The 55177-nt window shown below is 72.1% G+C and carries 57 protein-coding genes and 1 pseudogene (2 of these 58 cut by a window edge); 23 read left to right on the forward strand and 35 right to left on the reverse strand.

Annotated features, from left to right (window positions below; genetic code table 11):
• From PV682_RS02730 to PV682_RS02770, 9 genes are all read right to left on the reverse strand, one after another.
• Nucleotides 1-201 carry the beginning of an SGNH/GDSL hydrolase family protein gene (locus PV682_RS02730; protein ID WP_319723546.1) on the reverse strand. 588 nt of this gene lie to the left of the window's left edge, so the window shows 201 of its 789 coding nt (coding positions 1-201); its start codon is at nt 199-201; its stop codon lies off the left edge, out of view.
• A gap of 87 nt (nt 202-288) precedes the next feature.
• A complete protein-coding gene (locus PV682_RS02735) occupies nt 289-1302 on the reverse strand; it encodes a hemolysin family protein (protein WP_319723548.1) in 1014 nt (337 codons plus the stop codon).
• Complete coding sequence (locus tag PV682_RS02740) at nt 1299-2636, reverse strand: hemolysin family protein (protein ID WP_319723550.1); 1338 nt, start codon at nt 2634-2636, stop codon at nt 1299-1301. The genes PV682_RS02735 and PV682_RS02740 overlap by 4 nt, the downstream gene beginning before the upstream one ends.
• 208 nt (nt 2637-2844) lie before the next feature.
• Complete coding sequence (locus PV682_RS02745; RefSeq protein ID WP_319723552.1) at nt 2845-3267, reverse strand: GNAT family N-acetyltransferase; 423 nt, start codon at nt 3265-3267, stop codon at nt 2845-2847.
• A gap of 7 nt (nt 3268-3274) precedes the next feature.
• On the reverse strand, nt 3275-4201 hold the full coding sequence (locus PV682_RS02750; RefSeq protein WP_319723554.1) for a TIGR03621 family F420-dependent LLM class oxidoreductase: 927 nt from the start codon (nt 4199-4201) through the stop codon (nt 3275-3277).
• 52 nt (nt 4202-4253) lie between these two features.
• Nucleotides 4254-6821, reverse strand: coding sequence for an ABC transporter permease (locus PV682_RS02755; RefSeq protein WP_319723556.1), 2568 nt, complete (start codon nt 6819-6821; stop codon nt 4254-4256).
• A 2-nt stretch (nt 6822-6823) separates the two neighbouring features.
• The gene (locus tag PV682_RS02760; protein WP_319723557.1) at nt 6824-7651 is read right to left on the reverse strand and encodes an ABC transporter ATP-binding protein; all 828 of its coding nucleotides are present in this window, start codon (nt 7649-7651) and stop codon (nt 6824-6826) included.
• A 149-nt stretch (nt 7652-7800) separates the two neighbouring features.
• A complete protein-coding gene (locus PV682_RS02765) occupies nt 7801-8457 on the reverse strand; it encodes a class I SAM-dependent methyltransferase (RefSeq protein ID WP_319723559.1) in 657 nt (218 codons plus the stop codon).
• A 74-nt stretch (nt 8458-8531) separates the two neighbouring features.
• A complete protein-coding gene (locus PV682_RS02770) occupies nt 8532-9218 on the reverse strand; it encodes an esterase/lipase family protein (RefSeq protein ID WP_319723561.1) in 687 nt (228 codons plus the stop codon).
• Between the two features lie 118 nt (nt 9219-9336).
• Between PV682_RS02770 and PV682_RS02775 the strand changes: the two genes are divergently transcribed.
• Nucleotides 9337-11565, forward strand: coding sequence for a helix-turn-helix transcriptional regulator (locus PV682_RS02775; protein ID WP_407705594.1), 2229 nt, complete (start codon nt 9337-9339; stop codon nt 11563-11565).
• A gap of 38 nt (nt 11566-11603) precedes the next feature.
• On the opposite strand, the gene bioD is transcribed toward PV682_RS02775, so the two are convergent.
• From bioD to bioB, 3 genes are read right to left on the reverse strand one after another with little or no spacing between them, the layout of a single operon-like run.
• On the reverse strand, nt 11604-12317 hold the full coding sequence (gene bioD, locus PV682_RS02780; RefSeq protein WP_319723565.1) for a dethiobiotin synthase: 714 nt from the start codon (nt 12315-12317) through the stop codon (nt 11604-11606).
• A 2-nt stretch (nt 12318-12319) separates the two neighbouring features.
• Entirely contained in the window at nt 12320-13594 is a 1275-nt protein-coding gene (locus tag PV682_RS02785; protein ID WP_319723567.1) for an adenosylmethionine--8-amino-7-oxononanoate transaminase, read from the reverse strand.
• On the reverse strand, nt 13587-14744 hold the full coding sequence (gene bioB, locus PV682_RS02790; protein WP_319723569.1) for a biotin synthase BioB: 1158 nt from the start codon (nt 14742-14744) through the stop codon (nt 13587-13589). Before bioB ends, PV682_RS02785 begins: the two co-directional genes overlap by 8 nt.
• Nucleotides 14745-14909: 165 nt before the next feature.
• On the opposite strand from bioB, the gene PV682_RS02795 reads away from it, so the two are divergent.
• On the forward strand, nt 14910-16037 hold the full coding sequence (locus tag PV682_RS02795) for an 8-amino-7-oxononanoate synthase (protein WP_319723571.1): 1128 nt from the start codon (nt 14910-14912) through the stop codon (nt 16035-16037).
• Nucleotides 16038-16067: 30 nt separating this feature from the next.
• Here PV682_RS02795 and PV682_RS02800 read toward each other — a convergent pair whose 3' ends face one another.
• Together PV682_RS02800 and PV682_RS02805 are read right to left on the reverse strand one after the other, a co-directional pair.
• Nucleotides 16068-16286, reverse strand: a complete 219-nt coding sequence (locus PV682_RS02800; RefSeq protein WP_319723573.1) for a DUF397 domain-containing protein — start codon at nt 16284-16286, stop codon at nt 16068-16070.
• A gap of 12 nt (nt 16287-16298) precedes the next feature.
• Nucleotides 16299-17159 carry a helix-turn-helix domain-containing protein gene (locus PV682_RS02805; RefSeq protein ID WP_319723575.1) on the reverse strand — a complete coding sequence of 287 codons (861 nt, stop codon included), beginning with the start codon at nt 17157-17159 and terminating at the stop codon, nt 16299-16301.
• Between the two features lie 226 nt (nt 17160-17385).
• Here PV682_RS02805 and PV682_RS02810 point away from each other — a divergent pair, with 226 nt between their 5' ends.
• The gene (locus PV682_RS02810) at nt 17386-17823 is read left to right on the forward strand and encodes an ATP-binding protein (protein WP_055720087.1); all 438 of its coding nucleotides are present in this window, start codon (nt 17386-17388) and stop codon (nt 17821-17823) included.
• Here the strand turns inward: PV682_RS02810 and PV682_RS02815 are convergent.
• The 3 genes from PV682_RS02815 to PV682_RS02825 form a co-directional block, all read right to left on the reverse strand.
• Nucleotides 17816-18289 carry a C40 family peptidase gene (locus PV682_RS02815; RefSeq protein ID WP_319723579.1) on the reverse strand — a complete coding sequence of 158 codons (474 nt, stop codon included), beginning with the start codon at nt 18287-18289 and terminating at the stop codon, nt 17816-17818. The two genes, PV682_RS02810 and PV682_RS02815, sit on opposite strands and share 8 nt — an antisense overlap.
• Before the next feature lie 721 nt (nt 18290-19010).
• Nucleotides 19011-19316, reverse strand: a complete 306-nt coding sequence (locus tag PV682_RS02820) for a hypothetical protein (RefSeq protein ID WP_319724189.1) — start codon at nt 19314-19316, stop codon at nt 19011-19013.
• 4 nt (nt 19317-19320) lie between these two features.
• Nucleotides 19321-19953 carry an ATP-dependent Clp protease proteolytic subunit gene (locus PV682_RS02825; protein ID WP_319723581.1) on the reverse strand — a complete coding sequence of 211 codons (633 nt, stop codon included), beginning with the start codon at nt 19951-19953 and terminating at the stop codon, nt 19321-19323.
• Nucleotides 19954-20016: 63 nt separating this feature from the next.
• Here PV682_RS02825 and PV682_RS02830 point away from each other — a divergent pair, with 63 nt between their 5' ends.
• Nucleotides 20017-20295 (forward strand): type II toxin-antitoxin system Phd/YefM family antitoxin, encoded by a 279-nt coding sequence (locus PV682_RS02830; protein WP_109362316.1) that lies wholly within the window; start codon nt 20017-20019, stop codon nt 20293-20295.
• A 335-nt stretch (nt 20296-20630) separates the two neighbouring features.
• Here the strand turns inward: PV682_RS02830 and PV682_RS02835 are convergent, their stop codons facing one another.
• Complete coding sequence (locus tag PV682_RS02835; RefSeq protein ID WP_319723585.1) at nt 20631-21680, reverse strand: ABC transporter permease; 1050 nt, start codon at nt 21678-21680, stop codon at nt 20631-20633.
• A 102-nt stretch (nt 21681-21782) separates the two neighbouring features.
• Here PV682_RS02835 and PV682_RS02840 point away from each other — a divergent pair, with 102 nt between their 5' ends.
• The 8 genes from PV682_RS02840 to PV682_RS02875 all read left to right on the forward strand — a co-directional run bounded on the left by PV682_RS02840 (nt 21783) and on the right by PV682_RS02875 (nt 29052).
• Complete coding sequence (locus PV682_RS02840; RefSeq protein WP_319723587.1) at nt 21783-22433, forward strand: TetR/AcrR family transcriptional regulator; 651 nt, start codon at nt 21783-21785, stop codon at nt 22431-22433.
• Between the two features lie 108 nt (nt 22434-22541).
• Nucleotides 22542-22844: an urease subunit gamma gene (locus PV682_RS02845; RefSeq protein WP_010355509.1), complete on the forward strand. Its 303-nt coding sequence runs from the start codon at nt 22542-22544 to the stop codon at nt 22842-22844.
• An 8-nt stretch (nt 22845-22852) separates the two neighbouring features.
• Nucleotides 22853-23164, forward strand: a complete 312-nt coding sequence (locus PV682_RS02850) for an urease subunit beta (protein WP_319723608.1) — start codon at nt 22853-22855, stop codon at nt 23162-23164.
• Entirely contained in the window at nt 23157-24878 is a 1722-nt protein-coding gene (locus tag PV682_RS02855; RefSeq protein ID WP_319723610.1) for an urease subunit alpha, read from the forward strand. The genes PV682_RS02850 and PV682_RS02855 overlap by 8 nt, the downstream gene beginning before the upstream one ends.
• 157 nt (nt 24879-25035) lie before the next feature.
• The gene (locus PV682_RS02860; protein ID WP_319723612.1) at nt 25036-25698 is read left to right on the forward strand and encodes an urease accessory protein UreF; all 663 of its coding nucleotides are present in this window, start codon (nt 25036-25038) and stop codon (nt 25696-25698) included.
• A 196-nt stretch (nt 25699-25894) separates the two neighbouring features.
• Entirely contained in the window at nt 25895-26572 is a 678-nt protein-coding gene (ureG, locus tag PV682_RS02865; RefSeq protein ID WP_319723614.1) for an urease accessory protein UreG, read from the forward strand.
• Nucleotides 26560-27318, forward strand: coding sequence for an urease accessory protein UreD (locus PV682_RS02870; RefSeq protein ID WP_319723616.1), 759 nt, complete (start codon nt 26560-26562; stop codon nt 27316-27318). Before ureG ends, PV682_RS02870 begins: the two co-directional genes overlap by 13 nt.
• A 135-nt stretch (nt 27319-27453) precedes the next feature.
• On the forward strand, nt 27454-29052 hold the full coding sequence (locus PV682_RS02875) for an alpha/beta hydrolase (protein ID WP_319723618.1): 1599 nt from the start codon (nt 27454-27456) through the stop codon (nt 29050-29052).
• 67 nt (nt 29053-29119) lie between these two features.
• Here PV682_RS02875 and PV682_RS02880 read toward each other — a convergent pair whose 3' ends face one another.
• From PV682_RS02880 to PV682_RS02895, 4 genes are all read right to left on the reverse strand, one after another.
• Nucleotides 29120-29833 (reverse strand): lysophospholipid acyltransferase family protein, encoded by a 714-nt coding sequence (locus PV682_RS02880; protein ID WP_319723620.1) that lies wholly within the window; start codon nt 29831-29833, stop codon nt 29120-29122.
• Between the two features lie 109 nt (nt 29834-29942).
• Nucleotides 29943-31160: an ornithine--oxo-acid transaminase gene (gene rocD, locus PV682_RS02885; RefSeq protein WP_319723622.1), complete on the reverse strand. Its 1218-nt coding sequence runs from the start codon at nt 31158-31160 to the stop codon at nt 29943-29945.
• On the reverse strand, nt 31160-31969 hold the full coding sequence (gene ddaH, locus PV682_RS02890; RefSeq protein ID WP_319723624.1) for a dimethylargininase: 810 nt from the start codon (nt 31967-31969) through the stop codon (nt 31160-31162). The genes rocD and ddaH overlap by 1 nt, the downstream gene beginning before the upstream one ends.
• A 115-nt stretch (nt 31970-32084) precedes the next feature.
• Entirely contained in the window at nt 32085-32573 is a 489-nt protein-coding gene (locus tag PV682_RS02895; protein ID WP_109362309.1) for an Lrp/AsnC family transcriptional regulator, read from the reverse strand.
• Nucleotides 32574-32825: 252 nt separating this feature from the next.
• On the opposite strand from PV682_RS02895, the gene PV682_RS02900 reads away from it, so the two are divergent.
• The 4 genes and pseudogenes from PV682_RS02900 to PV682_RS02915 all read left to right on the forward strand — a co-directional run bounded on the left by PV682_RS02900 (nt 32826) and on the right by PV682_RS02915 (nt 37300).
• Nucleotides 32826-33578, forward strand: coding sequence for a LytR/AlgR family response regulator transcription factor (locus tag PV682_RS02900; protein WP_319723627.1), 753 nt, complete (start codon nt 32826-32828; stop codon nt 33576-33578).
• A gap of 41 nt (nt 33579-33619) precedes the next feature.
• Nucleotides 33620-33982: a hypothetical protein gene (locus PV682_RS02905; RefSeq protein ID WP_319723628.1), complete on the forward strand. Its 363-nt coding sequence runs from the start codon at nt 33620-33622 to the stop codon at nt 33980-33982.
• A 10-nt stretch (nt 33983-33992) separates the two neighbouring features.
• A pseudogene (locus PV682_RS02910) lies at nt 33993-35702 on the forward strand (sodium/solute symporter); the annotation flags it as partial.
• A 392-nt stretch (nt 35703-36094) separates the two neighbouring features.
• A complete protein-coding gene (locus PV682_RS02915; RefSeq protein ID WP_059046264.1) occupies nt 36095-37300 on the forward strand; it encodes a sensor histidine kinase in 1206 nt (401 codons plus the stop codon).
• Between the two features lie 3 nt (nt 37301-37303).
• Here the strand turns inward: PV682_RS02915 and PV682_RS02920 are convergent, their stop codons facing one another.
• The 5 genes from PV682_RS02920 to PV682_RS02940 form a co-directional block, all read right to left on the reverse strand.
• The gene (locus tag PV682_RS02920; RefSeq protein ID WP_010355491.1) at nt 37304-37474 is read right to left on the reverse strand and encodes a hypothetical protein; all 171 of its coding nucleotides are present in this window, start codon (nt 37472-37474) and stop codon (nt 37304-37306) included.
• A 62-nt stretch (nt 37475-37536) separates the two neighbouring features.
• Nucleotides 37537-38487, reverse strand: a complete 951-nt coding sequence (locus tag PV682_RS02925; protein ID WP_319723633.1) for a cytochrome c oxidase assembly protein — start codon at nt 38485-38487, stop codon at nt 37537-37539.
• Nucleotides 38488-38571: 84 nt separating this feature from the next.
• A complete protein-coding gene (locus PV682_RS02930) occupies nt 38572-39597 on the reverse strand; it encodes a 6-phosphofructokinase (protein WP_319723637.1) in 1026 nt (341 codons plus the stop codon).
• 192 nt (nt 39598-39789) lie between these two features.
• Nucleotides 39790-40518 (reverse strand): type 1 glutamine amidotransferase, encoded by a 729-nt coding sequence (locus PV682_RS02935; RefSeq protein WP_319723639.1) that lies wholly within the window; start codon nt 40516-40518, stop codon nt 39790-39792.
• 13 nt (nt 40519-40531) lie between these two features.
• On the reverse strand, nt 40532-41770 hold the full coding sequence (locus PV682_RS02940) for a Mur ligase family protein (protein WP_319723641.1): 1239 nt from the start codon (nt 41768-41770) through the stop codon (nt 40532-40534).
• 155 nt (nt 41771-41925) lie between these two features.
• Here PV682_RS02940 and def point away from each other — a divergent pair, with 155 nt between their 5' ends.
• The gene (gene def / locus PV682_RS02945) at nt 41926-42462 is read left to right on the forward strand and encodes a peptide deformylase (RefSeq protein WP_319723644.1); all 537 of its coding nucleotides are present in this window, start codon (nt 41926-41928) and stop codon (nt 42460-42462) included.
• Nucleotides 42463-42466: 4 nt separating this feature from the next.
• Here the strand turns inward: def and PV682_RS02950 are convergent, their stop codons facing one another.
• The gene (locus PV682_RS02950) at nt 42467-43087 is read right to left on the reverse strand and encodes a TetR family transcriptional regulator (protein WP_319723646.1); all 621 of its coding nucleotides are present in this window, start codon (nt 43085-43087) and stop codon (nt 42467-42469) included.
• Nucleotides 43088-43223: 136 nt separating this feature from the next.
• On the opposite strand from PV682_RS02950, the gene PV682_RS02955 reads away from it, so the two are divergent.
• Complete coding sequence (locus tag PV682_RS02955; protein WP_319723648.1) at nt 43224-44450, forward strand: acyl-CoA dehydrogenase family protein; 1227 nt, start codon at nt 43224-43226, stop codon at nt 44448-44450.
• Here PV682_RS02955 and PV682_RS02960 read toward each other — a convergent pair.
• The 7 genes from PV682_RS02960 to PV682_RS02990 all read right to left on the reverse strand — a co-directional run bounded on the left by PV682_RS02960 (nt 44447) and on the right by PV682_RS02990 (nt 50957).
• A complete protein-coding gene (locus tag PV682_RS02960) occupies nt 44447-44968 on the reverse strand; it encodes a cupin domain-containing protein (protein ID WP_319723650.1) in 522 nt (173 codons plus the stop codon). The two genes, PV682_RS02955 and PV682_RS02960, sit on opposite strands and share 4 nt — an antisense overlap.
• Nucleotides 44965-46170 carry a cytochrome P450 gene (locus tag PV682_RS02965; RefSeq protein ID WP_319723653.1) on the reverse strand — a complete coding sequence of 402 codons (1206 nt, stop codon included), beginning with the start codon at nt 46168-46170 and terminating at the stop codon, nt 44965-44967. Before PV682_RS02965 ends, PV682_RS02960 begins: the two co-directional genes overlap by 4 nt.
• Nucleotides 46167-47216 carry a type III polyketide synthase gene (locus tag PV682_RS02970; RefSeq protein ID WP_319723655.1) on the reverse strand — a complete coding sequence of 350 codons (1050 nt, stop codon included), beginning with the start codon at nt 47214-47216 and terminating at the stop codon, nt 46167-46169. Before PV682_RS02970 ends, PV682_RS02965 begins: the two co-directional genes overlap by 4 nt.
• 92 nt (nt 47217-47308) lie before the next feature.
• Nucleotides 47309-47545, reverse strand: coding sequence for a DUF6213 family protein (locus PV682_RS02975; protein ID WP_063786263.1), 237 nt, complete (start codon nt 47543-47545; stop codon nt 47309-47311).
• Nucleotides 47546-47569: 24 nt separating this feature from the next.
• A complete protein-coding gene (locus PV682_RS02980; RefSeq protein WP_319723659.1) occupies nt 47570-48955 on the reverse strand; it encodes an NADP-dependent succinic semialdehyde dehydrogenase in 1386 nt (461 codons plus the stop codon).
• On the reverse strand, nt 48952-49428 hold the full coding sequence (locus PV682_RS02985; RefSeq protein WP_319723661.1) for an NUDIX domain-containing protein: 477 nt from the start codon (nt 49426-49428) through the stop codon (nt 48952-48954). The genes PV682_RS02980 and PV682_RS02985 overlap by 4 nt, the downstream gene beginning before the upstream one ends.
• A complete protein-coding gene (locus PV682_RS02990; protein ID WP_319723663.1) occupies nt 49425-50957 on the reverse strand; it encodes an ATP-dependent DNA ligase in 1533 nt (510 codons plus the stop codon). The genes PV682_RS02985 and PV682_RS02990 overlap by 4 nt, the downstream gene beginning before the upstream one ends.
• 88 nt (nt 50958-51045) lie before the next feature.
• Between PV682_RS02990 and PV682_RS02995 the strand changes: the two genes are divergently transcribed.
• The 5 genes from PV682_RS02995 to PV682_RS03015 all read left to right on the forward strand — a co-directional run.
• On the forward strand, nt 51046-51630 hold the full coding sequence (locus tag PV682_RS02995) for a helix-turn-helix domain-containing protein (RefSeq protein WP_319723665.1): 585 nt from the start codon (nt 51046-51048) through the stop codon (nt 51628-51630).
• Nucleotides 51631-51709: 79 nt separating this feature from the next.
• On the forward strand, nt 51710-52669 hold the full coding sequence (locus PV682_RS03000) for an NADPH:quinone oxidoreductase family protein (RefSeq protein WP_319723667.1): 960 nt from the start codon (nt 51710-51712) through the stop codon (nt 52667-52669).
• The gene (locus PV682_RS03005) at nt 52666-53892 is read left to right on the forward strand and encodes an acyl-CoA dehydrogenase family protein (protein ID WP_319723669.1); all 1227 of its coding nucleotides are present in this window, start codon (nt 52666-52668) and stop codon (nt 53890-53892) included. Before PV682_RS03000 ends, PV682_RS03005 begins: the two co-directional genes overlap by 4 nt.
• Nucleotides 53889-54962 carry an acyl-CoA dehydrogenase family protein gene (locus tag PV682_RS03010; RefSeq protein WP_319723671.1) on the forward strand — a complete coding sequence of 358 codons (1074 nt, stop codon included), beginning with the start codon at nt 53889-53891 and terminating at the stop codon, nt 54960-54962. The genes PV682_RS03005 and PV682_RS03010 overlap by 4 nt, the downstream gene beginning before the upstream one ends.
• 157 nt (nt 54963-55119) lie before the next feature.
• Nucleotides 55120-55177 carry the 5' end (the start) of a phosphatidylinositol-specific phospholipase C/glycerophosphodiester phosphodiesterase family protein gene (locus tag PV682_RS03015; protein WP_319723673.1) on the forward strand. The gene runs 809 nt beyond the window's last position, so only the first 58 of its 867 coding nucleotides appear in the window; its start codon is at nt 55120-55122; its stop codon lies off the right edge, out of view.

Consider the following 55177-nt stretch of genomic DNA (forward strand, 5'->3'; position numbering starts at 1 on the left):
CGCGACGATCTGGCCGATGAGCTTGCCGCGAACGGCGAGGTTGGCGTAGCGGAAGCCGGGGGCCTCGGCGGACATGCGGGCCGCGAGGAGGTCGGCCCAGCCTCGGTAGGTGCCGTCGGGGAGGAGGTCCGACATGCCCTCGGTGAAGGAGTCGCCGACCGCGACGAGGCTGCCGTACGGGGGAGTGGGTTGTGTCTGCATGGCGTCAGCGATCGTAACCCCGGGCGATACCGAGCGGTCGGTCACCCCGGTGCCCGGGGCAACCGACCTGGTCCGATCATCAGCCGCTCACGCCCGCTGCCCGAACAACTCCCTCAGCACGTCCTCCATCGTCACCATCCCGGCCAGCCGCCCGTCCTCCCCCATCACGGCCGCCAGATGCGTACGACTGCCCCGCATCGCCGTCAGCACATCGTCCAACGGCGTGGCCTCCCGCACGCGCGCGATGGGGCGCAAGTCCCGCAGCCGGAACGGCAGGTCCCGCGGCGACGCGTCGAGCGCGTCCTTGACATGGAGGTAGCCGACGATCCGGCGCCCCTCGTCGACGACGGGGAAGCGGGAGAAGCCGGAAGAGGCGGACAACGACTCCAGGCCCTCCGGCGTGACACCCACGCGCGCGTAGACGACGCGTTCCAGCGGCAGGACGACGTCCCGCACCGGACGGCGCCCGAGTTCGAGCGCGTCGTGGAGCCGCTCCTGCGCGCGGTCGTCGATGAGACCGGCCTCCCCGGCGTCCTTGACGATCTGCGCGAGCTCGGCGTCGGAGAAGGTCGCGGTCACCTCGTCCTTGGCCTCGATGCGCAGGAGTTTCAGCAGCGTGTTGGCGAAGGCGTTGATCGTGAAGATGACCGGCCGCAGCGCGCGCGAGAGGGTCACCAGGGGCGGCCCGAGGAGCAGCGCGCTGCGCACGGGTTCGGCGAGGGCGATGTTCTTGGGCACCATCTCGCCGAGCAGCATGTGCAGGTAGGTCGCGAGGACCAGCGCGATGACGAACGACACCGCGTGCCCGGCGCTCTCCGGGACGCCCACCGCGTGGAACACCGGCTCCAGCAGATGCTCGATGGCGGGTTCCGCGACGACACCGAGGACCAGCGTGCACAGCGTGATCCCGAGCTGCGCGGCGGCCATGAGCGCGGAGACGTGCTCCAGCCCCCACAGCACACTGCGCGCGCGCCGGTCGCCCTGCTCGGCGTACGGCTCGATCTGGGACCGCCGTACGGAGATCAGCGCGAACTCCGCGCCGACGAAGAAGGCGTTGACGACCAGGGTCGCCAGGCCGATCAGCAACTGGATCGCGGTCATCGTCCCTCCTCCGTTTCCTCGTCCTCGGCGTGCGCGGGCGCGTGCAGCAGGACGCGCGCGGCACGGTGCCCGGCGGCGTCGACGACGTCGAGGCGCCACCCGGCGACGTCCAGGCTGTCGCCGACGGCGGGGATGCGCCCCAGCTCGGTCGCCACGAGCCCCGCCAGCGTCTCGTACGGCCCCTCGGGGGCCCTGAGGCCGACGCGGGCGAGCTGATCGGTACGGGCGGCCCCGTCGGCCGAGTAGAGGGCGCGTCCGGCCTTGTCGGTGCCCGCGGGGGCGAGGTCGGGCGTCTCGTGCGGGTCGTGCTCGTCGCGGACCTCGCCGACGACCTCCTCGACGATGTCCTCCAGCGTCGCGACGCCCGCCGTACCGCCGTACTCGTCGATGACGACGGCCATCGTGCGCTTGCCGGAGAGACGGTCCAGGAGGCGGTCCACGGTCAGGGACTCGGGGACGAGGAGCGGCTCGCGCATGATCTCGGCGACCGACACGCGCGCGCGGCGCTCGGCGGAGACGGCCAGCGCGTCCTTGATGTGGACCGTGCCGACGACCGAGTCGAGGTTGCCGCGGTAGACGGGGAAGCGGGACAGCCCGCTCGCGCGGGTCGCGTTCGCGACGTCCTCGCAGGTCGCCTGCGCCTCCAGGGCCATCACCTGCACGCGCGGGGTCATCACGTTCTCCGCGGTCAGGTCGGCCAGGTTCAGCGTCCGCACGAACAGCTCGGCGGTGTCGGCCTCCAGCGCGCCCTCCTTCGCGGAGTGCCGGGCCAGCGCGGCCAGCTCCTGCGGCCCGCGCGCGGCGGCCAGCTCCTCGGTGGGCTCGACCCCGAAGAGGCGCACGATCCGGTTCGCCGTGTTGTTGAGATGCGTGATGAACGGCCGGAACCCGGCGCTGAACCAGCGCTGCGCGTTGCCGACGCTCTTCGCGACCGCCAGCGGCGAGGAGATCGCCCAGTTCTTCGGCACCAGCTCGCCGACGACCATCAGGAACACGGTCGACAGCCCCGTACCGATCACCAGCGCCACCGACCGCGACGCCCCCTCGGACAGCCCGGCCGACTCCAGAGGGCCGGAGAGGAGCTTCGAGATCGACGGCTCGGCCAGCATGCCGACGATCAGGTTCGTGACGGTGATGCCGAGCTGGGCACCGGAGAGCTGGAAGGTCAGGTTCCGTACGGCCTTGAGGGCGCCGGAAGCGCCCCGCTCGCCGCGCTCGACCGCCCGCTCCAGCTCGCTGCGCTCGACGGTGGTCAGCGAGAACTCGGCGGCGACGAAGGCACCGCACGCGAACGACAGCAGGACCGCCACCAGCAGGAGGAGCACTTCGGTCATCGGGTCACCTCCGTCCCATGATCGGGCAGGGCGGGGAGGAACGCGCGATGTCGGGTACCGGGAGATCGGGTACTGGGAGGCTCGCCCATGGGCGGACGCTCACACCTTTCGTCGGAGTCGGAGTCGGAGTCGGTCTGAGGGGACCATGCGGTGCACAGTCCCCTCAGTACAGTCTCCTCCAGAGTAAAGGATGAGCAAAGCGGCCTGGCTAGACCAGGGGCTTCACCCATCGCCGCCACTTCTCCTCCGGCGAGTACCCCGCCGCCGCCCACGCATGGTGCGCCGTCTCGTTGCGCGTCAGCACCATCGCGTCGCCCCGGCGCCCGCCCAGCCGTACGAAGCGCTCCTCGGCGGCGGCCAGCAGCGCCGAGCCGATGCCCTGGCGGCGGCGGGCGGGGTCGACGGCGAGGCGGTACAGGTGGCAGCGCCAGCCGTCGAACCCGGCGATCACCGTGCCGACCAGCTCACCGCCGGACTCGGCCAGGATCAGCGCCTCCGGGTCGCGGGCGACCAGCCGCTCGACGCCCGCCCGGTCGTCGCTGATGCTCGTCCCCTCGGCGGCGGTCTTCCAGAAGGCCAGCACGGTGTCGAGGTCCTCGGGCGACGCGGCCCTTATGTGCAGATCAGGCATACGGCGATCACAGCACGCCGGGCACCCCCTCGACGGACATTCCAGCATCCGGACGGCCCTGAGCCGCCGGCTCCCGGCCCTGGAGGTCCGCCAGCACCGGCCCGAACGCCTCCATGAACGCCTCCAGGATCGTGAAGTACGTGAACCCGTACCGCTCCCGCAGCGCCCGCACCTTCGCGCCGATCTCCTCCCGCGACCCGATCAGCAGGATCGGCAGCGCGAGCGCCTGCTCGGCGGTGAGCCCCGGTATCCGCTCCAGGAGCGGTTGGACGACCGCCTCCGGGTCGTCCGTCACGACCACCTGCTGCACCAGCAGATTCCGCTCGGCGGCCTCCGCGCGGCCGGACGCCGACTCCTCGTACGTCGCGACCCGTTCGTCGAGCTCCTCCGGCGACAGGGGAGTTATCTGCCCCGTCGCGCTGCCCTCGACGACCCGCGCGCCCGCGAAGGCGACGACATCGGCGTGCTCCGCCGCCAGCCGCAGCATGCGGGTCCCGTTCCCGCCGATCAGCAACGGCACCCGTACGCCGTCCCCCTGACGCTTCTTCAACTCCTCGACCGTGCGCCGCAGATGGCTCACCCGCTCACCCGGCGACCCCCACGGCAGCCCCGCCTCCTCGTGCTCCGCCTCCACATACCCGGCACCCAGGCCCAGTTCGAGCCGGCCACCGGTCAGCGCGGCCGTCGAGGCGACCTCGCGGGCCAGCAGCACCGGGTTCCAGAAACCGGTGTTCAGGACGAACGTGCCCACCCGGGGCCCGCTCGTCGACTCCGCCGCCGCGACCAGCGACGGGAACGGCGCCGGCATCCCCAGATGGTCCGGGACCAGCAGCACGTCGTACCCCAGCTCCTCGCCCCGGCGGCACTTGGCCTGCCAGGTGTCCAGCGGCGTGGGCTCCAGCAGATTGACCCCGAAACGGAACGGACGCGTCATGAACTCCCCCTGTTCGAAAGTGACTTGTCATTTAACGCTCGCGTGTATCCCATCATTCGTGCGCGATCGCCGCCAGTACGTTCATCCGCGACGCCCGCAGCGCCGGCAGCAGCGCCGCCACCACCCCGACCACCGCCGAGCCGACCACCACCGCGACGACCGTCCCCCACGGGATCGCCAGTACCGTCATCCCCTGCAACGCCAGCACCTGCTGGATGCACACCCCCCACACCATCCCCAGCGCGAGGCCCAGGACCGCGCCGAACACCGCGATCACCACCGACTCCAGCCGGATCATCCGCCGCAACTGCCGCCGGGCCAGCCCGATCGCCCGCAACAGGCCGATCTCCCGGGTCCGTTCGACCACCGACAGCGCGAGCGTGTTGACGACGCCGAGCACCGCGATGACGATCGCCAGGCCCAGCAGCGCGTACACCAGGTAGAGCAGCACCGCGATCTGGTCGTGCACCAGCTTCTTGTAGTCGGCCTGGTCACGGACCTGGACCTGCGGGTACGGGTCCAGCGTCCGCTCCAGCGCCCCGCGCAGCGCGTCCGCGCCCGTCCCCGGCGCCGCGTCCACGTACACCGCCGACTCCTGGCCGCCCGGCACGAACCGCTCGACCGTCGCGAGCCCCAGGAACAGCCCGCCCTGCGCGCCGAAGCCCTCCGCTGCGTCCTGGTCGGTGAGCGCGCCGACCGTCAGCTCCGTGCGTTGCCCGCCCGGGAACTCCGTCGGCAGGACGCTGCCGATCCGTACGCCGTGCTCGCGCGCGAAGTCCACGTCCATCGCCACGTGCCCGGCCGCCAGGGCCGCCGCCGTGTCGCCCTGCGTGTACGTGATGTGCGCGACCTCGTCGAGCCGGGGGTCGTAGCCCGCGGCCGTCGTCTCGACGCGCCTGCCGTCCGGGAGGCGGACCGCGAGCGGCGCGAAGCGGGCGCGGACCGCGAGACCGACGCCCTCGGTCGCCCTGATCCGGTCGGTGACCTCCTTCGAGAACGGGGTGAAGTTGCCGTTCTGGACGACGAAGTCCGCGCCGAGCGTCCTGTCGATCTGCCGGTCGAACGACGCCGACATCGACGCGCTCGCCACCGACATCCCGCCGACCAGCGCGAGCCCCACCATCAGCGCGGACGCCGTCGCGCCCGTCCGGCGCGGGTTGCGCAGGGCGTTGCGCTGGCTCATCCGGCCCACCGAGCCGAACAGGGCCGGGAACGCGCCGCCCAGGACCCTGATCACCGGGCGGACCAGCAGGGGGCCCGCCACGACCGTCGCCAGCAGGGTGAGGACGACGCCCAGGCCCAGGAGCGACGCCGCCGACGCCGTTTCCGTCGCCGCCGCGCAGCCCGCCAGCGCCGCCGCGCCGAGTGCGGCCAAGGCCGCGCCCACGATCGCCCGTACCCGCAGGGGGCGGCCCACGCCGGCGACCTCCGCGTCCGCGAGCGCCGCCATCGGGGAGACGGCCGCCGCCCGGCGCGCGGGCAGGTACGCGGCGACGAACGTGACACCCACGCCCACCGCGTACGCCGCCACCGGCGTCGGCCAGCCGATCACCATCTCCGTCGTCTTCAGGTTCATCCCGAACACCGACATCAGCTTGATCAGGCCCACCGCCAGGCCGATGCCCGCCGCGAGGCCCAGGGTGGAGCCGGTGAGGCCCAGCAGGACGGCTTCCGTCAGGACCGAGCGGCGCACCTGGCGGCGGTCCGCGCCCAGCGCCCTCAGCAGGCCCAGCTCCCTGGTGCGCTGGGCGATCAGCATCGAGAACGTGTTGACGATCAGGAACACGCCCACCAGCACCGCGATCCCCGCGAAGCCCAGCATCACGTACTTGATCACGTCCAGGAACCCGCCCAGCTGCTCCGCCGAGGACTTCGCCTGCTCGCCGGCCGTCTTCACGTCGTACGGGCCCGCGCCGAGGGCGCCCGCCACGCGTGCCTTGAGGGCCTCGTCCGACACGCCCGGCGCCGCCCGCAGCTCGATCGCCGTCGCCCGGTCCGCCGAGCCCAGCAGTTGCGTGGCCGCGACCTCCGGGTCCAGGAAGAGGAGCGCCGCGCCGGGGTTGGTGGTCGTGAAGGTGACGATCCCCACGACGGTGACCCTGAACGTGCCCGGCTGCGCCAGCACCGTCAGCCGGTCGCCGATCCGTACGTCCTTCTTGTCGGCCGTGTCCGCGTCCAGCAGGGCTTCCCCTGCGCCGCGCGGGGGCCTGCCCGAGGTCAGTTCCACCGGGCTGCGGTCGGTGAGGTGCCAGTCCAGGGCGAGGGTGGGGGCGCCGGTCGTCGGGCCCACCGGGGCGTTGTCCGCGTCGACGACCGTCGCGTTCCCGACGTTCACCTCCACGTGGGTGTCCGCCACGCCGGGCACCGCCGCTAGACGCTTCGCGAGGGCGGCGGGGAGGGTCTGGACGGCGCCGGTCGGGACCGCCGAGGTGAGGTCGTCCCTCGGTGCCACGGTCACGTCCGCCGAGGTGGACGCGAACAGGCGGTCGAACGTCCGCGTCACGGTGTCCGAGAAGATCAGGCTGCCCGCCACGAACGCGACCGACAGGACGACGGCCAGGGCGGACAGCAGGAGCCGGCCCTTGTGGGCGAGGAAGCTGCGGAGGGTGGCCTTGAGCATGGTCAGTCCTCCTCCCCGGCGTCCGCCTCGGCCAGGTCAGCCGCTTCCGGTGCCGAACCGCCCCCGCCCCCGCCCGCGAACAGGCGCAGCCGCTCCAGCACCCCTTCCGCCGTGGGCCGTTCCATGTCCTCCACGATGCGGCCGTCCGCCAGGAACAGGACCAGGTCGGAGTGGGCGGCGGCGGTCGGGTCGTGGGTGACCATCACGACCGTCTGGCCGAGGGAGTCCACCGCCTGGCGGAGGATCGCGAGGACCTCCAGGCCCGCGCGGGAGTCGAGGTTGCCGGTGGGTTCGTCGGCGAAGACCAGGTCGGGGCGGGAGACCAGGGCGCGGGCGCAGGCGACGCGCTGCTGCTGGCCGCCGGAGAGCTGGGCGGGGCGGTGCTTGAGGCGGTCGCGCAGGCCCAGGGTGCCGATGATCTCGGCCAGCCACTTCTGGTCCGGCTTGTGGCCCGCGATGTCCATCGGGAGCGTGATGTTCTCCGCCGCCGTCAGCGTCGGGATCAGGTTGAACGACTGGAACATGAAGCCGATCCGGTCGCGCCGCAGACGGGTCAGCTCGCGGTCGCCCAGGGCCGTGATCTCCGTGTCGCCCAGCCAGACGCGGCCCGCCGAGACCGTGTCCAGACCGGCCAGGCAGTGCATCAGCGTCGACTTGCCCGACCCCGAGGGGCCCATCACCGCCGTGAACCTGCCCCGCGCGATGTCCACGTCCACCCCGGCCAGCGCCAGGACGGCGGTCTCGCCGGAGCCGTACGCCTTCGTCAGGCCCCGCGCCCGGGCCGCGACCTGGGCGACCCCGGGGTCCTGCTGCACGGCGGATGCGGACAATGCGGCCTCCTCGCTCGGTGCCTCCCTCGTGGCTTCGAGCGTAGGGTCGCCGACCGGGCGGACGGTATCCCTCTCAAGTCCCCAACTCCCTCTCCACCCACGGGTGGAGACCGCCCCCGGACGGAGACCCCAGGCCCTGGAGAACCACCTCAGCCGGCAGGACGCCGGGCCGTCCCCAGGACGCAGTACGAAGCCGGCGTCACCAACCCCTTCGGCGGCACCAGCAACCGCCGGAACTCCCCGAGCTCGAACCCCGCCTCCACGATCGCCCCCACCGGATCCCGGCTCAGATGGCACCCCCCGAACAGCACCGGCCACACCGTCCGGTCCAGCCCCCGCTGCACCCTCCGCATCACCGCGCCCCCACCCCGCCCGTGCTCGAAGAACCGCAGCTCACCCCCGGGCCGCAGCACCCGCCGTACCTCCCGCAGCGCCCGCTCCACGTCCCGCACGCTGCACAGCGTCAGCGACAGGACGGCCGCGTCGAACGCCTCGCTCTTGACGGGCAGCGCCTCCGCGACCCCCGGCACGACGTCGATCGGCACCTCGGCCCGCAGCGCCGCCACCCGCGCGGACTGCCGCAGGAGCCGCTCCGGTTCGAGGGCGACGACCTCGGAGACGCCCGCCGGATAGTGCGCGAAGTTCAGCCCGTTCCCGGCGCCGATCTCGATCACCCGCCCCGAGAGCCCCGCGAGCAGCTCGGTGCGCAGCGGGCCGACGGACGGCTCGGCCGCGACGCTGAAGCGCGTGTAGAAACGCGCGAAGACCGGGTGTCGGACGGCGTCCTTGGGGGTGCGCGTCGGCATGGGGACCTCCTGCCCGCGGGCTCTGCCGCGATTGTCCCCCGCGCGGGCGCCGCGCACCCCCTCGGAAACGAGCCTCAGCCGATGAAGTTGCGAACCTGCTGGTAGACGCCGTAGTCGTTGTTCATCTCGTTGTGCGAGACACACCCGACCTCGACGTTGGTCGCCCCGCTCAGGATCGCCGTCGTGTCCGGCGTGAGCGCGTCGTCGCAGTTCGACCAGTAGCTCGCGTACGACACGCTGCCCGGCGTCTCGTCACCCGAGTTCAGGGACGTCAGGAACGAGCTCCCGGTGTTCATCTCCGAGCACGACGTGTACAGCCACGCGCACCAGCCCGCCGTCGTCGTCCCGTGGTTGACGCCCGCCGTCGACACGAAGTCGTCGACATAGGCCGTTCCACCGAGGTTCTTCAGGTAGTAACGCGCGCTGAGCACACCCATGGAATGAGCGACGATGTCGACCTTCGAAGCGCCCGTGCGGGCGAGGACGTCGCGGACCTCCGTGGCCAGCTGCTGCGCGGTCGTGACGTTCGACTGCGTCCAGCTGTACGACCACGCGTTCAGCTCGGACGCGGTGTAGCCGTCCGCCTTGAAGTCCGCGATCCAGTCGTCCCAGCTGCCGGCGTCACTGCTGAGACCGTGCACGAAGACGACCGGGTTGTGCGTCGCCGCGTGGGCGGCCGGAACGGACAGGGAGAGCGACACGAGGAGCGAAGCGAACACGGCCGAGACGGCCGCGGCGATGCGACGCATGGGGCGCTGCATGATGCCTCCTGGTACGGGTGGGGTCGCCAGGAGTGTCCGGTGGCGTCCGCGCGCGCCGCATCGGTGAAGTCGCCGGTCTTTACGGCTCAAGTAACCCGCCAGTAACGTGAATCGTGTGGTGACTCCGGTGACTCCCCCCACGCTCGACCGCACTTCGCCACCGCCCCGCCCCGCCTTCACCCCCACCGAAGGCGTCCGGGCGCGGGTACGCGTGCGCGCGTACGGCGACCCCCGCGCCGCCGCCGAGATCGCGGCGCGCCTGACCGCACGGCAGGCGGCCGGCCTCGACCCCCTGCCCTCCGAACCCGCCGCGCTCGCCCCCGACCTCCTGCGCGCGCGAAGACGCGAGATCCACGCGCTCCCCGAGGACACGCGCCGCCTGCTCCTGCTCGCCGCCGCCGACCAGCACCCCGTCCCCACCCGCGCCTTCCTGCGCGCGGTGGCCGCAGCCGGCCTCGACGCGCGCCCCCTGGACGCCGCCGAGACCGCGGGCCTCGCCTGCACCACCCCCGACGGCGTCGCCTTCCGCGACCACTGGATCCGCGTCGCCGCGTACGAGACGGCGACCCCCACGGACCGCCGCGACGCCCACCGCCTCCTCGCGCGCGTGCTGAACGGCGCCGCCGAGGCCCCGTACCGCGCCTGGCACCGGGGCGCGGGCGCCCTCGGACCCAGCGGGCGGCTCGCGGGGGAACTCGCCTCGGCGGCCACCCACGCGCGCGCGGCGGGCGCCCCCGCCCTCGCCCGCGCCCTCACGGAACGTGCCGCGACCCTCGCCCCCGACCCCGCCGTCCGCACCCGCCTCCTCGCGCGCGCGGCGGCCGACGCCTGGGAGGCGGGCGACGGCGACCACGCCCGCCTCCTCGCCGTACGCACCGACGCCGACGCCCTCTCGGGGGTGCTGGCGCTGCGCGCGGGCAACGCGGGCGAGGCGTTCGACGCGGTGCTGGCGGGGGTGGCGAGCGGGAACGGGGTGGGGGTGAAGGAGGACGAGAGGGGCGGAACGTTTCGCCATCTCAGAGACACCCCCCACCCCGCCCCCGACCTCACCGACACCCCCCACCTCCTCGCCCGAGCCACCGAAGCCGCCATCTACACCGGCGACCTCCGCCGCTGCCGGGAAGCCCTCGCCCTCACCCGCCGCACCGGCATCACCCCGCCCGGCGTCCTCCCCGGCCTCGCGGCGGCGGTGGACGGCCGCTACCGCGACGCCCGCGACCTCCTCGAAGCCGCCGCGGGCCACTGCGGACCCGGCGGCGACCCCACCCTCCTCGTGCACGCCGGCATCGCCGCGCTGCTGCTCGGCGACCACACGCGCGCGGCCACCGCGACCCTCAGGGCGGCCGAGTCGGCACGGGCGCGCGGCGCCGCCGGAACGGCCGTGCAGGCGCGGGAGTTCCAGGTGTACGCCGACTTCTGGACCGGACGCCCCCGCGCGGCGGAGGCGGCGGCGCTTGAGGCCCTGCGGGAGGCGTACACGACGGGCCAGGACAACGCGGCATGCCACCTCCAGGCGGCGCTCGCGATGTTCGCGGCGCTCACCGGGGACGCCGACCTGTGCCGGCAACGGGCCGCCGCCGCACGCGAACACGCCCTCGCGCACGGCCTCGGCCTCCCGGCCGCCCTCGCGCAATGGGCGCTCGCCGTCCTCGACCTCGGCACCGGCCGGTTCGACGCCGCCGCCGCGCGGCTGCGCGCCCTCGCCGGGTTCGGCCCGGGCCACGGCCACCGCGCCATCCGGCACCTCGCGACCCCCGCGTACGTCGAGGCCGCCGTCCGCACCGGCGACACCCGCGTCGCCGAGGCCGCGCACGCCGACTACGACCGCTGGGCGCGAGCCGTCCGCAGCCCCGACGACCTCGCCCTGAGCGCCCGCTGCCGGGCTCTGCTCACCCCCGGCGCCGAGGCCGTCGACCACTACCGCGCCGCCCTCGACCTGCACGCGGACGGCACCCGCGACTTCGAACGGGCCCGCACGGAGCTGCTGTTCGGCAGCGCGCTGCGCCGCCTGCGCCGCCGCACCGAGGCAAGGGACCGCCTCCACAGCGCACTTGAGGCGTTCACCTCCTTCGGCTCACCCCACTGCGCGGACCTCGCGCGCGCCGAACTGCGCGCCCTGGGCGCACCGGCCGCACCGCTACGCGCGTCCACCAGCCCCGTCGACGCGCTCACGGCCCAGCAGTTGCTGGTCGCCCGGATGGCCGCCGACGGCGCGACGAACCGGGAGATCGCCGGACGGCTCGCACTGAGCCCGCGCACGATCGACCACCACCTGAGGGGAGTCTTCAACCGGCTGGGGATCAGGTCACGGATCGAACTGGTCCGCATCCTGGCGGAGTCGCCGTAGAGGAAAGGGAGTCGGGTCCACAACCCGACTCCCTCGACTCATGACAACCCCGCCCGGAACTCCCCCGCGTCCCACACCCCGTCCAGCCGCCCCGCCAGCCAACTCCCCGCCCGCGCACGGAACTCGCCCGGCGACAGCACCCCCACCCCCTCCGGCAGCACCCCCAGCAGCGGCGCCCCCGACACCACCGGCAGATCCTCCACATTGCACCGCATCGCCAGATCCGGCACCCGAGGCCAGCTCCCGATCACGACCCCGAGCAACTCCACCTCCCGGGACCGGAGTTCACGGGCCGTCAGCTCGGTCGTGTTCAGCGTCCCGAGCCCCGCCGAGGCGACCAGCAGCACCGGCGCCCCCAGCAGCGCGGCGACGTCCGCGAGGTTGCCCCCCTCCCCGTCGAACCGCACGAGCAGCCCCCCGGCACCCTCGACGAGCACCAAGTCGTGGTCCACCGCCAGCTTCTGCGCCCGCTCGACGACATCGTGAGGCCGCACCGGAGCAAGTCCAGCCCGCCGAGCGGCGGTTGCCGGAGCGAGCGGCTCGGGATAGCGGGCGCACTCGGCGACGGTGACCGCCCCGGCGAGCCGGGCGACCTCGGCCGCGTCCCCCAACTCCCCGGGCCCCACCCCGGTCTGCGCGGCCTTCAGCACGGCGACCGAACGCCCCGCCGCGACCGCGGTGGCGGCAACCGCCGCAGTGACAGCGGTCTTTCCGACCTCCGTGCCCGTCCCCGTGACGACCAGGACCGCCATGCTCATCCCTCCCGCGCGGCGGCGCACACCGCGCGCGCGATCCGGGCGACGTCGTCGTCGCCGGTGACGTACGGCGGCATCGTGTACACGAGGTCGCGGAACGGCCGCAGCCACACGCCCCCGCGGACGGCCGCCGCCGTGGCCGCCGCCATGTCGACGGGGTGGTCCAACTGGACGACCCCGATGGCCCCGAGCACCCGGACGTCCCGAACTCCCGGCAGCGAAGCGGCTGTTGCGAGCCCCTCCGTCAACCCCGTCTCGATCCGCTTCACTTCGGCCGCCCAGTCCTGCCCGAGCAGCAGCTCGATCGAGGCGCGGGCGACGGCGGCGGCGAGCGGATTGCCCATGAACGTCGGCCCGTGGGCCAGCACCGGGACCTCGCCGCGCGAGATCCCCTCGGCCACCCGCGCCGTGCACAGCGTCGCCGCGAGCGTCAGGTACCCGCCGGTCAGCGCCTTGCCGAGGCACATCACGTCCGGCGTCACCGCCGCGTGGTCCGCCGCGAACAGCGCACCCGTACGGCCGAACCCGGTCGCGATCTCGTCGAACACGAGCAGCACGCCGTGCTCGTCGCACGCCTCGCGCAGCACGCGCAGATACGCGGGGGAGTGGAACCGCATCCCGCCCGCCCCCTGCACGACGGGTTCCACGATGACGGCGGCCAGCTCGTCCGCGTGGCGCGCGATGGCCGCGCGCAGCTCATCGGCGTACCCCTCGTCGAACTCCGACGGGGGCGCGCCCACGAAGAGTTGGCGGGGCAGGACGCCCGACCACAGCTCGTGCATGCCCCCTTCGGGGTCGCACACGGACATCGGGTGCCAGGTGTCGCCGTGGTAGCCGCCGCGCCAGGTCAGCAGGCGCTGCTTGGCCGGGCGGCCCAGCGAACGCCAGTACTGGAGGCACATCTTGACCGCGACCTCGACCGACACCGAGCCCGAGTCCGCGAGGAACACGTGCTCCAGGCCCTCGGGGGTGATGTCGACGAGCGACTTCGCGAGCAGGACGGCCGGTTCGTGGGTGAGGCCGCCGAACATCACGTGGCTCATGCGGCCGAGCTGCTCGCGCGCGGCCTCGTCCAGCGCCGGGTGCCGGTAGCCGTGGATCGCCGACCACCACGAGGACATGCCGTCCACCAACTCGCCCCGGCCGTCCGCGAGTCGGAGCCGGACCCCGCTCGCCGCCTCGACGACGAGCGGTTCGACGGCACCCGGCATCGGACCGTACGGATGCCAGACGTGCCGCCGGTCCAGCTCCAACAGCTCGGATACGTCAGGCATTCGGCGCGAGATCCGTTCCGACACCGCGACGACGGACCGCGACGAGGTCCGTACGGGGCTCGCCGGACGCGGCCACCGACGGCGCGGAGTCGGACGTACCGCACACCCCGCTCTCACCGCAGCCGGACCCGCAGCCCGCCGCGTCCACCCGGTGCCGCGGCAACGTCACCTGATCCGCGCCCTCCACCTCGAACCCGGCGTCCGCGATCATGTCCAGGTCCGCCTGTCCGGTCTGCCCCTCGGTGGTGAGGTAGTCCCCGAGGAAGATCGAGTTGGCGACGTGCAGCGCCACCGGCTGCATCGACCGCAGATGGACCTCCCGCCCGCCCGCGATCCGCACCTCGATGTCAGGACACACGAACCGCACCATCGAGAGGATCCGCAGACAGTGCTGGGGGCTGAGGTGCCACTCCTTCGCCAGCGGCGTCCCCTCGACGGGGATCAGGAAGTTGACCGGCACCGAGTCCGGGTCGAGCGCGCGCAGCGAGAAGACGACGTCGACGAGGTCCTCGTCGCTCTCGCCCATGCCCGCGATGAGCCCGGAGCAGGCGGAGAGCCCGGCCGCGTGCGCCTTGCCGACCGTGTCGACGCGGTCCGCGTACGTGTGGGTCGTCGTGATCTCGCCGTACGTCGACTCGGACGTGTTGAGGTTGTGGTTGTACGCGTCGGCACCGGCCTCGCGCAGCCGCTCCGCCTGACCGTCGGTGAGCAGGCCGAGGCAGGCGCAGACCTCGACGCCCTCGTTCCCGTCCTTGATCGCCTTGATGGTCTCGGAGACCCGGTCGACGTCCCGGTCCGTCGGACCGCGCCCGGACGCGACCAGGCAGACCCGCTTGGCGCCCCCGGAGATCCCGGCGGCGGCCGTACGGGACGCCTCGTCCGGCTTGATCCACGTGTACTTGAGGATGCCGGTCGTCGAACCGAGGCGCTGGGAGCAGTACGAGCAGTCCTCGGGGCACAGGCCCGACTTGAGGTTGATCAGGTAGTTCAGCTTCACCCGGCGCCCGAACCAGTGCCGGCGCACCTTCCCGGCCGCGGCCACCACGTCCAGCACGTCGTCGTCCGAGGTGCGCAGCACGGCCAGCGCTTCCTCGCGGGTCGGCGGCTCGCGCCGAAGCCCCTTGTCCACCAGCGTCGTCAGCAGGTCCATGGGAGCCGATCCTGTCCTACCGGACGGCCCCGGGCCAAGGTGGGGACCGTACAACAGACCCCGCTTGACGTGTGGGTATTGCCACACAGTGGGCGGCTTGTCGGCCCGCTAGGGTCTGTTCGCTGTCTACAAAGCGCCGGTACCCGCACAAGCCCCGGAGGAGCCATGGCGTTCGGCTGGATCGACGACCACGCGCAGGCGCGCCGCCGCGCCGGACTCGTCCGCACCCTGCGTCCCCGCCCCGCCGACAGCCCCCTGCTCGACCTCGCGAGCAACGACTACCTGGGCCTGGCCCGCCACCCCGAGGTCACCGAGGGCGCGGCGCGGGCGGCCAGGACCTGGGGCGGCGGCGCCACCGGCTCCCGCCTCGTCACCGGCACGACCGAGCTGCACGCCGAACTCGAACGCGAACTGGCCGACTTCTGCGGCGCCGAGGCGGCCCTCGTGTTCTCCTCCGGCTACGCCGCGAACCTCGCCGCCGTCACCGCCCTCGCCCCCGAGGGCACCCTCGTCCTCTCCGACGCGGGCAACCACGCCTCCCTCATCGACGGCTGCCGCCTGGCCCGCGGCACGGTCCAGGTCACCGGCCACGCCGACCCGGAGGCGGTGCGCAAGACCCTGCGCACGTACGACGGCGAGGCGATCGTCGTCTCCGACACGGTCTTCTCCGTGGACGGCGACGCGGCCCCCCTCACCCGGCTCGCGGCGGCCTGCCGGGAAGCGGGCGCCGGGCTGGTCGTGGACGACGCGCACGGCCTCGGCGTGATCGGCGACGGCGGGCGCGGCGCGCCGTACGCGGCCGGGCTCGCGGGGGCCGACGACGTCGTCGTCACCGTCACCCTGTCGAAGTCGCTCGGCAGCCAGGGCGGCGCGGTGCTGGGACCGGCGAAGGTGATCGACCATCTCGTCAACGCGGCCCGCACGTTCATCTTCGACACGGGGCTCGCCCCGGCGGCGGCCGGAGCCGCCCTCGCGGCCCTCGGGCTGCTGCGGCGGGAACCCGAGCGGGCGCGGCGGGCCCGCGAGGTCGCGGGCGAGCTGCACGACCGGCTGACGGCCGCGGGCCTGGACGCGGTACGTCCCGACGCCGCGGTCGTCTCCGTGCGCGCCCCGTCGCCCGAGGCGGCCGTCCGCTGGGCGGCGGACTGCCGGACGGCGGGGCTCGCGGTGGGCTGCTTCCGCCCCCCTTCCGTGCCCGACGGTGTCTCACGGCTGCGGCTGACCGCCCGCGCGGACCTCTCCGGGGTCGAGCTGGACCGCGCGGTGCGGGTGATCGACGCGACACGACCATGAGTCGGCGGACACGGCCGTGCTGGGGGTGTCTCAGAGGGCTGAGGCGAACTCCGCCCAGCTCCCCGGGGTGAAGAGCAGCGCGGGTCCGGTGGGGGACTTGGAGTCGCGGACGGCGAGGAGACCCGAGTACGGGGCTGTCTCCACGCAGTTGTTGGCTCCGGTGCTGTAGCTGCTGCGCAGCCACCGCACCTCGTGCGGTGCGATGTGCAGTGCGCTTGCGGAAGGAACGTTCCGAGGCAGTGCTGACATGGGGGTGCCTCCTTACGCGCCGTCACCTGTCGCGGCGATGAAATCCAATGAGTCCTCGGGTGAAAGAGCATGGATCTGAAGCTTGGTGAAAGCCTCCGAGTAGGCCCGGAGGTCTTCCTTCCCCTCAAGGTGATGACTACTCGTCAAGTGGTCGAGAACGACCACATCCAGATCGGAAACGCTCGAGAACGAGAAGACTACGAAAGGCCCGGTTACCCCGATATGCGCTCCCGCCGAGAACGGCAGTACCTGGAGCGTCACTTGGGGGAGTTTCGCGGCCTCCAGCAACCGTTCCAGTTGCGCCGCCATCACCTCGGGCCCGCCCACCTGACGGCGCAGCACCGCCTCGTCGAGGACGGCGCTCAGCAGCAGCGGCGGATCCCCGTGCAGCACGTCCTGGCGGGCCAGCCGCACCTCAACCAGCGCGTCCAACTGCTCCTCGTCCACGCCCTCCAGGGCCGAGCGGGTCACCGCGCGGGCGTACTCGGGGGTCTGGAGGAGCCCCGGGACCACCGTCGTCTCCAGCGTGCGCATCGCGCTCGCCTGCGACTCCAGACTGATGAAGTCCCGGTACGTGGGCGGCAGGACACCCCGGTAGGCGTGCCACCAGTGGTCCCGCCCGACGCTCTCGCCGTCCCCGGCGAGCACCAGCATCAGCTCCCGCAGCCGGACGTCGCTCACCCCGTAGGCGTCCAGGAGCAGCGCCACATCGGCCGGTTTCGCACTGCTGGTGCCGGTCTCGATCCGGCTCACCTTCGACTGGTGCCAGCCCACGAGCCGGGCCGCCTCGCCGCTCGTGAGCCGGGCCCGATTGCGTAACGCACGCAGTTCCGCGCCCAGTTTGCGGCGGCGTACCGCGGGGCCGTGTTGCATGCCCTTCTCCTCACTGCTCCCCATTACTCCTTGCGCGCCGCCCAAATCCGATCTGCCGTAGCAGAGTTCACCGCTTCGGGCGACAGATATATGCACATCCTGGTGGATCGCCGCACAACAAGCCCGTGGAAATGGCAGTCTGACGGTGAAGCACCAGTCCGGGACCGTACTCGAACCATCCGCCTCGTGTCGGACGCCGGTCCCGTGGGAAAGGGACGACGTCGCCATGGCAGACCACCTGGAAGCATCCGTCACCCTGCCGAGCGACCCCGTGTCGGTCGCCGCGGCCCGTACCTTCACCGCGGGCACGCTCGCGGAGTGGGGCCTGCCGCCCGGCGCGGACCTCGCCGAGACCATCCGCCTCATCGTCTCCGAACTCGCCACCAACGCCGTCCAGCACACCCTCGGCCAGTCGCCGACCTTCACCGTCGACCTCGTCCTCGACCGGGACGAGCAGGTCAGCGTCGGCGTCACCGACAGCCACCCCAGGTTCCCCAAACGCCTCCCGGCCGCTGTCCAGCAGGACAACGGCCGGGGGATGGTGATCATCCGCTCACTGGCGGCGGAGTGCGGCGGGCGCCTCAGGGTGCGGCCCACCGAGGAGGGCGGCAAGACGGTCCTGTGCGAGCTGCCCTGGACGGCGACGGCGCGGCCGGCTACTTGACCCGGCCGTACCAGACGCTCTTGGTCCAGATCTTCTGGAGCCGTACGACATCACCCGTCTTCGGCGAGTGCCACACCTTGTTGGCGCCCGCGTATATCCCGACGTGGTAGACGTTCGAGCCCGAGTGGAAGAAGACCAGGTCTCCCTTCTGCCGCTTCGACGCGGAGATGTGCTTGGTCTTGTTGTACTGCTGACCGGTCGTGCGCGGCAGGGACTTGCCCGCCTTCTTGAACGCGTACTGCGTGAGCCCCGAGCAGTCGAACCGCTTCGGTCCGGCGGCGCCGTACTTGTACGGGGCGCCCTTCTTGGACGCCGCGATCTGGAGCGCCTTCGTCGAGACGCTGGCCGCCTCGGCACCGGAGGCGGCACCGGGTACGACCACCGAGCCGCCCACGGCGGCCAGTGCGAAGGCCGAGACCGTACCGGCTCGGACCATCATCGACGGGACACGATTGAGCGCAGTCATGCGCAACCCTTCGTCAACCGCCTGAGAAGGATGACCTGTCGGATTCGGGCTGGCGAAGTTGGCCCGGCCGTGTCACCACGGCTTCACCCCAAGGGCTGCGCGGTACGGCCGTGGCGCGACCGTTCCGGCGACCCGTACTGCTCGGGTCCTCCACTCCTGCCGATGCACTCCTGTCGACTCGGTCATCCGGGCAGCGGCAGGACTCGGCGTCCACCCGGACCGCCCCGCCTCTGGTGGCGGGGGCTTGTCGTCAGTCAGGGATCTTGACTCACTCGTGACCGGAATACCCAACGAATTCGAGGATTTGTGGCCTTACTCACGACTGAGCCATTCGGGTGAACAGTTCAGGAAGTGGCCACGTGTCCGTCACCTGCGCAGCCGTCGATCAGGGCGGGAATGCCCCGGTCCGCACCCCGTCTCCGCAGGTTGCGCAACCGCTGAGGGCCGCCGGGGGGAAACCTCGTTACGCCGAACGGGGGACGGTTCTACGCCACTGTCCGCCACCCGGCGGCCCCCCGGTGGCGATGCGTCATCACGCACCCCGCGACGCCCCCGTACGTCGCCGCGAGGGAGCGCGGGCGGAGGCACGCACGCGTGGAGCGAGGGGGCGGCGGGGGTGCGTGCTTCTGTGCGTCGAGGGGGCACGGGAGGGCGCGTGAGGCGCGCGCGAAGCGGGTCACCCATGCCGTGTTTGCCACATTTTGTCGTATGAGAAGCTCGCTCAGCTCCGGGGTGGCGGCAGCGTCACCCTCGCCGTACGCCGGTCGCCGTCCAGGACGCGCAGCGCCCGCGCCAGGGTCTCCGCGTGGACCTCGTGCTCGCCGCGCTGGTGCATCAGCGTCAGCGCGTCCCGCAGCGCCGCCGCCTTCGCCACCAGCGCCTGCGCCGCCCGAAGGCCCCGGTAGGTGTCACCGTCCCGGCTCGGGTTGATGCGGCCCAGCAGGTCCACGACCTCCAGATAGTGGTCGATCAGATCGGCCTCGGCGCGCGTCAGCGCCGGGAGCGGGGGGAGTTCCGGCAGCATCAGGACCTCACCTTCCGCCGCTCGCCTCGCGGTTGGACACGATCCGGTCGACGATGCCGTACGCCACCGCCGCGTCCGCGTCGAGCACCAGGTCCCGCTCGATGTCCTCGGTCACCTGCTGCGGGGCGCGGCCCGTGTGGCGTACGAGCATGTCCTCCAGGAGCGCGCGGGTACGGCTCAACTCCTCGGCCTGGATGGCGAGATCGCTGGCCTGGCCGTGGATCTCGCCGGCCTCGGGCTGGCCGATCACCACCCGCGCGCCGGGCAGCATCAGCCGCTTGCCCGGGGTGCCGGCCGCGAGCAGGACCGCCGCCGACGCGCCCGCCTGGCCCAGGCAGATCGTCTCCACCTCGCAGCTGACGTACCGCATCGTGTCGTAGACCGCCGCCATCGCCGTGAACGAGCCGCCCGGGGAGTTGATGTAGAGCGAGATCGCCTGGTCCGGGTCCTTGTACTCCAGGTGCATGAACTGGGCCATCACGTCGTTCGCCGAGACGTCGTCCACCGGCGTCCCCAGGAAGACGATCCGCTCCTCCAGGAGCTTCGAGTACGGGTCCAGCGTCCGGGTGCCGTTGCTCGTGCGTTCGTGGAACTCCGGCAGGACGTGGCGCGCGTGGGCATGGGCGGTCGGGCGGTTCATGGGTGACCCTCCTTCTGCGTCTGTAAAAAATGTACAGGACGTACGTGACGTTAGAATGGGGTCATGGCCTACGAGATTCCGGTGACGCAAGCCAGGGCTGAACTCGCCGACCTGATCAACCGGGTCGTCTACGGCGGCGAGCGCGTCGTCGTCACGCGACACGGAAAACCCCTGGTGGCACTGGTCTCCGCGGCCGATCTGGAACGGCTCGACGCGATGGACGCGCCCGTCGAGGAGCCGGTGATCAGCGCCGTGTCGACGGTCCGCGAGGTCACTTCAGCTCCTCGCGAACGGCAGCGGTTCGGAATCGCGGCGGAACATCGGGGGCCGGCGGTGGGGTGAAGGGGTTCGGGGAGGCTCGGAGCTTTTCGGGGTGCTCGCCGGAGGGGGAGCGTTTGCGTGGCGCCGGGAAACGAAGCGCGCCCGCGCCTGGGGAGGCGGGGCGCGTGGGGGTGAGGTGGCGGGAGCGGTGGACCGGCGTGGGTGCGGTTGCTGTGAGTCGGTGGGTGGTGCCCGTGGGCGGCCGGGTGGGAGGCGGCGCGTCCGCGCGGAGGCGTTACGGAGAAGAAGGGCGCGCCCTCGCCTGGGGTGGCGGGGCGCGCGGGGGTGAGGTGGCGGGAGCCGCCGACCGGTCTGTCGGCGCTGTCCGCCGTGGCAGTCCGAGCGCGGCGAGTCGGTCAGTGCACGGCGGTCAGCTCCCGCTCCTTGGGCGCCGTGCGGTTCTTCAGGGCCGTGCCCAGCAGGACCAGGCCCAGGCCGATCGCCGCCCACCAGGTCAGCGTGAGGGCCGGGCCCAGGGATGCCGCGCCGTCGAAGAAGGAGACCGAGCGCAGGAGCGTCGCGCCGGCGCCCGGCGGGAGCCACTGGCCGATCGTGCCGGCCGGGGCGGGGAGCATCTGGGGGGCCGAGGCGGCGCCGGAGAAGGGGTTGCCGAGGAGCATCACGACCGCCGAGACCAGGCCGATCCCCGCGCGCCCGACCAGCGCGGAGACCCCGGCCACCGCCGCGCTCACCGCGAGGGTCGCCAGGCTCAGGGTGCCCGCCTCCGCCCACCAGTCGCCGGCGAGGACGCCGAGCCAGGCGTCCGCGATGCCCGCGCCGACCGCGCCGACCAGGGCGGCCGAGCCCAGCAGCGCCGCGATCGCCGGCCAGCCCGCGAGGCCCAGCAGCGTCACCGCCGCGCCGGCCGCCATCCCGGCCATCGCCAGCGGCAGCACGCTCGCGGTGAGGGCGGCGCCCCGGGGGTCCGTCGCCGGGGCGGCGACCACGTCCACGATCTTGACGTCGCCCTGCTGGGCCACCGCCTGCTGGAGCAGCTGCGCGACGACCGGGCTCGCGGCGGACGCGGTGAGCAGCTCCATGCCGTCCGGGGTGACGACCACGGCGCCGTACACGTCCCGGTCCTCGATCGCGGCGCGGGCGGCGGCCTCGTCGGCGTACCGGTGGAGCTCGAACGCGCCCTTGTGCTCCCGTAGCCGGCCTTCCACCTGGGTCACCGCCGCGCTCGGGCCCGCCACGCCGAGCGGCAGGTCGCGCGGGGCCGTGCGGGTGGCGGGCCAGGCGAAGGCCCAGAGGGCGAGGGCGGCGACGAGGGGGACGAGGACGAGGGTGGCGAGGAGTCGCCGGGAGGGGGAAGAGGAGGGAGGGGAGGAAGGGGAAGGGGTGGGCGGAGCCTCCGGTGAGCTCTGGGTGGGCGCTTTCCGTTCCGTGGTGTGTGCTGTCCGCATCGCGGCCCCCTAAAAAGAAGGATCGTTCGTTTTATGTTGTCCATACCGTGCTCCGGGGGTGGGCGCCTTGTCAAGAAGGAACGTTCGTTTTAGGTTGAGGGCATGGCTCGTGTATCCCAGGCGCACCTCGACGCCCGCCGCCGGCAGATCCTCGACGCGGCCGAGCGCTGCTTCGCCCGCAACGGCTTCCACGCCACGTCCATGCAGGACGTGCTGAAGGAGGCGGACCTCTCGGCGGGAGCCGTCTACCGCTACTTCAGCGGCAAGGACGAGCTGATCCGCGCGATCGTCGGCGAGGTGCTCGGCGTGGTGATCGAGGTGTACGACGAGGCCGCGGGGGAGAGTCTGGCGCCCTTGCCGGACGAACTCGTGCCGAGGGTGCTGAGGAGCATGACGAAGGCCAGGCCGGGGCGGACGGAGGACGGCGAGTGGGTGTTCCCCCGGCTGCTGGTGCAGGCGTGGACCGAGGTCCTGCGCAACCCGGAGCTGGCCGCACAGGTGCGGGAGGGGTACGCGACGGTGCTCGGGTCGTGGCGGGAGGTGGTCCGCGGCTACAAGGACGCCGGGATCATGCCGCAGGAGGCCGACGCGGACGCGCTGGCCCGCGCGATGATCGCGATGGCGCAGGGGCTGGTGACGCAGATCGCCGTCCTGGGGGCCACCCCGGAGGACATGGAGAAGGCCCTCACCGACGGCGTCCGCGCCCTGATGAGCATGAGCGTCCCCGCCCCCGAAGGGTCACGGCTCGGTTAACGTCCCTGAAACGAGCCGCAACTAGCCTCCGATCACGCCACCAGGGCTTTTCCCGTGGCAGCGGCAGCCGGACCCCGCACGGTCCGGCGTGAGGAGGTGAGGTGGGACGTGCAACTGACCCCGCACGAGCAGGAGAGGCTGCTGATCCATGTGGCGGCCGACGTCGCCGAGAAGCGCCGCGCGCGCGGCCTCAAGCTCAACCACCCCGAGGCGGTCGCGCTGATCACCTCGCACATCCTCGAAGGCGCGCGCGACGGCCGTACCGTCGCCGAACTCATGGCCTCCGGGCGGAAGTTGCTGACCAGGGACGACGTCATGGAGGGCATCCCGGAGATGATCCACGACGTCCAGGTCGAGGCGACCTTCCCGGACGGCACGAAGCTCGTCACCGTCCACGACCCGATCGTCTGAGGCCGCCGATGATTCCCGGAGAGATCCTGTTCGAGGACGGCCCGATCGTGTACAACGCGGGCCGCGAGGTCACCCGGCTGACCGTCCTCAACGCCGCCGACCGCCCCGTGCAGGTCGGCTCCCACTACCACTTCGCGGAGGCCAACCCCGGCCTGGAGTTCGACCGTCCGGCGGCGCGCGGCAAGCGGCTCAACGTCGCCGCCGGGACGGCCGTACGCTTCGAACCGGGGATCCCCGTCGACGTCGAACTCGTCCCGCTGGCCGGCGCCCGGATCGTGCCGGGGCTGCGCGGGGAGACCGGAGGGGCCCTCGATGCCTGAGATCTCGCGCGCCGCGTACGCCGACCTGTTCGGCCCGACGACCGGCGACCGCATCCGCCTCGCGGACACCGACCTGCTGATCGAGATCGAGGAGGACCGCTCGGGTGGTCCGGGGCTCGCCGGCGACGAGGCCGTGTTCGGGGGCGGCAAGGTCATCCGCGAGTCCATGGGGCAGGCGCGTGCTACGCGCGCAGACGGCACGCCGGACACCGTCATCACGGGCGCGGTCATCGTCGACCACTGGGGGATCGTCAAGGCCGACATCGGCATCCGCGACGGGCGGATCACCGGCATCGGCAAGGCGGGCAACCCCGACACCATGGACGGCGTCCACCCCGACCTCGTCATCGGGCCCGAGACCGAGGTCATCGCGGGCAACGGGCGGATCGTCACGGCCGGCGCGATCGACGCGCACGTCCACTTCATCTGCCCGCAGATCGCCGACGAGGCGCTCGCGTCCGGCGTCACCACCCTCGTCGGCGGCGGCACCGGGCCCGCGGAGGGGTCCAAGGCGACGACCGTCACGCCCGGGCCCTGGCACCTCGCGCGGATGCTGGAAGCGATGGAGCAGTACCCGCTCAACATCGGGTTCCTCGGCAAGGGCAACACCGTCTCGCACGACGCGATGCTCTCCCAGATCCGCGGCGGTGCGCTCGGGCTGAAGCTCCACGAGGACTGGGGGTCCACCCCGGCCGTCATCGACGCGTCCCTCACCGTCGCCGAGCAGACCGGCATCCAGGTCGCCATCCACACCGACACGCTGAACGAGGCCGGGTTCGTCGCCGACACCCTCGCCGCGATCGGGGGGCGCGGCATCCACGCGTACCACACCGAGGGCGCGGGGGGCGGGCACGCGCCCGACATCATGACGGTCGTCTCCCAGCCGAACGTCCTGCCCTCGTCCACCAACCCGACCCGGCCCTACACCGTCAACACCGCCGAGGAACACCTCGACATGCTGATGGTCTGCCACCACCTCAACCCGGCCGTCCCCGAGGACCTCGCCTTCGCCGAGTCCCGCATCCGGCCGTCCACCATCGGCGCGGAGGACATCCTCCACGACCTCGGCGCGATCTCGATCATCTCCTCCGACGCGCAGGCCATGGGCCGGGTCGGCGAGGTCGTCCTGCGTACCTGGCAGACGGCGCACGTGATGAAGCGGCGCCGGGGTTCCCTGCCGGGCGACGGGCGCGCCGACAACCACCGGGTACGGCGGTACGTCGCCAAGTACACGATCAACCCGGCCATCGCGCAGGGCCTCTCCCGCGAGGTGGGTTCCGTCGAGACGGGCAAGCTGGCCGACCTCGTGCTGTGGGACCCGGCGTTCTTCGGCGTGAAGCCCCAACTCGTCGTCAAGGGCGGGCAGATCGCCTACGCACAGATGGGCGACGCCAACGCGTCCATCCCGACGCCCCAGCCGATCCTGCCCCGCCCCATGTACGGCGCCATCGGCCGCGCCCCCGCCGCCAACTCCGTCAACTTCGTCGCCCAGCTGGCCATCGACGACGGCCTCCCCGAACGCCTCCAGCTCGGCAAGCGGTTCGTCGCCATCGACTCCACCCGCGGCGTCACGAAGGCGGACATGCGCGAGAACGCCGCCCGCCCCGACGTCCGCGTCGACCCCGACAGCTTCGCCGTCCACATCGACGGGGAGCTGGTGGAGGCGACACCGGCCGCGGAACTGCCCATGGCGCAGCGGTACTTCCTGTTCTGACGGGGCTGGGAGAGGGCTGGGAGGACGAGACGGTGAGACGGCGGGCTCCGAGAGAGCGAGGTTCCGGGATGGCGGGTCCTGAGTTGGCGGGTCCTGAGCTGGCAGGCTCGGAGCCGTTGGGCTCGGAGTCGGTGGGTTCCGCGATGGCGGGCTCCTGATGTCCGGCGCGGCGTTGCTCGTCCTCGCCGACGGGCGTTTTCCCGCCGGGGCGCACGCGCACTCCGGTGGGGCCGAGGAGGCGGTGCGGGCCGGGCGGATCACCGGAGTCGAGAGCCTGGAGGCGTTCTGCCGGGGGCGGCTCCATACGGCGGGGCTCGTGTCGGCGGCGTTGGCCTCGGCCGCCGCTGCCGGTGCCGACCCGGTGTGGCTGGACGCGGCGGCGGACGCGCGAACTCCCTCACCGGCGTTGCGGGTTGCCGCCCGCAAGCTGGGGCGGCAGTTGACGCGGGCCGCGCGGGCGACCTGGCCGAGCCCCGAACTCGACGCGCTGGCGCGGGAGTTCCCCAAAGGGGCGCACCAGCCTGTGGTGCTGGGGGTGACGGCACGCGCTGCCGGTCTTGGCCCCCGGGACGCCGCGTACTGCTCGGTGTACGAGAGCGTCAGCGGCCCGGCGACAGCCGTGGTCCGCCTCCTGAGCCTCGACCCCTTCCAGGCGACCGGCGTTCTGGCGCGCCTGGCGCCGGAGATGGACCGAGTCGTGGACACGGCGGTGACGGCGGGAACGTCGACCCCACCGGAACTGCCCGCCGCTTCGGCACCGTTGCTGGAACTGGGTGCGGAGGCGCACGCGGAGCGACGGGGAAGGCTGTTCGCGTCGTGAAGCCGGACGGGACGGCGCAGCACGCCCACAACGAACCCGCACACACCAAAACACATTCAGCCCCACCCACCCAAGGGGCGCGGAGCTGTATCAATCTGCGGCTACCGCCGCGCGGGCGCGACCAGCCACAGCGGACCCGCACCCGGGAACTACGCGACTCCCCCACCCCCTCCCCCCGACCCCCCGGAGCCACCCCATGCACCTCGATCACCCCCACTCCCACGCGGCAGCGCCCAGCGCGGACGCGCACCGCCCCGACGGCACCCGCCGAGCGCTCCGCATCGGCCTCGGCGGCCCCGTGGGCTCCGGCAAGACCGCCACCGTCGCCGCCCTCTGCCGGGACCTGCGCGAGGAACTCAGCCTCGCCGTCGTCACGAACGACATCTACACCCGCGAGGACGCCGAATTCCTGCTCAGGGAAGCCGTGTTGCCGCCGGAGCGGATCGCGGCCGTGGAGACCGGCGCGTGCCCGCACACGGCGATCAGGGACGACATTTCCGCCAATCTCGAAGCGGTGGAGGACCTGGAGGACACGGTCGGCCCCCTCGACCTGATCCTCGTGGAGTCCGGCGGCGACAACCTCACCGCGACCTTCTCGAAGGGCCTCGTCGACGCGCAGATCTTCGTCATCGACGTGGCCGGCGGGGACGACATCCCCCGCAAGGGCGGCCCGGGTGTCACCACCGCCGACCTGCTCGTCGTCAACAAGACCGACCTCGCCCCGTACGTCGGCTCCGACCTCGCGAGGATGGCGGCCGACGCGAAGGCGCAGCGCGCCGAACTCCCGGTGGCCTTCCAGTCGTTGAGGAGCGAGGCGGGCGTCGCGGAGGTCGCCGCCTGGGTGCGGGCGCAGGTGCGCGCGTGGACGGCGTAAGGGCGACCGCCCGCCTGCGGGCCACGCCGGACGGCAGAGGGGGAACCGTCCTGCCCGTCCTGGAGAGCGACGGTCCCCTGGCGTTGCGCCGCACCCGGGGCCACCACCCCGGCGAGGCAAGGGCGTTGCTCGTCGGTGCGATGAGCGGCCCCCTCGGCGGCGACCGCTTCCGCGTCGAGGCGGACGTCGCCCCCGGCGCCCGCCTGACCGTCGGCTCCGCCGCCGCGACGATCGCGCTGCCGGGCCAGCACAAGGGCGAGGCGCGCTACGACGTGCGCCTGAAGGTCGCCGAGGACGCCGAACTCCACTGGTTCCCCGAGCCGTTGATCTCCGCGAACGGCAGCGACCTGTACGTCACGACGCGCATCGACGCCGCCCCCGGTGCCCGGCTCGTGTACCGCGAGGAACAGGTGCTGGGCCGTGCCGGTGAGGAACCCGGGCGGCTCACCAGCCGGTTGACCCTCACCACAGGTGAACGCACCGTCCTGGACCAGGAGTTGGCGTGCGGCCCGGGCGCGCCCGGCGGCTGGGACGGCCCCGCCGTCCTCGGCGGCCACCGTGCCGTCGGTCAACTCCTCGTCGTGCGCCCGGAGTTCACGGACAGCCCGGCGCCGGTGCGGGTGCTCGCGGACGGTGCCGCCACCGTCGTACCGCTGAGCGGTCCCGCAGCTCTGGTGACCGCGCTCGCGGCCGACGGGCGTGTGCTGCGGTGTGTGCTGGACGAGGCGCTCGCCCGACTGGGGTGAGAGATCCGGCGAACGGACGTTGTCATCCGCTTATCGGATTGGCAAAGAACGAGTGCCGGGGCTGTTCACAAGAAACGCACAACAGACAGGATCCCTCCCGTACCGACACGTCTACTTCGTACAGGGAGACCGCATTTGAGACCCCACAGAAGAACCGCCGCGCTGGGTTCTGCCGGAGTGCTCGTCACGGCGACCCTGATAGCCGGGGCCGTCGCCGCCCCCACCGCGAGCGCCACCGGCGGGAGCGGCTACGGCCACGGCCAGGGCCGTGAGACCGTCGGCGTCGCGATCGCCGCAGCGCGGGCCGCGAAGGCCGGCATCGACTGGCAGGACTGCCCCGCGGGCTGGGGCCTGGAGAAGCCGATCACCTGCGGCTACGTGAGCGTCCCGCTCGACTACGCGAAGCCGTACGGCAAGCAGATCAAGCTCGCCGTCGACCGCATCGCCAACACCGGGACCCCCGAGGAGCGCCAGGGCGCCCTCATCTACAACCCCGGCGGCCCCGGCGCCTCCGGCCTGCGCTTCCCGCGCCGCGTCACCACCAAGGCCCCGGTGTGGGTCAACACGGCCAAGGCGTACGACTTCGTGGGCTTCGACCCGCGCGGCGTCGGCAAGTCCGCGCCGATCTCCTGCATCGACCCGCAGGAGTACGTGAAGGCGCCGAAGATGGACCCGGTGCCCGACTCCGAGGCCGACAAGCGCGCCCAGCGCAAGCTGGCCCGCGAGTACGCCGAGGGGTGCGCCGAGCGCAGCGGCGAGATGCTGCCGCACATGACGACCCCGAACTCCGCGCGCGACCTCGACGTCATCCGCGCCGCGCTCGGCGAGAAGAAGCTCAACTTCCTCGGCGCCTCCTACGGCACCTACCTCGGCGCCGTCTACAGCACCCTGTTCCCGACGCACGTGCGCCGCATGGTCTTCGACAGCGTCGTCGACCCGTCCCGGGAGAAGATCTGGTACCAGGCCAACCTGGACCAGGACGTCGCCTTCGAGACGCGCTGGAAGGACTGGCAGGACTGGGTCGCCGCCAACGACGCCGCGTTCCACCTCGGCACCACGCGCGACCAGGTCCAGGCGCAGTGGCTGAAGCTGCGGGCCGCCGCGAAGAAGGCGCCCCTCGGCGGGGTCGTCGGACCGGCCGAGCTGATCGGGTTCTTCCAGAGCGCCCCGTACTACGACTCGGCGTGGGTCTCCACCGCGACCGTCCTCAGCAAGTACGCCGCCGGGGACGTCCAGGCCGTCATCGACGCCGCAGCGCCCGACCTCTCCGACACGGCGGGCAACGCCACCGCGGAGAACGGCACCGCCGTCTACACGGCCGTCGAGTGCGCGGACGCCAAGTGGCCGACGTCCTGGAAGAAGTGGGACCGGGACAACACCCGCCTCCACAAGGACCACCCGTTCATGACGTGGGCCAACGCCTGGCTGAACCTGCCGTGCGCGACCTGGCCGACCAAGCAGCAGACGCCGGTCGAGGTTCGGACGAACCGGGGCCTGCCGCAGACCCTCATCGTGCAGTCCGAGCGTGACGCCGCCACCCCGTACTCCGGCGCCGTCTCCCTCCACCAGCGCCTCAAGGGCTCCCGCCTCATCACCGAGAAGAACGCGGGCTCCCACGGCGTGACCGCCCTCGTCAACCCGTGCGTCAACCAGCGGGTCGACGCGTACCTCCTGCGCGGGACGCTCGACGCCGCCGACGTGGTCTGCGGACCGCACGCGACGCCGAAGCCGTAAGCGTCACGCATGGGGACGGCCTCCGCCGGGGCCGTCCCCTTCTCGACGCCGACTCGGCTTCGCTACGTCAACTCAGCGGCAGCCGGGGGAACTTCTGCGTCTGTGCTGATGTCTGGGCCTTCGCGACGGCCGCGTACTGGTCGACGTACTCCTGACCCGACAGCTTGAGGATCGCGTACATGATCTCGTCCGTGATCGCCCGCAGGATCGCCTTCTCGTTCTCCATCCCGGCGTACCGCGAGAAGTCGAGCGGCTTCCCGAACCGGATCGTCACCGGGTGCAGACTCGGGAACCGCTGCCCCGGCGGCTGCGCCTCGAACGTCCCGATCATCGCGCACGGCACGACGGGCACCCCGGCGGTCAGCGCCATCACGGCGACCCCCACCTTGCCCTTGTACAGCTTCCCGTCGTGCGACCGGGTCCCCTCGGGATAGATCCCGAGCAACTCCCCCTTGCTCAGCACCCCGAGCCCTTCCCGGATGGCGGCCTGCCCGGCGTCCTTCCCGGACCGGTCCACCGGGATCTGCCCCGCGCTGCGGAAGAACGCGGCGGTCAGCCGCCCCCGCACGCCGGGCCCGGTGAAGTACTCGGCCTTGGCGAGGAAGGTGATCCGCCGCTTGATGACGGCCGGCATCAGGAAGTGGTCGGAGAACGACAGATGATTCCCGGCGACGATCGCCGCCCCGTCCTCCGGCACGTTCTCCAGCCCCTCGATCCTCGGCCGGAACAGCACCCTCAACAACGGGCCCAGCAAAACGTGCTTCAACAACTGATAGAACAAGGCCCGCTCCTCGCTCCGACGTTCCGGCAGGTCAGCCGGTACATGAAGTGGGCTCAGTGTAGGCGGCCGGGGAACGCACGGGAACGGACCCGGCACGTTCCCCGCAGGGTCAGCCCAACACCCTCCCCAACACCCCGATCGCCGACCGCAGTTCCTCCTCCGTGATGCACAGCGGCGGCGCGACGCGGATCGTCGAGCCGTGCGTGTCCTTCACCAACACGCCCTCCCGCATGAGGCGTTCGCTGATGTCCCGGCCGGTGCCGAGCGCCGGGTCCACGTCGACGCCCGCCCAGAGGCCCCGCGCGCGGAAGGAGACGACTCCGTGGCCCACCAGGCCGGTGAGCCCTTCGCGCAGGACCGCCCCCAGCTCCGTCGCCCGGCGCTGGAACTCGCCCGTCTCCAGCAGGTCGATCACAGCCGTGCCGACCGCCGCCGCCAGCGGGTTGCCGCCGAACGTGGAGCCGTGCTCGCCGGGGTGCAGGACGCCCAGGACCTCGCGGCGCCCCACGACCGCCGAGACCGGCACGATCCCGCCGCCCAGCGCCTTGCCCAGCAGCACTGCGTCGGGCACGACCCCTTCGTGCTGGACGGCAAGGGTGTGCCCGGTCCGCCCCAGCCCCGACTGGATCTCGTCGGCGATGAAGAGACACCCGGCGCGGCGGGTCACCTCCCGTACGCCGGACAGGTATCCGGCGTCGGGGATCAGGACCCCGGCCTCGCCCTGGATGGGTTCGATCAGCACCGCCGCCGTCGTCTCGTCGATCGCCGCCTCCAGCGCCGCGAGGTCGTTGTACGGCACGATTCGGAACCCCGGCGTGAAGGGCCCGAAGCCGCTGCGGGCGGTCTCGTCCGTGGAGAAGCTGACGATCGTCGTCGTCCGGCCGTGGAAGTTGTCGGCGGCGACCACGATGGTGGCCCGGTCGGCGGGGACGCCCTTCACGTCGTACGCCCACTTGCGGGCGAGCTTGATGCCGCTCTCCACGGCCTCCGCGCCCGTGTTCATCGGCAGCATCATGTCGTAGCCGGTGAGCGCGGTCAGCCGACCGGCGAACTCGGCGAGGCGGTCGTTGTGGAAGGCGCGGGAGGTCAGCGTCAGCCGGTCGAGCTGGCGGTGGGCCGCCTCGACCAGCGCCGGGTGCCGGTGGCCGAAGTTGAGGGCCGAGTAGCCGGCGAGCAGGTCGAGGTGGCGGCGGCCGTCGACGTCCTCGACCCAGGCGCCCTCCGCGCGGGCGACGACGACCGGCAGGGGGTGGTAGTTGTGCGCCAGGACCGGCTCCTCGGCGCTGATCAGCTCGGCAGAGGTACGCGTCTCGGACATGATCGTCATCAGCGGATCTCCTGGGTGCAGCACTTGATGCCACCGCCGGCCTTGTGGAACTCGGAGAGGTCGACGGGGACGGGGACGTAGCCGTGGTCGGCGAGCCGGGCGGCGAGCGCCTCGGCGCGCGGGGCGATGAAGACGTTGCGGCCGTCGGAGACGGAGTTGAGGCCGAAGGCGAGCGCGTCGTCGCGGGTGGCGAGGACCGCGTCCGGGTACAGCGCGGCGAGGACCTCGCGGCTGCCCGGCGAGAACGCCTCCGGGAAGTACGCGATGTTGTCCTCGTCGAGGACGAACAGCGCGGTGTCCAGGTGGTAGAAGTACGGGTCGGTCAGCGTCAGCGCGATCACCGGCCGCCCGAAGAACTCCTGCGCCTCGTGGTGCGCCTCCCGCGTCGTACGGAACCCCGTCCCGGCGAGCAGGTAACGGCCGGTCCAGACGAGGTCGCCCTCGCCCTCGACGACGTGCTCCGGACGCCGTACGTCGTACCCGGCGCTCTTGAACCAGGTGTCGTAGTGGACGGACTCGGGGCGCCGCTCGGGCGAGTGGAACAGGGCGCCGAGGACCCGGCCGTCCACGACGACCGCCGAGTTCGCCGCGAACACCATGTCGGGCAGCCCGGGCGCGGGCTCCACGGTGTCGACGGTGTGGCCGTGGGCGCGGTACGCGCGGATCAGCGACTGCCACTGCTCCCGCGCGAGGTCGACGTCCACGGGCTTGTCGGGATGCATCCAGGGATTGATCGCGTACTGCACGGCGAAATGCCGGGGTTCGCAGACGAGGAACCGCCGGAGGCGCGGCACACGGGAGTCGGACACAGAGAGGTTCCTCCGCTTTTCCAGTGAAACCTACGGGATGTGATCAACGGTAGGAACTCACCGGTACGAGCGACAAGCAACCGACGTTGCGTGTCGACGCACGATCGCTGCGTGTTCAGGCCCCTTCACGCACGTCCGGTGCGGGGTGGGTGGCGCCCGCCTCCGGCGCCTCCGGCAGCAGGTGGGACAGCACCATCACGCTGATCGTCTTCCGGATGAACGGCTCGGTCCTGATCCGCTCCAGCACCTCCTCGAAGTGCTCCACGTCCCGCGCCCGCACATGCAGCAGCGCGTCCGCCCCGCCGGTCACCGTCATCGCCGCGGTGATCTCCGGATGGTTGCGCACGACCTCCGCGAGCCGCCTCGGCGGCGCGGCGCCCTCGCAGTACACCTCCACGTACGCCTCCGTACGCCACCCCAGCGCCGCCGGCTGCACCGTCGCCGTGAACCCCGTGATCACCCCGGCCTCCCGCAGCCGGTCCACCCGCCGCTTCACCGCCGTCGCCGACAGCCCGATCGCCGCCCCGATCTCGGCGAAACTGGACCGCGCGTTCGCCATCAGCGCCGTGATGATCTTCCGGTCGAGATCGTCGCCAGAGTTCATGCGGGCACTGTATCCAGCGGATACCGCCCAGCCCCGTACATGTGCACAACGCCCGTTCCCCCCGCAGGCCCTGTCGCCAGATTTCCACCTGCCGGGCGGCGCCTGGCACGCGCATCTGCGGCGTTGTCGTCGGTTGCCGACGCTCCGCGTCGACGCCCTCCTCCGCCTTGCAGCTGCACGCACCAGGCGCCGCCCGGCCCGCCCTCCGGGCGGACGGTGCAAATCTGGCGACAGGGCCTACACTCCCCATTCATGCTGCGCGCCCTCGCCGTCGACGACGAACGCCCCTCCCTGGAGGAGCTGCTCTACCTGCTCAACGCCGACCCGCGCATAGGCAGCGTCGAGGGCGCCGGCGACGCGACCGAGGCGCTGCGCCGCATCAACCGGGCCCTGGAGTCGGGGCCCGGCGGACCCGAGGCCATCGACGTCGTGTTCCTGGACATCCAGATGCCCGGGCTCGACGGACTCGACCTCGCCCGGCTCCTCACCGGCTTCGCCCGGCCCCCGCTGATCGTGTTCGTCACCGCCCACGAGGACTTCGCCGTCCAGGCGTTCGACCTCAAGGCCGTCGACTACGTCCTGAAGCCGGTCCGCAAGGAGCGCCTCGCCGAAGCCGTACGCCGGGTCGCCGAGCTGCGTGGCACGACCGCCCCGCACATCCCCGTCCACGAACCCGACCCCGACCACCTGCCCGTCGAACTCGGCGGCGTCACCCGCTTCGTGTCCGTCGACGACATCACCCACGTCGAGGCCCAGGGCGACTACGCCCGCCTGCACACCGGCCAGGGCAGCCACCTCGTCCGCATCCCCCTGTCCACCCTGGAGGAGCGCTGGCGCGCCCGCGGCTTCGTCCGCATCCACCGCCGCCACCTGGTCGCCCTGCGCCACATACGCGAACTGCGCCTGGACGCCGGTACGGTGAGCGTCCTCGTCGGCAGCGAGGAGCTCCAGGTCAGCCGCAGGCACGCGCGTGAGCTGCGGGACCTGCTGATGAGGAGAACGTGAAGACACGCCACGGCCCGCCGTCGACGAGGAGACTCTGAAAGGTGCCCAACCAGGACCCCGCCGAGCGCCGCGTCACCGTGACCGGACCGCCCCGCCGCACCCGGCGCCCCTCCGGCGCCTACCGCCCGCGCACCGAGATCGACGAACAGACCACCCTCGGCCACACCTACGTCCGCTCCCTCATGCGCTCCCAGCTGCGCGCCGCGCTCACCGTGTTCGCGGTCCTCGCCCTCCTCGTCGGCCCCCTGCCCCTGCTGTTCGCGTCGATGCCGGGCGCCCGCCGCATGACCTGGCTGGTCCTCGGGTTCTGCCTGTACCTCCCGCTCGTCCTGCTGGCCCGCTGGTACGTCCGCCGCGCCGAACGCAACGAACGGGACTTCGTACGCCTGGTCGAAGACAAGTGAACGAGGCCCCGTGAACTCCTCGTACGCCATCCCCGCCGTCGCGCTCGTCGTCGTCGCGACCGTCCTCGTCGGCGCGTTCGGCCTGCGGATATCGCGTACGACCTCCGACTTCTACGTCGCCTCCCGCACCGTCGGCCCCCGCCTGAACGCCGCCGCGATCAGCGGCGAGTACCTGTCCGCCGCGTCCTTCCTCGGCATCGCCGGACTCGTCCTCGTCCAGGGCCCCGACATGCTCTGGTACCCGGTCGGCTACACCGCCGGCTACCTCGTCCTGCTCCTCTTCGTCGCCGCCCCGCTGCGCCGCTCCGGCGCCTACACGCTCCCCGACTTCGCGGAGGCGCGCCTCGCGTCCCGGACGGTACGGCGGCTCGCCGGGACGTTCGTCGTCGGCGTCGGCTGGCTGTACCTGCTGCCCCAGCTCCAGGGCGCCGGGCTCACCCTGACAGTGCTGACCGGCGCGCCAGGCTGGCTCGGCGGGGTCATCGTCGCCGTCGTCGTCACCGCGACCGTCGCGGCGGGCGGCATGCGCAGCATCACCTTCGTCCAGGCCTTCCAGTACTGGCTGAAACTCACCGCCCTCCTCGTCCCCGCGATCTTCCTGGCCCTGGCCTGGCACGGCGACGGGGGTCCGAAACAAGCCTTCGACGAGCCCGCGGCCTTCCGTGAACAGCGGTCCGTACGCGTCGACGCCACCCTCGATCTGAACCTCGCGAGCCCCCTGACCGTGAAGGTGACCGGAAGAGTGGACGGCCGCCGGTACTCCGGCACGGAGGTGAGCCTGCCGATGGGCACCCACCGCGTGGAGCGCGGCACGCGACTGGCCTTCCCGCGGGGCGCGGACGTCCCCACCGCCGACCGCGGCGCCACCGGCGGCATGTCGACGTCCCTGGCGGCGGGCCGCGAGGAACGCCCCCTGTACGCGACGTACGGCCTGATCCTCGCCACGTTCCTCGGCACGATGGGCCTGCCGCACGTCGTCGTCCGCTTCTACACCAGCCCCCACGGCGTCGCCGCCCGCCGCACCACGGTCGCCGTCCTGGCCCTCATCGGCGCGTTCTACCTCCTGCCCCCGCTGTACGGCGCCCTCGGCCGCCTCTACGCCCCCGAACTCGCCCTCACCGGCGACGCCGACGCGGCCGTCCTGCTCCTGCCCGACCGCATCATCGGCGGCCTCGGCGGCGACCTCCTCGGCGCGTTCGTCGCGGGCGGCGCGTTCGCCGCGTTCCTCTCCACGGCGTCCGGCCTCACGATGGCCGTCGCGGGCGTCCTCACCCAGGACGTCCTCCCGACGCGCGGCGTACGCCACTTCCGGCTGGGTACGGCCCTGGCGATGGCGGCGCCCCTCGCCGCGAGCCTCCTCGTCGGCGGCCTCCCGGTCGCGGACGCGGTCGGCCTCGCCTTCGCCGTCTCCGCGTCCTCGTTCTGCCCCCTGCTGGTCCTCGGCATCTGGTGGCGCCGCCTGACCCCTCCGGGCGCGGCGGCTGGAATGCTGGTCGGCGGCGGCTCGGCGTTCGTCGCGGTCGCCACGACCATGGCGGGCCTCCCCGTCACCGGCACCCTCCACGCCCTCCTCGCCTGGCCCGCCCTGTGGTCCGTCCCCCTCGGCTTCCTCACCATGACCCTCATCTCCCTGGCGACCCCCGGCCGGGTCCCACCAGGCACAGCAGCCATCCTGGCCCGCTTCCACCTGCCGGAGGAGTTGGTGGGGGAGGGCCGGGCCCTGCCGGGGGCGGCCGGGTACGAGACGGGGGCGGGGGAGACCGAGGGGGGTGTGGGGCGTCTGCCGGGTGGCGGGGAGGTGGTGCCGGAGACCGGTGCGTGGGCGGCTCGGGACACCGCGCGACCATTCGACCCCGGGCGCGCGGGGCGCGAGGCCAGGGCGGTGGAGCCCTACGCCGGGGCGGTGGAGCCGTACGCCGGGGCGCCGCGTGACCGCGTCCCACCGCAGTCCCGCCCGTCGGCGGGGGAGAGACGGCCCGCCGAGGAGGGACCGGCGCAGGAGGACCGGGTTCCGTACCAGTCCGCACCGCCGTCCCCCGACGAGCGGCCCGCCCGGCAGGAGTGGCCGGCCTCCGGTGAGCGGTCCGTTCTTCCGGCCCCGGAGTCCGGCTCATGAGCGGGTTTCTCGCGGGGCTGCTCGTTGCCGCGCTTCCCCTGCTCGCCGCTGGTTTCTGGCTGGGGCGGCGCACTGCGCGGCCTGAGTCGCTCGGGGGGCTTGGTACCCCCGTCGAGCACGCCACGTTCCAGACCCTGCACACGGCGTCTCTCGCGGCCCCCGCGCTGCGGGCGGGGCTCACGGAGGACTCGGCGCGGAAGTCGGCGCGTCGGCTGCGGACTCTGCTCGGGACCGATGCCCTGTGTCTGACCGACGAGAAGAACGTGCTCGCCTGGGACGGGGTCGGGGCGCATCACCGGGCCGAGATCATGGGGCGGCTGTCGGGGGCGCTGGAGACCGGGCGGGGCGAGGCGTTCCGGCTGGTGTGCGAGGTGCCGGACTGTCCCGTGCGGTGGGCGGTCGTCGCGCCGCTGACCGTGGACGAGCGGGTGCACGGGGCGCTGGTCGCGTGCGCGCCGCGCGAGTCCGCCGTCCTCGTCCGGGCGGCTGCCGAGGTCGCGCGCTGGGTCTCCGTACAGCTCGAACTCGCCGATCTCGACGACTCCCGTACCCGGCTGATCGAGGCGGAGATCAAGGTGCTGCGCGCGCAGATCTCGCCGCACTTCATCTTCAACTCCCTCGCGGTGATCGCCTCGTTCGTGCGGACCGACCCGGAGCGGGCGCGGGAACTGCTCCTGGAGTTCGCGGACTTCACGCGCTACTCGTTCCGCCGGCGCGGCGACTTCACCACCCTCGCGGACGAACTCCACGCCATAGACCACTACTTGGCGCTGGTGCGGGCCCGCTTCGGCGACCGCCTCGCCGTCACCCTCCAGATCGCCCCGGAGGTCCTCCCGGTCACCCTGCCGTTCCTGTGCCTGCAACCCCTCGTCGAGAACGCCGTCAAGCACGGCCTCGAAGGCAAGGCCGACAAGTGCCACATCAGGATCACCGCGCAGGACACCGGCGCCGAGGCGACGGTCGTCATCGAGGACGACGGCGCCGGCATGGACCCGGAGCTGCTGCGCCGCATCCTCGCGGGCGACGTCAGCCCCTCGGGCGGCATCGGCCTGTCCAACGTCGACGACCGGCTCCGCCAGGTGTACGGCGACGACTACGGCCTCGTCATCGAGACGGCCCCCGGCGCCGGCATGAAGATCACCGCACGCCTCCCGAAGTACCAGCCGGGCGTCCACCCGGCCGCCCGGCTGGCACCGCAGTGAACCTCAGGGCTGGCGCATGACGATCAACGCCAGTGTTATCAGCCCCAGCACGACCCAGCCGAACCACAGCCAGCCGTTGCTGCCGAGCGCGACCGTGTAGGCCGTCACCGCGACGAGTCCGCCGACGGTGACCACCCCCATGGTCTTGGTGGAGCTGTCCGTGGAACCGGCCATCGCGACACCCTCCTCAGGGCCGCCCTCCGCTGGGCGTGTCCACGTCCCATGGTGCCCTGAGATCAGCGTGTGCGTGAGTTCAGGGACGCGAGATAGGCGTTGTACGCCTCCAGCTCCTTGTCGCCGTCCCGGTCGGCCGCGCGGTCCTGGCGCTTGGCCTGGCGCTGCTCGGAGCCGTACCACTGGAAGAGCAGGGCGATCAGGACGATCACCGAGGGGACCTCGCTGAACGCCCACGCGATGCCGCCCGCCGCGCTCTGGTCCGACAGGGCGTCGATACCGAGGGAGGCCGGCGGGTGCTCGAACGTCTTCACCATCGGCTCCGACGCCATCATCAACGCGATACCGAAGAACGCGTGGAACGGCATTCCCGCGAAAAGCTCCAGCATCCGCATCAGATATCCCGGCCGGTTCGGGCCCGGGTCCACCCCGATGATGGGCCAGAAGAACACCACGCCCACCGCGAAGAAGTGCACCATCATTCCGAGGTGCCCCGCCTTCGACCCCATCAGCGTGTCGAACAACGGCGTGAAATACAGCGCGTAAAGGCTCGCGATGAACAGCGGGATCGTGAACGCGGCATGCGTGATGACCTTCATGTACCGGCTGTGCAGCAGGGCGAGCAGCAGCTCACGCGGCCCCTTGCGGCCCTTCCCCGCGACCGGCAGCGCCCGCAGCGCCAGCGTCATCGGCGCCCCGAGCAGCACGAGGATCGGCGAGACCATGCTGATCACCATGTGCTGCACCATGTGCACGCTGAACATGACCATGCCGTAGTCGTTGAGCTTCGTGCACATCACGAGCGCGACGGTGAGAATCCCGAGCACGAAGGAAAGGGTGCGCGGCCAGGACCAGGAGTCACCGCGCCGCCGGAGTTTCACCACCCCCCAGCCGTAAAGCGCGAGGGCCGCAATGCAGGAGATCAGGAAAAAGGGATCAGCGGACCACTCCAACCCCCGCCCCAGCGTGAACGGCGGCAGATCCATGGTCATGCCGTGCCCGCTGTGATCCATAAGAGCGGCTCCAAGATAGTGGGGGATATGCCCCCACAAGAGTAGGACTGCCCCCGGCGGCGGCCTCCACCGGGGGCACCTACCTCAGAGCACGCACTCCGCTTCCTCGTACCGCTGCTCCGGCACCGTCTTCAGCGTCTCGACGGCGTCCGCGAGCGACACCATCTCGATGTCCGTCCCCCGCAGCGCGGTCATCTTGCCGAACTCGCCCCGGTGGACGGCCTCCACGGCGTGCCAGCCGAAGCGGGTCGCGAGGACCCGGTCGTAGGCGGTCGGGGTGCCGCCCCGCTGGACGTGGCCGAGGATGACGGGCCGCGCCTCCTTGCCGAGCCGCGCCTCCAGCTCGATGGACAGCTGCCGGGCGATCCCGGCGAACCGCTCGTGGCCGTAGACGTCCTTGCCGCCCTCGTCGAAGGCCATGGTCCCGGCCTTCGGCTTGGCCCCCTCCGCGGCGACGACGATCGCGAACCGCTTGCCCGCCTCGAACCGTTCGCCGACGCGCCGGGTCAGCTCGTCGATGTCGAAGGGACGCTCGGGGACGACGACGGCGTGCGCGCCGGCCGCCATCCCGGAGTGGAGAGCTATCCACCCGGTGTGCCGCCCCATGACCTCGACGACGAGGACGCGCTGATGGGACTCGGCGGTGGTCTTGAGCCGGTCGAGCGCCTCGGTGGCGACCCCCACGGCCGTGTCGAAGCCGAACGTGACGTCCGTGACGGCGATGTCGTTGTCGATGGTCTTCGGCACGCCGACGACGGGCAGCCCGGCGTCGGACATGAGCCGCGCCGCCTTGAGGGTGCCCTCACCGCCGATGGGGATGATCGCGTCGAGGCCGAGCTCCTCGACGTGCCCCTTGGCGCGCTCCACGCCGTCGCGCAGATGGGAGGGCTGGACCCGGGAGGAGCCGAGGATCGTGCCGCCGCGCGCGAGGATGCCCGCGACCGCGTCGAGGTCGAGCTTGAGGTAGTCGCACTCCAGGAGGCCCTTCCAGCCGTCCCGGAAACCGATGACCTCGTCGCCGTGGTCGACGACGGCACGGTGCACGACGGACCGGATGACGGCGTTCAGGCCGGGGCAGTCGCCGCCGGACGTGAGGACACCAATGCGCATAGCCCGCAACAACCTTCTTCACGTGGGCCGGGGACCGGACCACGTCGTCCGGCACGATTCCCGCACACCCTAGCGTCAGGAAGGGGTCGATCCGAAGGGTGCGTCCGTCTGCTGGACGTACCCGCTCACCTGCGCGGGGGCACCGTCAGACGGGCTGTTGACGGTGCCCCGAAAAGCGGGTGAACACACAGGTCACGCGGGCTGCTGGGCGGCGGTGATCCGCTCATTGCGCAGCGCCTCGTACCACCGGTCGTCGCACGGCGGCAGCGCGTTCACGTCGAGTGCGAGTTTCAGCAACAGGTCACCGATCAGCGGGTTGCGCGCGAGGACGGGACCGTGCATGTACGTCCCGAACACGGTGTCGTTGTACGCGCCCTCCGTGCCGTCGCCCGTGCCGTTGCCCTTGCCCATCTGGACGCGGGCGAACGGCCGCGCCGTCGGCCCGAGGTGCGTGACGCCCTGGTGGTTCTCGAACCCGGTGAGCTGCGGCAGCCCGAGCCGGGGGTCGATGTCCGCGAGGACGTCACCGACGCACCGCTCGCCCTCGCCGCGCACCGTGGTGACGTCGAGCAGCCCGAGGCCAGGCTGGCGCTGGCCCTGGTCGTTGACGAACTCGTGGCCCAGGATCTGGTACCCGGCGCACACCGCGAACACGATCGCCCCGTTGTTCACCGCCTGGTACAGGTGCCCGTCGCGGATCAGCCGCTCCGCCGCGAGCCGCTGCGGACGGTCCTCGCCGCCGCCGATCAGGTAGATGTCGCCGGACGTCGGGATCGGCTGGTCGCTGCGGACGTCGAGCCGCGCCACGTCCAGACCGCGCTGCCGCGCCCGCCGCTCGACGACCAGGACGTTGCCCTGGTCGCCGTACGTGCTCAGCAGGTCCGGGTAGACCCAGACGACCCGCAGTTGGTTGTCGCTCACTGGCTGAATCCCCTCAGTTGCCGACGCGGCGGCGCAGATCCTGGAACGCGGTGTAGTTGGCGATGACCTCGATCCGGCCGGGCGGGCACGCCGCCACCGCCTGGTCGGCCGAGTCGAACACCTGGAAGTGCTGGTTCGCCACTTCGAGCCGGACGGCGAGGTCGAGCTTGCGGTCGCCGATGACACAGATCGGGTGCCCGGTCAGCCGCGTGTAGTCGACGTCCCACAGCCAGGACGTGTCCGTGCCGTCCGCGCCGCGCGCGTTCACCGACAGGATCACCGGCGCGGGTGCGGGATCGATCAGGCTGAACGTCTCCAGCCAGCCCGCCGGGTTCTTCGCCAGCAGCAGCCGCAGATCCCGGCCCTGGAACTGGACGACGTCGTAGCGCCCGGCGACCGCCTGCACCTGGTACATGCGTTCCAGGGCGACCTGCGGCGGCACCCCGAACACGGCGGCGACGGCGGCCGAGGACGCGGCGTTGGCCTTGTTCGCGCGGCCCGGGAGCTGGAGGTGGATCGGCCAGGCGGAGCCGTGCGGGTCGATGACGTGGTCACCGGACAGCGCCCAACTCGGCTGCGGGCGGCGGAAACCGCACTCCGCGCAGTACCAGTCGTCGCCGGGCCACTGGAGGACGCCGCCGCAGGACGGGCAGGACCAGGCGTCGTCCTTCCACATCTGCCCGGCGGCGACCCAGATCACGTTGTGCGAGGACGACGCGGCCCACACCACCAGCGGGTCGTCCGCGTTGGCGACGACGACCGCCTTCGAGCCGCTCAGCCCCTCGCGCCACGCCTCCGCCATCATGCGGGTCTCGGCGGCGCGGTCGAGCTGGTCACGGGAGAGGTTCAGCAGCGCGATGCACTTCGGGTCGGTGTCTCTCGCGACCCCGGCGAGGTACTTCTCGTCGACCTCGATCACGCCGTAGCGCGCGTCCGAACCGCCCGCGAGCGCCGAGGTGATGCCGGCCGGCATGTTCGCGCCGAGCGCGTTGGAGACGACCGGGCCCGCCGCGCGCAGCGCCTCGGCGATCAGCCGGGTCGTGGTGGTCTTGCCGTTGGTGGCCGAGACGAGGACGACGTCCAGGTTCTGGGCGAGCCGGGCGAGGAGGTCGGGGTCGAGTTTCAGGGCGACCTTGCCGCCGATGACCGAACCGCTGCCGCGGCCCGCGGCTCGCGATGCCGCGGCGACCGCTTTGCCCGCGGTCACGGCGATCTTGGCCCGCGGCGTGAGCGGGTCCGAGTTGCCTGCCATCAGTCCTCGATCCTCCTTCGTACGCGCCGCGCCTCTGCCTGACGACAACGTGGTGTGCGGCCAGCCTATCGAGATCCATTCGCACTCCCGAATCCCGGCACCGTCTCACGGCCGTTCGACATGCGCGTGTCACAAAGGACCGTACCCTTACGGCCATGCCACACCGCTCCATCCCGGGCACCCGCGGCCGAGTCCGCCCGATCACTTTGCACGGCGCCCCGTCCCTCCACACGCCCTGCGCGGAGGTCCCCGCCTTCACCCCCGAGCTGGCGGCCCTCGTCGAGGACATGTTCGCGACGATGTACGCGGCCCAGGGCGTGGGCCTCGCGGCCAACCAACTGGGCGAACCCCTCCGGGTTTTCGTGTACGACTGCCCCGACGACGAGGAGGTCCGCCATGTCGGCCACATCGTCAACCCCCGTCTGATCGGCGTCGACGGGGTGGTTGTCCGGGGCCCGGAAGGCTGCCTGTCCCTACCGGGCCTGGAGGCAGGGACGGAGCGCTACGACGAAACGGTCATCGAGGGCTGCACGGTGACGGGGGACCGGATCAGGGTGGAGGGCACGGGCTTCTTCGCGCGGTGCCTCCAGCATGAGATGGACCACTTGGAGGGGAAGACGTACGCGGACCGGCTGGACGGCCGACGCCACAGGAAACTCATGAAACAGGTGGACAAGGCCCCCTGGAACTGAAGTCCTAGAACCCCGGCCCCCCGATCCGGTCCCCGGCCGCCGCCAGCCTCCCCCACAGCAGATCCGCCAGGCACCGCACCAACTCGGCCCGCTCGCAAGGCCGTTCCCCCAGCCACCAGTCCCCGGCCGCGTGCATCATCCCGACGATCCCATGACCCCACACCCGGGCCACCTGCTGGCCACCCGGTCCCAGATCGAGCCGCTCCTCGATGACCTGGGCCAGTTCCTCGCCCATCCGCTTCAGCAGGGGAGCGGAGTGCCGGCCGACGTCCCCTTCCGCCGGGTGCATCAGGAACCGGTACACCTGGGGCCGGGTCTCGATCGCCGCGAGGTACGTGTCGAGGGTCGCCTCGACGCGCTCACGGCGCTCCGCCGGGGCGTCCAGCGCGGCCCGCAGCGACGCCAGCAGCGCGTCCGTGTGCCGCATGGCGAGCGCGGCGTAGAGTCCGCCCTTGTCCCCGAAGTGGCGATACAGGATCGGCTTGGTGATGCCCGCCTCCGCGGCGATCGCGTTCATCGAAGCCTGCGGCCCGTCCCGCAGCACCACGCGGTCCGCCGCCTCCAGCAGTTCGCGCCGACGACGGTCAGCAGACCTCTGCTGGTCGGTCCGCTGTGTGGTGTCCATTTCGCTCCCCTGTGGTGTTTCGGTCACGCCTGCGCAAACTAACACCTGCGTCCGGAGTTGACTTTTCCTACTGACGGGTAACACACTTGGGTTACCGCTAGTAACATGCATTGTGCACCGCCGCGCTGGAGGAGTCATGGCCGAGTTCACCATGGAACTCAACGACGAGCAGAAAGAGGTCAGGGACTGGCTCCACGGCTTCGCCGCCGACGTCATCCGCCCCGCCGCCGCGGAGTGGGACGAGCGCGAGGAGACCCCCTGGCCGGTCATCCAGGAAGCCGCCAAGGTCGGCATCTACTCCCTGGACTTCTACGCCCAGCAGTACTTCGACGCAACGGGTCTCGGCATCCCCATGGCCATGGAGGAACTGTTCTGGGGCGACGCCGGCATCGCCCTGTCCATCGTCGGCACCGGCCTCGCCGCCGTCGGCGTCCTCGCGAACGGCACCGAGGAACAGATCGGCACCTGGATCCCCCAGATGTACGGCGACGCGAACGACGTGAAGGTCGCCGCGTTCTGCTCCTCCGAGCCCGACGCCGGCTCCGACGTCGCCTCCATGCGCACCCGCGCGGTGTACGACGAGGCCAAGGACGAGTGGGTGCTCAACGGCACGAAGACCTGGGCGACCAACGGCGGCATCGCCAACGTCCACGTCGTCGTCGCCGTCGTCGACCCCGACCTCGGCTCCAAGGGGCACGCGTCCTTCATCGTCCCGCCCGGCACCGAAGGGCTCTCCCAGGGCCAGAAGTTCAAGAAGCACGGCATCCGCGCCTCCCACACCGCCGAGGTCGTCCTCGACGACGTCCGCGTCCCCGGCTCCTGCCTCCTCGGCGGCAAGGAGAAGCTGGACGAGCGCCTCGCGCGGGCGCGCGAGCGGGCCAGGAGCGGGGGCGAGCGGGTCAAGAACGCGGCGATGGCCACGTTCGAGGCGTCCCGGCCCGCCGTCGGCGCCATGGCCGTCGGTACGGCCCGCGCCGCGTACGAGGTCGCCCTCGACTACGCCAGGACCCGCGAGCAGTTCGGGCGTCCCATCATCGACAACCAGGGCGTCGCCTTCCAGCTCGCCGAGATGCGTACGCAGATCGACGCGGCCCGGCTGCTGGTCTGGCGTGCCTCCTGGATGGCCATCAACGGCAAGCCGTTCACCGCCGCCGAGGGCTCCATGTCGAAGCTGTTCGCCAGCGAGACGGCCAAGACGGTCACCGGGCAGGCGATCCAGATACTCGGCGGGAACGGGTACACGCGGGAGTACCCGGTGGAGCGGATGCACCGGGACGCCGCGATCTACACGATCTTCGAGGGCACGAGCGAGATCCAGAAGCTGGTGATCGCCCGCACCCTCTCCGGAATGAACATCCGCTAACGATGCCTCAGAGGCGTGAGCTGCTCGATGTCGTAGCGCCTGCGCAGCTCCTCGATCGCCTCGTGGTCCGGCGGCCCCCCGCTCCCCAGGATCTCCAGCAGCTCCTCGAAGTAGCGCTCGTGATCCGGGGGCGGCGACGCCTGGAAGAACATCTTCGCCGGGGTGTCCGTCGGGTTCGCGAAGGCGTGGGGGCAGCCCGGGGGGACGACGATGACCGTGCCCGGTGTCGCGCGCACCACCCGGCCGCCCGAACTCGACTCCCAGCGCTGCCAGTTGTCCGGCGTGCGGATGCGCGGCTCGAAGGCGAGGACGTCCAGCTCGCCCTCCAGGACGTAGAACAGCTCCTCGCTCTTCGTGTGGACGTGCGCCCCCACGTCGAACCCCGGCGGCACCTCCACCTCGAACGTCGACGCCGTCCGCGAGTGCTCCCCGGTCACCTTGAACGTCACCCGCTGGGCCGGCGTCTGGACGACCCGCCCGTGCCCCGGCGGTACGAGGAGGCCCTCGCCGGCCGTCACCAGGTCACCGGCAGCGACTCGGGGCCACGGATCAACGCGCCCTTCCTGAAGGGGACTTGATCGGCGGGAACCGCCAACTGAAGGCCCGGCAGCCGGTCCAGGACCGCGTCGAGCAGCAACTCCTCCTCCATGCGGGCCAGCATGTTGCCGGGGCAGAAGTGCGGCCCGAACCCGAAGGCCACGTGAGGATTGGGGGAGCGCGAGAAGTCGATCTCGTCCGGCGCCGGGAAGGCGGCGGGGTCCCGGTTCGCGGCGAGGTACGACACGTACACCGCGTCCCCCGCCCGGATCCGCACCCCCCTGATCTCGACGTCCTCGGTCGCGATGCGGGACAGCCCGACGGCGTTGCGGTGGGGGATCCAGCGCAGCAGCTCGTCGATGGCCCGGGGGCGGATCGCCGGGTCGGCGCGCAGCCGTGCCGCCAACTCCGGCCGGGACAGCAGGAGATGGAAGAGCTGGCCGGAGTTGTTCGTGACGGCCTCGCCGCCGATCTGGAGGAGGACGGCCAGCCCGACGGCCTCGTCGAGGGTGACGTCCCCGCGCCCCACGGCCGTACCGAGGAGCGAGGCGACGTCCTCGCCGGTGGAGCTCTCGCGCAGGGCGATCAGGTCGGCGAAGTACGCGCCCATCTCGGCCTTGGCCTTCTCGCTGACCTCGCGGCCGTGCGAGGAGGACAGGATGAGCTGGGTCCAGGTGTGCATGACGTGCCGGTCGGCGGCGGGGACGCCCATCAGCTCGCAGATGACGGCGATCGGGAACGGCGTGAGGACGGCCGCCGTGAGGTCGGCGGGCGGCCCGGCGGCGAGCAGCGCGTCGACCAGCTCGTCCAGCATCGCCCGGGAGCGGTCCCGTACGCGCTCGACGCCCCGCGTGGTGAACGCGGCGGCCACCGAGCGCCGGATGCGCGTGTGGTCCGGCGGGTCGAGGAAGCCGACCGCGCCGCGCTCGGGGATGAAGTGCGGGGCGAGCCGGGTCACCGGGCGGTCCATGACGGCCTCGCGGCTGAAGCGCGGGTCGCTGACCGCGAACCGTACGTCGTCCATGCGGGTCACCAGCCACGCCCAGCCCTCGCCGTTCGGGAGCTGGATGCGGGTGACCGGGCCCTCGGCCATCAACTCCCGCAGCACCGGGTCGAATTCGGTGCCCTGGAGATCCAGGGCGGGCCACTGCCGTACCGCCTGGGCGATCGTCTCCTCGGTCATGCGCGGCTCCAGCGTCCGAGCGCCATCTCGGCGGTGATCCCCGGCCCGAACCCGGCGAGCAGGCCGCGCGCCCGGTCGGGGGCGCCGCCCTCGTCGAACAGCCGGCGCAGCGCGTCCAGGACGACGGCGCTCGCGATGTTGCCGTACTCGGTGAGCGTGGCGCGGCTGAAGCGGAAGGCGTGCGGGTCGACCTGGAGGAACTTGCTCAGGTCGTCGAGGATGCGGGGGCCTCCGGCGTGCACGATGTAGAAGTCCAGGTCGGCCGCGTCCCAGCCGTGCGTGCCGGCCAGCTCCTGGAGGGCCGGCGCCAGGGGTTCCATCGTCGCCGGGACCCGTTTGTCGAGGAGGAAGTGGAAGCCGGTCGCCCGGACGTCGTACATGATCCACTCCTCGGTCTTCGGGATCAGGTACGAGCCGTTGCGCTCCAGCGCGATGCCCTCGCCGCCCCGGCCGCGCACGACGGCCGCCGCGATGCCGTCGCCGAACAGGCCGTTGGACAGCAGGGAGCCGATCGCGAGGTCGGTGGGCTGGTAGCACAGCGAGCAGAACTCGCAGGCCACGATCAGGGCGTTCGCCTGCGGATACGCCGTGCAGAAGTCGTGCGCCCGGTTGATCGCAGCGCCGCCCGCAGCGCAACCGAGCTGCGCTATCGGTATCTGGCGGGTCGAGGGGTCGAAGTCCATCTCGTTGATCAGCCACGCCGTCAGCGAGGGCATCATGAACCCCGTGCACGACACGTACAGGATCACGTCGATGTCCGACGTCAGCAGCTCCGCGTCGTCCAGCGCCCGCTGCACCACGGCCGGCACCCGCGCCTTCGCCTCGGCTGTGTAGACCCGGTTGCGCTCCTCGAACCCCGGGTGCTTCAGCGTCTCCTCGATGGGCTGCACGATGTGCCGCGTCCTGACCCCCGTGTTCTCTATCAGCCGCAGTGCCAACGGCAGTTGAGGATGATCCGCGTGCCGCTCCCGCGCCAGCTCCAGGGTCTCCTCCATCGTGATCACATACTCCGGCACCGACACCGAGGGCCTGCACAAAGTAGCCATGACCGGATCCTGCTTTCGCCAGGGGATGCTCCCCTCACGATCACTCGGGGGACAGGCGATCTCGCGCGGAACTACTCCATTCCAGCGACCCCCTACGAGGACCGCCCGCTACTGTGCGCGATGCACGCCACGTCGATCCGGTCGGCCAGCTTCGCCAGCTCGATCGTCAGGTCGGCCACCGTCTCCTCGTCCCACCCCGACTCCCCGCCCTCGACGAGGTGCAGCCACCTCCCGCCCAGCGTGCGCAGCAGCTTGCTCACGTCGGCCGCCGCCACCTGTAGATCCCCCCGGTCGTCGACGATCAGAGGCAGTGTCACTTCCCGGTTCACGCCCTGATCGTAACCGCGCAACCGTCACACACCGTGCCAAACGGTCGTGATGTTGCAGAACTCGCGGATCCCGTGCCCGGACAGCTCCCGCCCGTACCCGGACCGCTTCACCCCGCCGAACGGGAACGCGGGATGCGAGGCGGTCATGCCGTTGAAGAACACCCCGCCGGCCTCCAGTTCGTCGGTGAACCGCGCCACCTCGCCCGCGTCCCGCGTCCACACGTTCGAACTCAGCCCGAACGGCGAGTCGTTGGCGACGGCGATCGCCTCGTCCACGTCCCGCACCCGGTACACCACGGCGACCGGCCCGAACGCCTCCTCCCGGTGGATGCGCAGCTCCCGCCCCACGTCCGTGAGAACGGTCGGCGGATAGAACCACCCGTCGCCCTCCGGCCGCACACCCCCGCACAGCACCCGCGCCCCGCCCCGCCGCGCGTCCTCGACGAGCTCCTCCAGGTCGGCCCGCCCCCGCTCGCTCGCCAGCGGCCCCACCTGCGTCTCCTCGTCCAGCGGGTCCCCGACCCGCAGCGCCTCCATCCCGGCGACGAACCGCTCGACGAACCCCTCGTACACGTCGGCGTGCACGATGAACCGCTTCGCGGCGATGCACGACTGCCCGTTGTTCTGGACGCGCGCGGTCACCGCGACCTCGGCCGCGCGGCCGAGGTCGGCGGACGGCATGACGACGTACGGATCGCTGCCGCCCAGTTCGAGCACGGTCTTCTTCACCATGTCCCCGGCGGCGGAGGCGACGGCCCGCCCGGCGGGCTCGCTCCCCGTGAGGGTCGCCGCGCGCACCCGCTCGTCGCGCAGCACCTCGTCCACGCCGCCCGACCCGATCAGCAGCGTCTGGAAACACCCCTCGGGGAATCCGCCGCGCCGGAACAGGTCCTCCAGGTACAGCGCGGTCTGCGGGACGTTCGACGCGTGCTTGAGGAGACCGACGTTCCCCGCCATCAGCGCGGGCGCCGCGAACCGGATCACCTGCCACAGCGGGAAGTTCCACGGCATGACCGCGAGGACGGGCCCGAGCGGCCGGTAGCGCACCAGGACGCGCTCCGCGCCGGAGTCGCGTACGTCGGCGGTCGCCGGGACCTCGTCCGCGAGCAGCGCCGCCGCGTTCCCGGCGTACCAGCGCATCGCCTTCGCGCACTTCGCGGCCTCGGCGCGGGCCTGCACGACGGGTTTGCCCATCTCGGTCGTCATGGTCCGGGCGATGTCGCCCCGGTCCGCGTCGAGGAGGTCGGCGGCGGAGTTCAGCCACCGCGCGCGTTCCTCGTACGACGTCGTCCGGTACGCCCGGAACGCGCCCTCCGCGAGGCGCAGTCGCCGTTCCACCTCCTCGGCGTCCATGGGCTGGTAGGTCTTGAGGGTCTCGCCGGTCGCCGGGTTCACCGTCGCGATGGTCATGGTGGGCCTCCTTCGGGGGACGGGTGCTCAGCGAGGCGGTCGAGAAACGTGGCCTGGGCCGGTACGACGAGCCCGCGCGCCTCGTCGAGGCCGTACCAGGCGCCCCGGTCCAGCTCGGGGAACTCCCGGAACCGTCCCGACCTGGGCGGCCACTCCATCCGGAACGTCCCCGGGACGACCGCCGCCGGGTCGAGGTCCGCCTCGACCGCCCACACGGTGACGAGCTTCCCGCCCGCCTGCCGGACCTCCCCGAGCGCGAGGGCCTGCCCGTCGGGCGGCTCAAGACCCAGCTCCTCCCGGAACTCCCGCCGCGCCGCGTCCCAGGGCGCCTCGCCGTCGCCGTACTCCCCCTTCGGCACGGTCCACGCCCCCGCGTCCTTGCGCGCGAACAGCGGCCCGCCCATGTGCCCGAGCAGCACTTCCGTACGGCCGTCCCGGCGCCGGAACAGGAGCAGGCCCGCGCTGCGCTTCACGGCCGTACCTCCGGGTGGGCGGCGAGGACGGTCTCGACGGTGTCCGCGTCCTCGGGGCGCTTGTCCTCGCGGTAGCGGACGACGCGGGCGAACCTCAGGGTGACGCCGGCCGGGTAGCGGGAGGAGCGTTGCAGGCCGTCGTAGGCGATCTCGACGACGAGTTCGGGCCGTACGGTGACGGTCCAGCCGTCGTCGGCGACGGCCAGGGCGCCGAGGTGTTCGGTCTGCCAGGCCAGCATCGCGTCGGTCATCCCCTTGAAGGTCTTGCCGAGCATCGCGAAGCCGCCGTCGGCCGTGCGGGCGCCGAGGTGGAGGTTGGAGAGCTTGCCGGTGCGGCGGCCGTGGCCGCGTTCGACGGCGAGGACCACGAGGTCGAGGGTGTGGACGGGCTTGACCTTGAGCCAGGAGGTGCCTCGGCGGCCCGCGCTGTAGGGCGAGTCGAGGGCTTTGAGGACGACGCCCTCGTGGCCGTCGGCCAGGGTCTGCGCGAGGAAGGCCGCGGCGGGGCCGGGGTCGGTGACGAGGTCGCGGCGGACCCGCATCGGCTCCGGGACCAGGCGGGCGAGTTCCGCGTGGCGGTCGGTGTAGGGAAGGTCCAGGAGGTCGCGGCCGTCCACCGAGAGGACGTCGAAGAAGACGGGCGAGAGGGGGGTGGCCGCGGCGGCCTTCGTGACGTCGACGCGGGAGCCGACCCGTCCGGCGGTCTCCTGGAAGGGGAGGGGGCGGTTCGTCGTCGGGTCAAGGGCGAGGATCTCGCCGTCCAGGATGAAGGCGGTGCTGTTCAACTCGCGTGCGATGTCCGTGAGTTCGGGGACGCGGTCGGTGATGTCGTCGAGGGTGCGGGTGTAGACGTGGATCTCGTAGGCGTCCCGGTGGAGCTGGACGCGGATGCCGTCGAGCTTCTCCTCGATCGCGCATGGGCCCAGTTTCGTGAGGGCTTCCTCCGTCGACGTCGCGGTGTGGGCCAGCATGGGGAACACCGGTCTGCCCACGGTGAGCCGGAACTCCGCGAGAGCCGGTGGGCCGTCGGCCAGGAGGGCCTGGGCCACCGGTTGCAGGGAGCCCGCCAGCATCACCGCCCGGCGAACGTCCGCCGGGGGCGCCTGAGTTGCCTGGGCCAGGGCCTCCGTCGCGAGCGCGTCCAGGGCCCCCTGGCGGACCTCGCCGGTCAGCAGGCCCCGCAGGAAGCGCTGTTCCTCCGCCGTGGCCTGTGCCATCAACTCCGCGAGCAGGCGGGCCCGTTCGGCCTGGGAGCCAGTTCCCGCGACCTTGCCGAGGGCGGTGAGGCGGGCGTCCGTGCCGGTGACGGTCAGGGTCGGGTCCGGGGCCGGGTCCGGCGTACGGCTCAGGAGCTTCCAGCCGATGCCGAGTCTGCCCTGGGGGAGGCGGCCCGCGAGGTAGGGGATCACCACGGGGACGTCCTCGGGGGCCGTCTCGCGGAAGAGGTCCGCGAGCAGGGCCGTCTTGCGGGAGCGCGCCGAGGTCTCGGCGACCTCCCGGGAGACCTCGGCCAGCCGGGCTAGGAGCATGAGGCCATCGTCCTACGGGGGCGGCTCGCGCACATCCCGAAGTGCTGCGGGGTTGACAAACACTGTTGCCGAAAATGCAATGCGCGGTATGAGTACCGAGGATGTTCTCGCCGAGGTGGGGCCCAGGTTGCGTCGTATCCGCAAGGAGCGGCAGGTGACGCTCGCGGGGCTGTCGGAGGCGACGGGGATCTCCGTCAGTACGTTGTCCCGGCTGGAGTCGGGGCTGCGGAAACCGTCGCTGGAACTGCTGCTGCCGATCGCGCAGGCGCATCAGGTGGCGTTGGACGAGCTGGTGGGGGCGCCGCCGGTGGGGGACCCGCGCGTACGGGGGGAACCTCTCGTGCGGCACGGCCGGACGTTCTGGCCGCTGACCCGGCAGCCGGGCGGGCTCCAGGCGTACAAGGTGCTGGTGCCGAAGGGGGAGGAGCGGATCGAGCCGCGTACGCATGAGGGGTACGAGTGGCTGTATGTGCTGTCGGGGCGGTTGCGGGTGGTGCTGGGGGAGCACGATGTGGTGATGGCGGCGGGGGAGGCGGCGGAGTTCGACACGCGGGTGCCGCACTGGTTCGGGTCCACGGGGGAGGGGCCGGTGGAGTTCCTGAGCCTGTTCGGGCCGCAGGGGGAGCGGATGCATGTGCGGGCCCGGCCCAAGAGCCGGTCTCAGAGGAACTGACGGTTCCCTCTCGGCAAGCGACCGCTTAGTATGCGCAGTGACCTCGGTCAGACGACGTAGTCCCCCGTGGAGGCACCACATGCAGGCATGGCAAGTGCACGAGAACGGCGAGCCCGGCGAGGTGATGCGGCTCGCCGAGGTGGAGCGGCCGACGCCCGGTGAGGGGCAGGTCCTGCTGAAGGTGCGTGCCGCCAGCATCAACTTCCCCGATGTGCTGATGGCCCGGGGGCAGTACCAGGTCAAGCCGCCGCTGCCGTTCACGCCCGGGGTCGAGCTGTGCGGGGAGACCGAGGACGGGCGGCGGGTCATCGGGAACCCGGTGCTGCCGTTCGGGGCGCTGGCCGAGTACGCCGTCGCCGACCCGGCCGCCCTCTTCCCCGCGCCCGAGTCGCTGGACGACGCCGAGGCCGCCGCCCTGCACATCGGGTACCAGACCGGGTGGTTCGGACTGCACCGGCGTGCCCGCCTCGAAGCCGGGGAGACACTGCTCGTGCACGCCGCCGCCGGCGGGGTCGGGAGCGCGGCCGTGCAGCTCGGGAAGGCGGCCGGGGCGCGGGTCATCGGCGTCGTCGGGGGAGCCGAGAAGGCCGCTGTGGCGCGGGAGCTGGGCTGTGACGTCGTCATCGACCGGCGCGCGGACGACGTCGTCGGCGCCGTGAAGGAGGCGACCGGCGGGCGGGGCGCCGACGTCGTCTACGACCCGGTCGGCGGCGAGGCGTACCAGCAGTCCACCAAGGTCGTCGCGTTCGAGGGACGGATCGTGGTCGTCGGGTTCGCCAGCGGCTCCATCCCGAGCCCCTCGCTGAACCACGCGCTGGTGAAGAACTACTCGGTCCTGGGCCTGCACTGGGGGCTGTACGCCACCAAGAACCCGAAGCTGATCCAGCACTGCCACGAGCAGCTCACCGAACTCGCCGCGCAGGGGGCGATCAAGCCGCTGGTGAGTGAGCGGGTGCCTCTCTCGGGGGCGGCCGGGGTCGTGCAGAAGCTGGCCGACGGGGTCACCACGGGCCGCGTCGTCGTGGAGGTGGCGGGATGACGGACGCCGCCAAGGGCAGCACCGCCGGGGCGGGCGCCGCCAAGGTCGATGCCGCCGAACTCGTCCGCCGTACCCGGGAGTTGCTCGCCGCGTATCCGCCCGCGAGCACCGACCGGCTCGACTTCCTGCGCGCCCGCTTCGACGCCGGGCTCGCCTGGGTCCACTACCCCGCCGGACTGGGCGGACTGGACGCGCCGCGCGCTCTCCAGGCCGTCGTGGACGCGGAGTTGGCGGCGGCCGGGGCGCCCGACAACGACGCCCGGCGCAACGGCATCGGGCTCGGCATGGCCGCGCCGACGATCCTCAAGTACGGGACGCCCGAGCAACACCGGCGTTTCCTGCGGCCGTTGTGGACCGGCGAGGAGGTCTGGTGCCAGCTCTTCAGCGAACCCGGCGCCGGCTCCGACCTCGCCGCGCTCGGCACGCGCGCCGTGCGCGAGGGCGACGACTGGGTCGTCAACGGGCAGAAGGTGTGGACGTCCGGCGCGCACAACGCCCGGTGGGCCATCCTCATCGCCCGCACCGACCCGACCGTGCCCAAGCACGCGGGGATCACGTACTTCCTGTGCGACATGACCGACCCCGGCGTCGACGTGCGCCCGCTGCGGCAGATCACCGGCGAGGCCGAGTTCAACGAGGTGTTCCTCACCGACGTCCGCATCCCCGACGCGCACCGGCTCGGTGAGACCGGCGACGGCTGGCGGGTCGCGCAGACCACGCTGAACAACGAGCGCGTCGCCATCGGCGGGATGCGGCTGCCGCGCGAGGGCGGGATGATCGGGCCGGTCGCGAAGACCTGGCGCGAACGCCCCGAACTGCGCACCCACGAACTCCACCAGCGCCTGCTGAAGCTGTGGGTCGAGTCCGAGGTCTCCCGGCTCACCGCCGACCGGCTGCGCCAGCAGCTCTCCGCCGGGCAGCCCGGACCCGAGGGCGCCGGGATGAAGCTCGCGTTCGCCCGGCTCAACCAGGAGATCAGCGGCCTGGAGGTCGAACTCCTCGGCCCCGAGGGCCTGTTGTACGACGACTGGACGATGCGCCGCCCCGAACTCGTCGACTTCACCGGACGCGAGGCCGGCTACCGCTACCTGCGCGCCAAGGGCAACAGCATCGAGGGCGGGACCACCGAGATCCTGCTGAACATCGTCGCCGAACGCGTCCTGGGCCTGCCCCCCGAGCCGCGCACCGACAAGGACGTCGCCTGGAAGGACCTGGCCCGATGAGCGACCTGCTGTACTCGGAGGAGGAAGAGGCCCTGCGGTCCGCCGTACGGGACCTCCTCACCGACCACTGCGACGCGGCCGGGGTCATCGCGCGCACCGAGTCGGACGCGCCGCACGACCTCGCCCTGTGGAAACTGCTCGCCGGGGACATGGGCCTCGCCGGGCTCCTCGTCCCCGAGGAACAGGGCGGCCAGGGCGCCTCGCACCGCGAAGTCGCCGTCGTCCTGGAGGAGTTGGGCCGGGCCGTCGCTCCCGTGCCCTACCTGTCCAGCGCGGTCGTCGCCACCGAGGCGCTCCTGGAGTGCGGGGACGCGGAACTCCTTGAGCGGCTCGCGTCGGGGCGTGCCGTAGGCGTCCTCGCTGTCGGGCTGCACCGGGCGCCGGGCACCGCGTTCTCCGTCGTCCGCCTCGAAAACGGGCGTCTGCACGGGCAGTTGACGGGGATCGCGGACGTCGCCGCCGCCGATGTGCTGCTGGTGCCGGTGGAGGACGGCGGGCTGTACGCCGTCGAGTCCGCCGACGCGACGGTCACCCCGCAGACGTCCTTCGACCTCACCCGGCCGCTGGGCACGGTCACGCTCGACGGCGCTCCCGGGCGTCGGCTCGGTGACTCCGGGCCCGCCGTGCGCCGTGCGCTGCGGTCGGCCGCCGGGCTGCTGGCCTCCGAACAACTCGGCGTCGCTGACTGGGCGTTGACCGAGACGGTCCGCTATCTCAGGGACCGCAAGCAGTTCAACCGGTCCGTCGGCGGGTTCCAGGCGCTCAAGCACCGGCTCGCGCAGGTGTGGCTGGAGGTCGTCAACCTCCGCGCCGCCGCCCGCAGTTCGGCCGACGCCCTCGCCGCGGGCGAGGACGTCGAGGTGGCCGTCGCGGTCGCCCAGGCGTACGCCTCGCCGGTCGCCGTGCGCGCCGTCGAGGAGGCGCTGCAACTGCACGCGGGCATCGGCATGACCTGGGAGCACCCGACCCACCTCTACCTGAAGCGGGCCAAGGCCGACTCCATCGCGTACGGGACGGCCGGCGCGCACCGGACGACTCTCGCCGGACTCGTCGACCTCCAGGCGCCGTAGGTTCCTGTTCGGTGAAGCCCGTCCCACCTGGGGCGGGCTTTTCCGTTGCCTCTCTCCGTCCCGGTGAACGTCCGGCCAACTCCTGTACCGCTTCCTCCTCTTGAGGTGTCCACGCCCGCATACTCGCGGGGGACCCCCACGAGACAGGGAGCAGCGCATGGCCCTCACCACCCGTCGCAGAGCCCTCGGCGCGTTCGGCGCCGCCCTCGCGAGCA

The sequence above is a fragment of the Streptomyces niveiscabiei genome (assembly GCF_033794345.1).
In the GTDB taxonomy this organism is placed as follows: Bacteria; Actinomycetota; Actinomycetes; order Streptomycetales; family Streptomycetaceae; genus Streptomyces; species Streptomyces niveiscabiei.

Bases quoted from the DNA above. Each gene is read 5' to 3' on its own strand.
- PV682_RS02735 (WP_319723548.1), bottom strand. From the start codon at position 1,302: ATGACCGCGATCCAGTTGCTGATCGGCCTGGCGACCCTGGTCGTCAAC.
- PV682_RS02740 (WP_319723550.1), bottom strand. From the start codon at position 2,636: ATGACCGAAGTGCTCCTCCTGCTGGTGGCGGTCCTGCTGTCGTTCGCG.
- PV682_RS02745 (WP_319723552.1), bottom strand. From the start codon at position 3,267: ATGCCTGATCTGCACATAAGGGCCGCGTCGCCCGAGGACCTCGACACC.
- PV682_RS02750 (WP_319723554.1), bottom strand. From the start codon at position 4,201: ATGACGCGTCCGTTCCGTTTCGGGGTCAATCTGCTGGAGCCCACGCCG.
- PV682_RS02755 (WP_319723556.1), bottom strand. From the start codon at position 6,821: ATGCTCAAGGCCACCCTCCGCAGCTTCCTCGCCCACAAGGGCCGGCTC.
- PV682_RS02765 (WP_319723559.1), bottom strand. From the start codon at position 8,457: ATGCCGACGCGCACCCCCAAGGACGCCGTCCGACACCCGGTCTTCGCG.
- PV682_RS02770 (WP_319723561.1), bottom strand. From the start codon at position 9,218: ATGCAGCGCCCCATGCGTCGCATCGCCGCGGCCGTCTCGGCCGTGTTC.
- bioD (WP_319723565.1), bottom strand. From the start codon at position 12,317: ATGGCGGTCCTGGTCGTCACGGGGACGGGCACGGAGGTCGGAAAGACC.
- PV682_RS02785 (WP_319723567.1), bottom strand. From the start codon at position 13,594: ATGCCTGACGTATCCGAGCTGTTGGAGCTGGACCGGCGGCACGTCTGG.
- bioB (WP_319723569.1), bottom strand. From the start codon at position 14,744: ATGGACCTGCTGACGACGCTGGTGGACAAGGGGCTTCGGCGCGAGCCG.
- PV682_RS02795 (WP_319723571.1), top strand. From the start codon at position 14,910: ATGGCGTTCGGCTGGATCGACGACCACGCGCAGGCGCGCCGCCGCGCC.
- PV682_RS02800 (WP_319723573.1), bottom strand. From the start codon at position 16,286: ATGTCAGCACTGCCTCGGAACGTTCCTTCCGCAAGCGCACTGCACATC.
- PV682_RS02805 (WP_319723575.1), bottom strand. From the start codon at position 17,159: ATGCAACACGGCCCCGCGGTACGCCGCCGCAAACTGGGCGCGGAACTG.
- PV682_RS02810 (WP_055720087.1), top strand. From the start codon at position 17,386: ATGGCAGACCACCTGGAAGCATCCGTCACCCTGCCGAGCGACCCCGTG.
- PV682_RS02815 (WP_319723579.1), bottom strand. From the start codon at position 18,289: ATGACTGCGCTCAATCGTGTCCCGTCGATGATGGTCCGAGCCGGTACG.
- PV682_RS02825 (WP_319723581.1), bottom strand. From the start codon at position 19,953: ATGAACCGCCCGACCGCCCATGCCCACGCGCGCCACGTCCTGCCGGAG.
- PV682_RS02830 (WP_109362316.1), top strand. From the start codon at position 20,017: ATGGCCTACGAGATTCCGGTGACGCAAGCCAGGGCTGAACTCGCCGAC.
- PV682_RS02835 (WP_319723585.1), bottom strand. From the start codon at position 21,680: ATGCGGACAGCACACACCACGGAACGGAAAGCGCCCACCCAGAGCTCA.
- PV682_RS02840 (WP_319723587.1), top strand. From the start codon at position 21,783: ATGGCTCGTGTATCCCAGGCGCACCTCGACGCCCGCCGCCGGCAGATC.
- PV682_RS02850 (WP_319723608.1), top strand. From the start codon at position 22,853: ATGATTCCCGGAGAGATCCTGTTCGAGGACGGCCCGATCGTGTACAAC.
- PV682_RS02855 (WP_319723610.1), top strand. From the start codon at position 23,157: ATGCCTGAGATCTCGCGCGCCGCGTACGCCGACCTGTTCGGCCCGACG.
- PV682_RS02860 (WP_319723612.1), top strand. From the start codon at position 25,036: ATGTCCGGCGCGGCGTTGCTCGTCCTCGCCGACGGGCGTTTTCCCGCC.
- ureG (WP_319723614.1), top strand. From the start codon at position 25,895: ATGCACCTCGATCACCCCCACTCCCACGCGGCAGCGCCCAGCGCGGAC.
- rocD (WP_319723622.1), bottom strand. From the start codon at position 31,160: ATGACGATCATGTCCGAGACGCGTACCTCTGCCGAGCTGATCAGCGCC.
- PV682_RS02895 (WP_109362309.1), bottom strand. From the start codon at position 32,573: ATGAACTCTGGCGACGATCTCGACCGGAAGATCATCACGGCGCTGATG.
- PV682_RS02900 (WP_319723627.1), top strand. From the start codon at position 32,826: ATGCTGCGCGCCCTCGCCGTCGACGACGAACGCCCCTCCCTGGAGGAG.
- PV682_RS02915 (WP_059046264.1), top strand. From the start codon at position 36,095: ATGAGCGGGTTTCTCGCGGGGCTGCTCGTTGCCGCGCTTCCCCTGCTC.
- PV682_RS02920 (WP_010355491.1), bottom strand. From the start codon at position 37,474: ATGGCCGGTTCCACGGACAGCTCCACCAAGACCATGGGGGTGGTCACC.
- PV682_RS02925 (WP_319723633.1), bottom strand. From the start codon at position 38,487: ATGGATCACAGCGGGCACGGCATGACCATGGATCTGCCGCCGTTCACG.
- PV682_RS02930 (WP_319723637.1), bottom strand. From the start codon at position 39,597: ATGCGCATTGGTGTCCTCACGTCCGGCGGCGACTGCCCCGGCCTGAAC.
- PV682_RS02940 (WP_319723641.1), bottom strand. From the start codon at position 41,770: ATGGCAGGCAACTCGGACCCGCTCACGCCGCGGGCCAAGATCGCCGTG.
- def (WP_319723644.1), top strand. From the start codon at position 41,926: ATGCCACACCGCTCCATCCCGGGCACCCGCGGCCGAGTCCGCCCGATC.
- PV682_RS02950 (WP_319723646.1), bottom strand. From the start codon at position 43,087: ATGGACACCACACAGCGGACCGACCAGCAGAGGTCTGCTGACCGTCGT.
- PV682_RS02955 (WP_319723648.1), top strand. From the start codon at position 43,224: ATGGCCGAGTTCACCATGGAACTCAACGACGAGCAGAAAGAGGTCAGG.
- PV682_RS02965 (WP_319723653.1), bottom strand. From the start codon at position 46,170: ATGACCGAGGAGACGATCGCCCAGGCGGTACGGCAGTGGCCCGCCCTG.
- PV682_RS02970 (WP_319723655.1), bottom strand. From the start codon at position 47,216: ATGGCTACTTTGTGCAGGCCCTCGGTGTCGGTGCCGGAGTATGTGATC.
- PV682_RS02980 (WP_319723659.1), bottom strand. From the start codon at position 48,955: ATGACCATCGCGACGGTGAACCCGGCGACCGGCGAGACCCTCAAGACC.
- PV682_RS02990 (WP_319723663.1), bottom strand. From the start codon at position 50,957: ATGCTCCTAGCCCGGCTGGCCGAGGTCTCCCGGGAGGTCGCCGAGACC.
- PV682_RS02995 (WP_319723665.1), top strand. From the start codon at position 51,046: ATGAGTACCGAGGATGTTCTCGCCGAGGTGGGGCCCAGGTTGCGTCGT.
- PV682_RS03000 (WP_319723667.1), top strand. From the start codon at position 51,710: ATGCAGGCATGGCAAGTGCACGAGAACGGCGAGCCCGGCGAGGTGATG.
- PV682_RS03005 (WP_319723669.1), top strand. From the start codon at position 52,666: ATGACGGACGCCGCCAAGGGCAGCACCGCCGGGGCGGGCGCCGCCAAG.
- PV682_RS03010 (WP_319723671.1), top strand. From the start codon at position 53,889: ATGAGCGACCTGCTGTACTCGGAGGAGGAAGAGGCCCTGCGGTCCGCC.